This window comes from Arthrobacter sp. MMS24-S77 (genome assembly GCF_054888235.1).
Map to the genome: position 1 here is coordinate 4,235,162 of NZ_JBTZRN010000001.1, position 56,936 is coordinate 4,292,097.

49 protein-coding genes, 1 tRNA gene, 3 rRNA genes and 2 pseudogenes (2 of these 55 running past the window's edge) are annotated in these 56,936 nt (G+C 63.8%); 26 read left to right on the plus strand and 29 right to left on the minus strand.

Annotation, left to right across the window (positions count from 1 at the left end):
- The 6 genes and pseudogenes from ACX5I4_RS19550 to ACX5I4_RS19575 all read left to right on the plus strand — a co-directional run.
- On the plus strand, positions 1 to 1,082 hold the 3' portion of the coding sequence (locus tag ACX5I4_RS19550) for an MFS transporter (protein ID WP_461838126.1). It extends 322 nt beyond the left edge of the window; 1,082 of the gene's 1,404 nt are visible here — the last part of the coding sequence; the start codon falls outside the window, past its left edge; it ends in the stop codon at positions 1,080 to 1,082.
- Between the two features lie 105 nt (positions 1,083 to 1,187).
- Positions 1,188 to 2,354, plus strand: a complete 1,167-nt coding sequence (locus ACX5I4_RS19555) for an ROK family transcriptional regulator (RefSeq protein WP_461838127.1) — start codon at positions 1,188 to 1,190, stop codon at positions 2,352 to 2,354.
- A gap of 63 nt (positions 2,355 to 2,417) precedes the next feature.
- Positions 2,418 to 3,944, plus strand: a complete 1,527-nt coding sequence (locus tag ACX5I4_RS19560; RefSeq protein ID WP_461838128.1) for a glycoside hydrolase family 3 protein — start codon at positions 2,418 to 2,420, stop codon at positions 3,942 to 3,944.
- Between the two features lie 42 nt (positions 3,945 to 3,986).
- Positions 3,987 to 4,772 (plus strand): glucosamine-6-phosphate deaminase, encoded by a 786-nt coding sequence (locus tag ACX5I4_RS19565; RefSeq protein ID WP_461838129.1) that lies wholly within the window; start codon positions 3,987 to 3,989, stop codon positions 4,770 to 4,772.
- Positions 4,773 to 4,850: 78 nt separating this feature from the next.
- Positions 4,851 to 5,332 (plus strand): annotated as a pseudogene (locus ACX5I4_RS19570) (cation:proton antiporter regulatory subunit).
- A gap of 5 nt (positions 5,333 to 5,337) precedes the next feature.
- Positions 5,338 to 6,542, plus strand: a pseudogene (locus ACX5I4_RS19575) (cation:proton antiporter).
- A 19-nt stretch (positions 6,543 to 6,561) separates the two neighbouring features.
- Here ACX5I4_RS19575 and dcd read toward each other — a convergent pair.
- On the minus strand, positions 6,562 to 7,137 hold the full coding sequence (dcd, locus tag ACX5I4_RS19580) for a dCTP deaminase (protein ID WP_461838776.1): 576 nt from the start codon (positions 7,135 to 7,137) through the stop codon (positions 6,562 to 6,564).
- A 146-nt stretch (positions 7,138 to 7,283) separates the two neighbouring features.
- Here dcd and ACX5I4_RS19585 point away from each other — a divergent pair, with 146 nt between their 5' ends.
- Positions 7,284 to 9,014: a CAP domain-containing protein gene (locus ACX5I4_RS19585; protein ID WP_461838130.1), complete on the plus strand. Its 1,731-nt coding sequence runs from the start codon at positions 7,284 to 7,286 to the stop codon at positions 9,012 to 9,014.
- Positions 9,015 to 9,016: 2 nt separating this feature from the next.
- Here ACX5I4_RS19585 and ACX5I4_RS19590 read toward each other — a convergent pair whose 3' ends face one another.
- Positions 9,017 to 9,463, minus strand: a complete 447-nt coding sequence (locus tag ACX5I4_RS19590) for an SRPBCC family protein (RefSeq protein ID WP_461838131.1) — start codon at positions 9,461 to 9,463, stop codon at positions 9,017 to 9,019.
- Positions 9,464 to 9,726: 263 nt separating this feature from the next.
- Between ACX5I4_RS19590 and ACX5I4_RS19595 the strand changes: the two genes are divergently transcribed.
- From ACX5I4_RS19595 to ACX5I4_RS19605, 3 genes are all read left to right on the plus strand, one after another.
- Positions 9,727 to 9,800: transfer RNA gene (locus tag ACX5I4_RS19595), tRNA-Gly, on the plus strand.
- A 127-nt stretch (positions 9,801 to 9,927) separates the two neighbouring features.
- Positions 9,928 to 10,062: a hypothetical protein gene (locus ACX5I4_RS19600; RefSeq protein WP_461838132.1), complete on the plus strand. Its 135-nt coding sequence runs from the start codon at positions 9,928 to 9,930 to the stop codon at positions 10,060 to 10,062.
- A 17-nt stretch (positions 10,063 to 10,079) separates the two neighbouring features.
- Positions 10,080 to 11,213 (plus strand): N(5)-(carboxyethyl)ornithine synthase, encoded by a 1,134-nt coding sequence (locus ACX5I4_RS19605; protein WP_461838133.1) that lies wholly within the window; start codon positions 10,080 to 10,082, stop codon positions 11,211 to 11,213.
- A gap of 69 nt (positions 11,214 to 11,282) precedes the next feature.
- Here ACX5I4_RS19605 and ACX5I4_RS19610 read toward each other — a convergent pair whose 3' ends face one another.
- Entirely contained in the window at positions 11,283 to 12,683 is a 1,401-nt protein-coding gene (locus ACX5I4_RS19610; RefSeq protein WP_461838134.1) for an MFS transporter, read from the minus strand.
- Between the two features lie 150 nt (positions 12,684 to 12,833).
- Here ACX5I4_RS19610 and ACX5I4_RS19615 point away from each other — a divergent pair, with 150 nt between their 5' ends.
- Positions 12,834 to 13,688, plus strand: a complete 855-nt coding sequence (locus ACX5I4_RS19615) for a LysR substrate-binding domain-containing protein (RefSeq protein WP_461838135.1) — start codon at positions 12,834 to 12,836, stop codon at positions 13,686 to 13,688.
- Here ACX5I4_RS19615 and ACX5I4_RS19620 read toward each other — a convergent pair.
- A complete protein-coding gene (locus ACX5I4_RS19620) occupies positions 13,685 to 14,266 on the minus strand; it encodes a TetR/AcrR family transcriptional regulator (protein WP_461838136.1) in 582 nt (193 codons plus the stop codon). The two genes, ACX5I4_RS19615 and ACX5I4_RS19620, sit on opposite strands and share 4 nt — an antisense overlap.
- Positions 14,267 to 14,364: 98 nt before the next feature.
- Here ACX5I4_RS19620 and ACX5I4_RS19625 point away from each other — a divergent pair, with 98 nt between their 5' ends.
- The 3 genes from ACX5I4_RS19625 to ACX5I4_RS19635 all read left to right on the plus strand — a co-directional run bounded on the left by ACX5I4_RS19625 (position 14,365) and on the right by ACX5I4_RS19635 (position 16,219).
- A complete protein-coding gene (locus ACX5I4_RS19625; RefSeq protein WP_461838137.1) occupies positions 14,365 to 14,664 on the plus strand; it encodes a hypothetical protein in 300 nt (99 codons plus the stop codon).
- Between the two features lie 55 nt (positions 14,665 to 14,719).
- Positions 14,720 to 15,148 carry an aspartate 1-decarboxylase gene (gene panD, locus ACX5I4_RS19630; protein ID WP_184739749.1) on the plus strand — a complete coding sequence of 143 codons (429 nt, stop codon included), beginning with the start codon at positions 14,720 to 14,722 and terminating at the stop codon, positions 15,146 to 15,148.
- Positions 15,149 to 15,292: 144 nt separating this feature from the next.
- Entirely contained in the window at positions 15,293 to 16,219 is a 927-nt protein-coding gene (locus ACX5I4_RS19635; protein ID WP_461838138.1) for an AEC family transporter, read from the plus strand.
- A 92-nt stretch (positions 16,220 to 16,311) separates the two neighbouring features.
- Here the strand turns inward: ACX5I4_RS19635 and ACX5I4_RS19640 are convergent, their stop codons facing one another.
- The 3 genes from ACX5I4_RS19640 to ACX5I4_RS19650 all read right to left on the minus strand — a co-directional run bounded on the left by ACX5I4_RS19640 (position 16,312) and on the right by ACX5I4_RS19650 (position 20,603).
- On the minus strand, positions 16,312 to 18,951 hold the full coding sequence (locus tag ACX5I4_RS19640; protein WP_461838139.1) for a trehalase-like domain-containing protein: 2,640 nt from the start codon (positions 18,949 to 18,951) through the stop codon (positions 16,312 to 16,314).
- A gap of 121 nt (positions 18,952 to 19,072) precedes the next feature.
- Entirely contained in the window at positions 19,073 to 20,062 is a 990-nt protein-coding gene (locus tag ACX5I4_RS19645; RefSeq protein ID WP_461838140.1) for an LLM class flavin-dependent oxidoreductase, read from the minus strand.
- 112 nt (positions 20,063 to 20,174) lie between these two features.
- Entirely contained in the window at positions 20,175 to 20,603 is a 429-nt protein-coding gene (locus ACX5I4_RS19650) for a YybH family protein (RefSeq protein WP_461838141.1), read from the minus strand.
- Between the two features lie 192 nt (positions 20,604 to 20,795).
- Here ACX5I4_RS19650 and ACX5I4_RS19655 point away from each other — a divergent pair, with 192 nt between their 5' ends.
- Complete coding sequence (locus ACX5I4_RS19655; RefSeq protein ID WP_461838142.1) at positions 20,796 to 21,776, plus strand: ABC transporter substrate-binding protein; 981 nt, start codon at positions 20,796 to 20,798, stop codon at positions 21,774 to 21,776.
- Positions 21,777 to 21,840: 64 nt separating this feature from the next.
- Entirely contained in the window at positions 21,841 to 22,791 is a 951-nt protein-coding gene (locus tag ACX5I4_RS19660) for a D-2-hydroxyacid dehydrogenase family protein (protein ID WP_461838143.1), read from the plus strand.
- Here the strand turns inward: ACX5I4_RS19660 and ACX5I4_RS19665 are convergent.
- Positions 22,781 to 23,062 carry a hypothetical protein gene (locus ACX5I4_RS19665; protein ID WP_461838144.1) on the minus strand — a complete coding sequence of 94 codons (282 nt, stop codon included), beginning with the start codon at positions 23,060 to 23,062 and terminating at the stop codon, positions 22,781 to 22,783. The two genes, ACX5I4_RS19660 and ACX5I4_RS19665, sit on opposite strands and share 11 nt — an antisense overlap.
- Before the next feature lie 114 nt (positions 23,063 to 23,176).
- On the opposite strand from ACX5I4_RS19665, the gene ACX5I4_RS19670 reads away from it, so the two are divergent.
- Positions 23,177 to 23,371 carry a hypothetical protein gene (locus ACX5I4_RS19670; protein WP_461838145.1) on the plus strand — a complete coding sequence of 65 codons (195 nt, stop codon included), beginning with the start codon at positions 23,177 to 23,179 and terminating at the stop codon, positions 23,369 to 23,371.
- Positions 23,372 to 23,476: 105 nt separating this feature from the next.
- Here the strand turns inward: ACX5I4_RS19670 and ACX5I4_RS19675 are convergent, their stop codons facing one another.
- A complete protein-coding gene (locus ACX5I4_RS19675) occupies positions 23,477 to 23,749 on the minus strand; it encodes a DNA gyrase subunit A (RefSeq protein WP_461838146.1) in 273 nt (90 codons plus the stop codon).
- Positions 23,750 to 23,952: 203 nt separating this feature from the next.
- Between ACX5I4_RS19675 and ACX5I4_RS19680 the strand changes: the two genes are divergently transcribed.
- A complete protein-coding gene (locus ACX5I4_RS19680; protein ID WP_461838147.1) occupies positions 23,953 to 24,459 on the plus strand; it encodes a GNAT family N-acetyltransferase in 507 nt (168 codons plus the stop codon).
- A gap of 462 nt (positions 24,460 to 24,921) precedes the next feature.
- Here the strand turns inward: ACX5I4_RS19680 and ACX5I4_RS19685 are convergent, their stop codons facing one another.
- Together ACX5I4_RS19685 and ACX5I4_RS19690 are read right to left on the minus strand one after the other, a co-directional pair.
- Entirely contained in the window at positions 24,922 to 25,212 is a 291-nt protein-coding gene (locus tag ACX5I4_RS19685; RefSeq protein ID WP_461838148.1) for an antibiotic biosynthesis monooxygenase family protein, read from the minus strand.
- Positions 25,213 to 25,289: 77 nt separating this feature from the next.
- Complete coding sequence (locus ACX5I4_RS19690) at positions 25,290 to 26,225, minus strand: LysR family transcriptional regulator (protein ID WP_461838149.1); 936 nt, start codon at positions 26,223 to 26,225, stop codon at positions 25,290 to 25,292.
- Between the two features lie 127 nt (positions 26,226 to 26,352).
- Here ACX5I4_RS19690 and ACX5I4_RS19695 point away from each other — a divergent pair, with 127 nt between their 5' ends.
- The gene (locus ACX5I4_RS19695) at positions 26,353 to 27,492 is read left to right on the plus strand and encodes a PrpF domain-containing protein (RefSeq protein ID WP_461838150.1); all 1,140 of its coding nucleotides are present in this window, start codon (positions 26,353 to 26,355) and stop codon (positions 27,490 to 27,492) included.
- 58 nt (positions 27,493 to 27,550) lie between these two features.
- Positions 27,551 to 28,861, plus strand: coding sequence for a C4-dicarboxylate transporter DctA (dctA, locus tag ACX5I4_RS19700; RefSeq protein WP_461838151.1), 1,311 nt, complete (start codon positions 27,551 to 27,553; stop codon positions 28,859 to 28,861).
- 185 nt (positions 28,862 to 29,046) lie between these two features.
- Here the strand turns inward: dctA and ACX5I4_RS19705 are convergent, their stop codons facing one another.
- From ACX5I4_RS19705 to ACX5I4_RS19740, 8 genes are read right to left on the minus strand one after another with little or no spacing between them, the layout of a single operon-like run.
- Positions 29,047 to 29,169 (minus strand): hypothetical protein, encoded by a 123-nt coding sequence (locus tag ACX5I4_RS19705; protein WP_461838152.1) that lies wholly within the window; start codon positions 29,167 to 29,169, stop codon positions 29,047 to 29,049.
- Positions 29,166 to 30,575, minus strand: a complete 1,410-nt coding sequence (locus tag ACX5I4_RS19710) for an NtaA/DmoA family FMN-dependent monooxygenase (protein WP_461838153.1) — start codon at positions 30,573 to 30,575, stop codon at positions 29,166 to 29,168. Before ACX5I4_RS19710 ends, ACX5I4_RS19705 begins: the two co-directional genes overlap by 4 nt.
- Before the next feature lie 9 nt (positions 30,576 to 30,584).
- A complete protein-coding gene (locus ACX5I4_RS19715; RefSeq protein ID WP_461838154.1) occupies positions 30,585 to 31,781 on the minus strand; it encodes an LLM class flavin-dependent oxidoreductase in 1,197 nt (398 codons plus the stop codon).
- Positions 31,781 to 32,623, minus strand: coding sequence for a DUF1684 domain-containing protein (locus ACX5I4_RS19720; RefSeq protein WP_461838155.1), 843 nt, complete (start codon positions 32,621 to 32,623; stop codon positions 31,781 to 31,783). Before ACX5I4_RS19720 ends, ACX5I4_RS19715 begins: the two co-directional genes overlap by 1 nt.
- A complete protein-coding gene (locus ACX5I4_RS19725) occupies positions 32,607 to 33,767 on the minus strand; it encodes an LLM class flavin-dependent oxidoreductase (protein WP_461838156.1) in 1,161 nt (386 codons plus the stop codon). The genes ACX5I4_RS19720 and ACX5I4_RS19725 overlap by 17 nt, the downstream gene beginning before the upstream one ends.
- Positions 33,764 to 34,750 (minus strand): ABC transporter substrate-binding protein, encoded by a 987-nt coding sequence (locus ACX5I4_RS19730; protein WP_461838157.1) that lies wholly within the window; start codon positions 34,748 to 34,750, stop codon positions 33,764 to 33,766. The genes ACX5I4_RS19725 and ACX5I4_RS19730 overlap by 4 nt, the downstream gene beginning before the upstream one ends.
- Positions 34,751 to 34,762: 12 nt before the next feature.
- A complete protein-coding gene (locus ACX5I4_RS19735; RefSeq protein WP_461838158.1) occupies positions 34,763 to 35,557 on the minus strand; it encodes an amino acid ABC transporter ATP-binding protein in 795 nt (264 codons plus the stop codon).
- Positions 35,554 to 36,618 (minus strand): amino acid ABC transporter permease, encoded by a 1,065-nt coding sequence (locus ACX5I4_RS19740; protein ID WP_461838159.1) that lies wholly within the window; start codon positions 36,616 to 36,618, stop codon positions 35,554 to 35,556. The genes ACX5I4_RS19735 and ACX5I4_RS19740 overlap by 4 nt, the downstream gene beginning before the upstream one ends.
- Positions 36,619 to 36,884: 266 nt before the next feature.
- Between ACX5I4_RS19740 and ACX5I4_RS19745 the strand changes: the two genes are divergently transcribed.
- Positions 36,885 to 38,837 (plus strand): FAD/NAD(P)-binding protein, encoded by a 1,953-nt coding sequence (locus tag ACX5I4_RS19745; RefSeq protein WP_461838160.1) that lies wholly within the window; start codon positions 36,885 to 36,887, stop codon positions 38,835 to 38,837.
- A gap of 55 nt (positions 38,838 to 38,892) precedes the next feature.
- Positions 38,893 to 39,414: a GNAT family N-acetyltransferase gene (locus ACX5I4_RS19750; protein ID WP_461838161.1), complete on the plus strand. Its 522-nt coding sequence runs from the start codon at positions 38,893 to 38,895 to the stop codon at positions 39,412 to 39,414.
- Between the two features lie 2 nt (positions 39,415 to 39,416).
- Here the strand turns inward: ACX5I4_RS19750 and ACX5I4_RS19755 are convergent, their stop codons facing one another.
- Complete coding sequence (locus ACX5I4_RS19755) at positions 39,417 to 39,995, minus strand: DinB family protein (protein WP_461838162.1); 579 nt, start codon at positions 39,993 to 39,995, stop codon at positions 39,417 to 39,419.
- A gap of 45 nt (positions 39,996 to 40,040) precedes the next feature.
- Here ACX5I4_RS19755 and ACX5I4_RS19760 point away from each other — a divergent pair, with 45 nt between their 5' ends.
- The 3 genes from ACX5I4_RS19760 (at position 40,041) to ACX5I4_RS19770 (ending at position 43,447) form a co-directional block, all read left to right on the plus strand.
- Complete coding sequence (locus ACX5I4_RS19760) at positions 40,041 to 40,598, plus strand: dihydrofolate reductase family protein (protein ID WP_461838163.1); 558 nt, start codon at positions 40,041 to 40,043, stop codon at positions 40,596 to 40,598.
- A 56-nt stretch (positions 40,599 to 40,654) separates the two neighbouring features.
- On the plus strand, positions 40,655 to 42,343 hold the full coding sequence (locus ACX5I4_RS19765; protein ID WP_461838164.1) for a helicase HerA-like domain-containing protein: 1,689 nt from the start codon (positions 40,655 to 40,657) through the stop codon (positions 42,341 to 42,343).
- 111 nt (positions 42,344 to 42,454) lie between these two features.
- The gene (locus ACX5I4_RS19770) at positions 42,455 to 43,447 is read left to right on the plus strand and encodes a hypothetical protein (protein WP_461838777.1); all 993 of its coding nucleotides are present in this window, start codon (positions 42,455 to 42,457) and stop codon (positions 43,445 to 43,447) included.
- Positions 43,448 to 43,513: 66 nt separating this feature from the next.
- Here ACX5I4_RS19770 and ACX5I4_RS19775 read toward each other — a convergent pair whose 3' ends face one another.
- The 9 genes from ACX5I4_RS19775 to rpmB form a co-directional block, all read right to left on the minus strand.
- The gene (locus ACX5I4_RS19775) at positions 43,514 to 45,487 is read right to left on the minus strand and encodes an NHL domain-containing thioredoxin family protein (protein WP_461838165.1); all 1,974 of its coding nucleotides are present in this window, start codon (positions 45,485 to 45,487) and stop codon (positions 43,514 to 43,516) included.
- Positions 45,487 to 47,655 (minus strand): cytochrome c oxidase assembly protein, encoded by a 2,169-nt coding sequence (locus ACX5I4_RS19780; protein ID WP_461838166.1) that lies wholly within the window; start codon positions 47,653 to 47,655, stop codon positions 45,487 to 45,489. Before ACX5I4_RS19780 ends, ACX5I4_RS19775 begins: the two co-directional genes overlap by 1 nt.
- A 104-nt stretch (positions 47,656 to 47,759) precedes the next feature.
- A complete protein-coding gene (locus ACX5I4_RS19785) occupies positions 47,760 to 48,044 on the minus strand; it encodes an HU family DNA-binding protein (RefSeq protein ID WP_184739845.1) in 285 nt (94 codons plus the stop codon).
- Between the two features lie 472 nt (positions 48,045 to 48,516).
- Positions 48,517 to 48,633: ribosomal RNA gene (gene rrf / locus ACX5I4_RS19790) — 5S ribosomal RNA — on the minus strand.
- Positions 48,634 to 48,785: 152 nt separating this feature from the next.
- Positions 48,786 to 51,922: ribosomal RNA gene (locus ACX5I4_RS19795) — 23S ribosomal RNA — on the minus strand.
- Positions 51,923 to 52,460: 538 nt separating this feature from the next.
- Positions 52,461 to 53,983: ribosomal RNA gene (locus ACX5I4_RS19800) — 16S ribosomal RNA — on the minus strand.
- The 16S, 23S and 5S rRNA genes sit together here, the layout of an rRNA operon.
- Positions 53,984 to 54,609: 626 nt before the next feature.
- Positions 54,610 to 54,915 carry a 30S ribosomal protein S14 gene (rpsN, locus tag ACX5I4_RS19805; RefSeq protein ID WP_028267656.1) on the minus strand — a complete coding sequence of 102 codons (306 nt, stop codon included), beginning with the start codon at positions 54,913 to 54,915 and terminating at the stop codon, positions 54,610 to 54,612.
- A 2-nt stretch (positions 54,916 to 54,917) separates the two neighbouring features.
- Entirely contained in the window at positions 54,918 to 55,085 is a 168-nt protein-coding gene (gene rpmG, locus ACX5I4_RS19810) for a 50S ribosomal protein L33 (protein ID WP_003798558.1), read from the minus strand.
- The gene (gene rpmB / locus ACX5I4_RS19815; protein WP_461838167.1) at positions 55,085 to 55,321 is read right to left on the minus strand and encodes a 50S ribosomal protein L28; all 237 of its coding nucleotides are present in this window, start codon (positions 55,319 to 55,321) and stop codon (positions 55,085 to 55,087) included. Before rpmB ends, rpmG begins: the two co-directional genes overlap by 1 nt.
- 432 nt (positions 55,322 to 55,753) lie before the next feature.
- Between rpmB and ACX5I4_RS19820 the strand changes: the two genes are divergently transcribed.
- A protein-coding gene (locus tag ACX5I4_RS19820) for a ferredoxin reductase family protein (RefSeq protein WP_461838168.1) crosses the window boundary here: on the plus strand, positions 55,754 to 56,936 show its 5' portion. It continues 593 nt past the right edge of the window; the window shows 1,183 of its 1,776 coding nt (coding positions 1-1,183); the start codon lies at positions 55,754 to 55,756; its stop codon lies off the right edge, out of view.

A 56,936-nucleotide genomic window follows, 5' to 3' on the forward strand; every position in this document is an offset into this window, starting at 1 on the left:
TCGCCGTCCTCACCGGCCTGTGCTTCTTCGTTTTCCCGAAGCCCGAGTTCCTGCTTCTGGGCGTCTCGTTGATCGCGCTCGGCAATGTGTTTTTCGAGTTCGCGGGCGTCAATTACAACGCCATGCTGGCCCAGATCTCCACCCCTGCCAATATCGGCAAAGTGAGTGGCTTCGGCTGGGGAATGGGGTACCTGGGCGGGATCGTGGCGCTGCTGGTGGTGCTGCAGCTTTTCGTCCAGCCGTCGTTTGACTGGATCGGGGCTTCCACGCAGGACAGCCTGAATATCAGGCTCGTGGCTGTTTTCTCCGCGCTCTGGTTCTTCATCTTCGCGCTACCGGTCCTCTTTGCGGTGCCGGAGCTTGCCGTCAAGAAGCCGGAGTCCCGGCTCGGGTTCCTTGCCTCGTACGGTTTGCTGGCCCGCCGGATCATGGCCATCTATCGAACCAGCCCGCACACTATCTATTTCCTGCTCGCGAGCGCCATCTTCCGAGACGGCCTCGCGGCGGTCTTCACCTTTGGTGGAGTCATTGCTGCCGGGACCTTTGGATTCGAGCTCAAGCAAGTCATCTTCTTCGCGATTTTCGGAAATGTGGTGGCCGCCGTCGGAGCGATGATCGGCGGTTTCCTGGACGACAGAATCGGTCCCAAGGCTGTCATCGTCATTTCCCTGCTAGGACTCCTGGTGGCCGGCACGGCGATCCTGATTCTCGGCAATGGCGACTACATGTTCTTCGGAGCCCACTGGGCAGGCAGCACCACGTTCTGGGTGTTCGGGCTGTTCCTCTGCCTTTTCGTCGGACCGGCCCAGGCTTCCTCCCGCGCCTACCTCGCTCGGTTGGCGCCGGACGGCGAATCCGGCGAACTGTTCGGGCTCTACGCCACGACCGGCCGGGCAGTGAGCTTCCTGGCACCGGCACTCTTTACCTTGTGCATCACCCTGGCGACGCCCCTGGTGGCCCCGGGCGGAGCCCAACGCTGGGGCATTCTGGGCATCATGGTGGTGCTCCTGGCCGGCCTGTTGGTGATCCTGCCCGTCAAATCACCTAGCAAGACGGAAATCGCGACAGTTCCCCTGCGCTGAGGACCAGTTGTGCGGGGGCCAGTGCTGATCCCCCCGCGCGGAACGGCAAAAATATGACGCGGGAAGCCCTTGATCTTTGATTGTTAGTAGAGTTTACTAACTCTCATGGAAGCCCTTCGTGACCGCCCCCGCACCGACCGCCACCGGACCGATCGAACAGGCGCCGCGACCCTGCCCTCCGATGGGCGGGCCCACAACCTCTCCTTGGTGCGCCAGACGCTTCACTCGGCAGGTGCGATGAGCCGCGCGGATCTTTCCAGGACCCTGGGCCTGACCCGCGTCACCGTATCAGACCTCGTCTCGGACCTGCTCGAGCGCGGCCACGTCGTGGAACTGGGGCACTCGGATGAAATCCGCCCCGGCAAGCCGGCCATCCTGGTAGACATCAACCGCCAAGGCCTCCAGGTGATCGGCATGGATTTGGCCGAAAACTCCGTGCTGCGCGCCGCCGTCCTCGACCTTGACGGCAACATCCTCGAACGCGTGGAACGCACCATCTCTTCGGAAACCGGCCGGGACGTCGTCAACCAGGTCCTCGAACTCGCTTCGGAGGCCGCTGGGCGCGCCACCGCCACACTGCTGGGCATCGGCGTCGGAACTCCCGGCATCGTCAACGCGGACGGCGTGGTCACCACGGCGCCCAACTTCGAATGGAAGGACGTCGCCCTGCGCGATCTCCTCCAGGAGCACACTGGCCTGCCGACCCTCGTCTCCAACGACGCCGACGCCGCCGTCCACGCGGACTACACTTTCGGCGGCGGCAGTGACGACATGGTCCTCGTGAAAATCGGCCGCGGTGTCGGTTCAGGACTCATCGTGGGCGGCCGGCGTGCCCGGGGTGCCCACTCCGCGGCCGGCGAAATCGGCCACGTCACCGTGGGCACCGACGGCGGAACCGTGTGCAAGTGCGGGAAGACGGGCTGCCTCGAAACCTGGATGTCCGTCCCCAGCCTCGAACGGGCCCTGGCCGAAGCGGCGGCGAGCACCGCGCCTGAAGTAGCGGCCGACGTCGTACTCCGGGAAGCAGGCGAGCGGCTCGCGATCGCCCTCGCGCCCGTGGTGGGCGCCCTCGATTTGGGCGAAGTGGTCCTCAGCGGACCCCGGGAGCTCTTGGAGGGCCCCCTTCTCGACGCCGTACAGCACACCCTGCTGGAGCGGCTACTGCACCAGGACCCCTCACCGGTGTCCGTCCGTCTCGCGGCAGACGCACAGGACATTGTCCTGCGCGGAGCCGCCGTGATGGTCCTGTGGAACCAGCTCGGTGTGGCCTGAGCGCCCCGCCTAGCCGTTTCCAGCCCTGACTACCCAACAAGCATCACTCCAAAGGAGCCGGACATGGACACGATTCAGTCCCCCGCTACTCAGTCCTTTGCCGCCGGGCCCGCCCGCGCGCACCTCCGCCGATTGGCGGCAGGCACCCTCATGCCCGGATTTACCGGCATCGCCGTCCCCGTCTGGATCCTGGACGCGTACGACGCCGGACTGGCGGCTGTGTGCCTCTACGGCACCAACGTGGCGTCCCCCGTGCAGTTGCGCGAGCTTTGCGCCGGGCTCCGCGCGCATTCCCCGAACACGCTTATCGCCGTCGATGAAGAGGGAGGCGACGTCACGCGTCTGCACTACCTCACGGGATCACCGCAGCCCGGCAACGCGGTGCTTGGGCGTTTGGACGACGTCGAACTGACCGCCGCCAGCGCCAGCGCCATCGGCCACGAACTCGCCGGCCTGGGCATCAACCTCAACCTGGCCCCGGATGCCGACGTGAATTCCGCGCCGGACAATCCCGTGATCGGCGTGCGCAGCTTCGGGGCCGAACCGGATTTGGTGGCCCGGCATACCGCCGCCTGGATCCGCGGACTCGAAGACGCCGGTGTGGCATCCTGCGCCAAGCACTTCCCGGGTCACGGCGATACCACCACCGATTCGCACCTGGCGCTCCCGCGGGTCACGGCGAACGCCGCCACGCTGGATGCCCGCGAACTGGTCCCGTTCCGCGCACTCGTCGCGGCCGGCGGTGCCACGGTCATGACCAGCCACATCCTGGTCGAAGCCTTGGACCCGGACCACCCCGCCACTTTCTCGTCGCGCATCCTCCAAGACCTGCTTCGCCGCGACATGGGATTCGAGGGCGTCATCATCACCGATGCCCTGGACATGGCGGGCGCATCCGCCGAGACAGGCGTTCCGGAGGCAGCCGTCCGCGCGCTGTTGGCCGGCGCGGACCTGCTGTGCCTGGGCTCGGAAACAGGCCCGGCCCTCTTCGAACAGACGCTCACCGCGATCGCCGATGCCGTTGACGAAGGACGCCTGCCCTTGGAGCGGCTGGCGGATGCTGCTGCCCGCACGGCGACGCTGTCCTCGCGGTTCCCCGCTGCGGGCGCCGCGGAGATCCAGGAGGCCGCGATCAGGGGCCAGCTCGGGTTGCAGGGTCAGCCGCAGCCTTCCGGCTCACTCGCTGACCCGAAGGAGCTCGACGGCGAGCGCATCGCCGAGGCCTTCGAGGTGTCCGAGGCAGCCGAAAGGTGGCTTGCGCGCCAGGAGCCCGTGGCCATCGTGCAGGTTGAGACCGGAGCCAATTTCGCCGTCGGCCACGTGCCGTGGGGTCCCGCGTCGGCGACCGAAGCAGTGGTCGGCGAAGGCGAGGTGCCCGACGGCGCCCGGGTCGCCGTCGTCGGACGCGGCCTGGATGCCGAGCACCCGCTCTGGACCGTTTTCGCCCGGTTGAGGGCGGAAGGACATGCGGTGATCGCTGTCGAGTGCGGCTGGCCGCGCGGCGGGGCGGACATTGTCACCTATGGTGCGTCCCTTACGGTCTCCCAGGCCCTGACATCCCTGCTGCTGAACGGCGGCAACAAGGCCTGACCGCCGAAGCTCCCCCTCACCGCCCATCGACAGAAAGTTGCCATGGAAGTCATTGTCACGCCCACTCCGGAATCTGCCGCATCGGCTGCCGCCCACGCCGTCCTCTCGGGGCTTCCCGTGGGCAAACAAGCAGTGCTGGGCCTGGCCACCGGTTCGTCGCCGCTGGGACTGTACGCGGAGCTCGCGGCCGCTGCGAGCGCTGGTCGCGTCGATTTCTCGGCCGCCAGGGGATTCGCCTTGGACGAATACGTGGGCCTCCCGGCTGGACATGTCCAGTCCTACCGCCAGGTGCTGATCCGTGAGGTCTGCGATGTCATCGGGCTTCCCGTAGCGGGGCTGAACGTTCCTGACGGGGCCGGGGCCACGCAGGCGGAGCTCGAGGCCGGCGCTGCCGCCTACGATGCCGCGATCCTTGCCGCGGGCGGCGTCGACGTGCAGATCCTGGGCATCGGCGCCAACGGCCACGTGGGCTTCAATGAGCCCGGATCCTCGTTGTCGTCCCGTACCCGGTTGAAGCGCCTGACGGCCCGCACGCGGAGGGACAACGCCCGGTTCTTCGACAACGACGCCGATGTCCCGACCCACTGCATCACCCAGGGATTGGGGACCGTCCTGGATGCGCGCCGGCTGGTGCTCATCGCCACCGGTGCAGCGAAAACCGCCGCGATCGCTGCCGCCGTCGAGGGCCCGCTGACGGCGTCGTGCCCTGGTTCGATACTGCAGTGGCATGCCGACGCCGTGGTGGTTCTCGACGAGGCGGCCGCCGCCGGGCTCGCCAACCGGGAATACTACGACGACGCCGCGCGCGGACTCGCGCTGGCTCCTTAGTTCGGGGGCGGATCGCTTCGTTCGGCGGCTGTGAGTGGCGTCATTCCACCGCCCGCTCAAGAGGGCTAGGGTGGACTTATGAACGTGGATGAGACAGAACTTCCAGGCCTCGGAGTCCGCAAGGATTTCATCACGGCCTCGGGACGCCGAATCGGTGTTGTCGAGATGCGCGAAGGCGAAACCGAGCTTTTCGTCTCCACCTGGGACGATCCCGATACCTGCCAGGCGTCCATCCCGTTGACCGCCGACGAAGCAGCCGCCCTGGGCAACCTCCTGGGCGGGCAGCACATCGCCATGCGCCTCGCCGAAGCCCACAAGGAAATCCCCGGCATTGTCACGCGGCAGTTCTCCATCACCGCGGACTCCCCTTTAACAACCAGCCCATGGGCAAAGCCCAGATCCGCACCCGCAGTGGTGTCTCGATCGTGGCGATCATGCGCGAAGGCGAAGTGGTTCCCTCTCCGGCACCCGACGTCGTCCTTCACACGGGTGATCTGCTGGTGGCTGTCGGTACGCAGGAAGGTCTTGACTCTGCGGCTGCCATTCTGCGCAACGGCTGACGTTCATGGACCCCCTGGCCCTGACCCTCATTGAGCTGGGCGCAGTCGTCTTCTGTCTCGGCCTCTTGGCTCGATTGGCCGGCAGGATCGGCATGTCCCCCATTCCGCTCTATCTGGTGGGGGACTGGCCTTCGGGGCGGGTGGGCTGGTCAGGCTCGATGGCATGCACGAGTTCGCGCATCTTTCCGGCGAAATCGGTGTCATCCTGCTCCTGTTGATGCTCGGATTGGAATATACGGCTGCCGAGCTCGTCACCGGGCTGCGGCGGTCGTGGCAAGCGGGCGTGCTGGACCTGATACTGAATTTCCTTCCGGGTGCGGGTATCGCCGTGTTGCTCGGCTGGGGACTCGTAGGCGCGATCGTCATGGGCGGTGTCACCTACATTTCGTCGTCGGGCATCGCCGCGAAAGTGATCACGGATCTCGGCCGGATCGGTAACCGTGAGACTCCGGTGGTGCTGGCCATCCTGGTGTTCGAAGACCTCACCATGGCCATCTACCTTCCGATCCTCACGGCGATCCTCGCGGGCGTGGGCTTCCTGGGCGGACTCCAGACCGTGGGCATTGCGTTGGCCGTGGTCACCCTGGTGCTGGTGGTGGCCCTCAAACACGGCCACCGCGTATCCCAGGCCGTGCACAGCGAAAACTCTGAAGTCTTCCTGCTCAATCTCCTCGGGGCCGCCCTCTTGGTGGCCGGCATCGCGTCCGCCCTCCAGGTCTCCGCAGCGGTGGGCGCGTTCATGCTCGGCATTGCCATTTCGGGGGCAACCGCCCACAACGCGACGCGGATTCTCGAGCCTCTGCGGGATCTCTTTGCCGCTATCTTCTTCGTGGCGTTCGGCCTCAACACGGACCCGTCGAGCATCCCGCCGGTGCTCGGCTGGGCGCTGCTCCTGGCCTTGGTGACCGCTGCTACCAAGCTGCTGACCGGATTCTGGGCCGCCAAGCAGGCGGGCATTGCCGTGCCTGGCCGTTTCCGCGCGGGAGCCGCCCTGATAGCCCGCGGCGAGTTCTCCATTGTCATTGCCGGACTGGCCGTGACCTCCGGAGTAGTCCCGCGCGAACTTGCCGCCCTCGCCACCGCGTACGTGCTGCTCATGGCCATCACCGGACCGCTCGCAGCCCGTTTCGTGGAGCCTGTGGTCAAGGTTTTCCGCAAGTCTCCACGCAAGCCGAAGGCATCCGAACCCGTTGCGTCCTTCGAGACGTGAGATCTCACGTCTCTGCGGGCTAGATAGACGTCCTGTGGAAGTTCAGGTGGCTGCGGCTCGCGGTGGGGCCGCGCTGGCCTTGGTAGCGGTTGCCGTATCCACCGGAGCCATAGGGATGCTCAGCGGCCGAGGACAGGCGGAAGAAGCACAGCTGGCCGATCTTCATGCCCGGCCACAGCTTGATGGGCAGCGTGGCAACGTTGGACAACTCCAAAGTCACGTGGCCGGAGAATCCGGGGTCGATGAAGCCGGCTGTGGAGTGCGTCAGCAAACCGAGGCGTCCCAGCGAAGACTTGCCTTCCAGGCGCGCGGCCACGTCGTCCGGCAGGCTCACGGTCTCGTACGTTGAACCGAGCACGAACTCACCCGGGTGCAGAATGAAAGGCTCGTCGCCCTCGACCTCAACCAGGCGGGTCAGTTCAGGCTGCTCCTCGGAGGGGTCGATGTGCGCGTACTTATGGTTGTCGAACAGCCTGAAGAAACGGTCAATCCTCACATCCACGGAGGATGGCTGAACCATCGCGGGTTCGTAGGGCTCCAGGACAATACGTCGGGAGTCGATTTCGGCACGTATGTCGCGGTCAGAGATCAGCACACGATCAAAAATACCGCATGCGCCAAAGACCGTGGTGCGGGAGTGGCGGATGGGACTATAGTGCACCACATAGACTACCGTTACCGCTGTTGTGCTTGGGAACGGTGGCACAACGCGAATCTGGGGAAACATTGAGACGAATTGCAGTGCCCGTTGCCGTAACGGTGGCGTGCCTTCTCACGGTGATGGCCCCTGCCTCCGGCCCACCTATCGCCCCGGTCCCCCTTGCCGCCCCCGCGGCACCCGCCGCGCCTTCGAGCTCAAGCCCCACCCCGCGCACTGAAAGTACGACGACGGCGTCCGCTCCGCCGTCGGGATCTGGCCTCCCGCAGGCCGCACCCGCGTTGAAGTCACCGGCGGCAGCCCCCGCCGCTCCCGCAACCGCCCCCAAGCATGCGGCGACCTCGCCTGCGAACACCAGCACCGCCGTCGGGCCCGGTAGCGCGACGTCGCCCCAGGCCGTGGACGGACCGCCCCCTGTGCCTTCCATCCCGCCGGCTTCCGGCCCTGACCCGCTCCCGGGTGGCTCTGCGGCGGACGTCCCGCCTCCGGTGGCCGCTCGGACTAGGAATTCGCCCGCAGCCGTCCCGATGGTTTCGGCCCAGGCATTGGTCAATGACGACAATTCCGCCCAGGTGCTGGCCGTTTTCAACGCCATCAACAGCTACCGGACCTCGCTCGGCCTGAATCCCGTGAAGTACAACCCCACCGTGGCGTCCCTCTCGCAGGATTGGTCGGACAACATCGCGAGCCGCCAGGTGATTGAACACCGCAGCAACTTCTGGACTGATCCCAGGGCCTTGAACCCCAACAATGGTGCAGGCGAGGTGATTGCGGTCCGCTGGGATCGGAATGCCGCCCAGCTTGTCGAATGGTGGAAAAGCTCGCCCGCCCATGACGCCCTGCTTCGTGATCCCCGTTTCAACGTGATTGGCGTCGGAATCACCTTCACTGACGGCAACTACCAGACCACCCCCAATAGCTACACGATGTGGGGAGTGGTCAATCTCTTCGGCTACACGACCCTCCCCGCCGGCACCGTCAACAGCCCGGGCGCGAGCACTGGCCCTCCCCAGCTGCCGCCCCCGAGCGTCTGCGACCCCATCGCCAAGCACCAGCCGCCCACTCTGGACCTCACCGCGGCGGCCATCCGGAGCACCGGTGACTTGGTCGCCGTCGACCCCTCCGGATTCCTCAAGGACTATCCTGCACTCGGCAACGGCACATTCGGTCCCGCCCGGACCGTCGGATCCGGTTTCGCGGGGTCGAAAGAGGTCATCACAACCGATTGGGACCGCGACGGCGTCATCGATGTCCTGGTCCAAATGCTGGATGGCAGACTGCTGCTCTACCCCGGCGTGGTAAGCGGAGGGTTCAAAGCGCCGGTGTTGTTGGGCTCATCGGGCTGGCAGACGATGACCATGGCCGTAGGTATGTGGTGCGGCAACAACCGGCTCCCGCAAATCCTCGCCACTGATTCCAGCGGCGCGCTTTACCTTTACCGGAACCTGGGGCTCACCGCCCTCGTCGGACGAACCCAGGTGGGCTCCGGCGTCAGTGCCATCCGCCTCAGCATGGTGGACTACGACGCCGACGGCCTTCTGGACCTGCTGGCAGTGGAAGCAAACGGGAACCTGCGACTCTACCGCGGCTCAGGCCTCACCACGCCCAAGTCGGAAGCCCGGCTGGTAGTGGGGACCGGCTGGAGCGACTACTCGGGATTGCGCTCGCTTCGGGGCGTCACAGGCCTCAACACCACGGGCGTCGCAGGCCTGGCGAGCAACGGAGTGGTTGAATACTGGGACCTGACTGGAGGACGCCTCACCACGCCGAGCACTCCGGTAGCCGGTTGGGGCGGCCTCAAGCTGGCGCAATAGCCCTACGCTTCCGGCGACTGCCCCTCGATGACCGCTTTGAGCTGCTCCAGCTGGACTACTTCGTCTTCCATGGTCTTCTGGATCATGCTGTTCATGAGTTTCTGTAAGCCCTTGGGATGTAACTCCAGCGCGAATCTCAGGCGGGTGTTCGGGCCCTCAGTGCTGAGATAGTAGCCACCGGTGGGGCGCGCAGGACCGGCGACGACGGCGAAACGCACTTCAGCGCCGGGCCGGGCCTCGGTGATCTGGAAGTCAGCCGCAATCGGCCGCCCTCCAGGGCCTGCCAAGGTCTGCTGGTAGACGGCGCCCTTTTCGCCTGCGTGTCCGGAACGGAGGGAAATGCTGCGGATTCCGCTGCGCCACAGCGGATTGTTCAAGCCGTCCACAAGGAACTGGTAAACGGTCATGGCGTCGCGACCAATGAGTACTTCATGCTCTGCAAATGCCACGGAATCCTCTTTCGGCGTACGGCTCATAGGCATAGCCGGGTTCCCCATGACACAGCAGCTAACTGCTACAGAATAGTCAGGCGTGACTGAGGGCAACACACCCGCGTCGAGCCTTAACCGAATCTTTACGAGCTCCGCGCCAAACTTGATGCGACCGTGATACCGGCGGAAGAGAATTGGCGATGCCGCCGGTGAGTCTGTGTCTGGATCACCGCGTCATCTGCGCTAAGCTGGGATCTGCTCCGGCTGCATTGCGGGGCATTGCGGGCGTAGCTCAATGGTAGAGCGCTAGCTTCCCAAGCTCGATACGCGGGTTCGATTCCCGTCGCCCGCTCCATTCCCTTGCTGTTGGACGCCCCCCCTTTCCCGGCCCCTCGGCGGCTGCCAGGATACAAGGTGCCCAACCCTGAAGGGTGTATCGTCAGGAGCTAGGAGCCATTTCGGCTCTGCTCTAGGGAGCGATCATGGCTGACAAATCACCTCGCCAAGCTGCATCGAAAAAATCCGGCAAATCCATCAAAGAAAAGCGCGCGGACAAACGGGCCGCAGAGTCTCCCGCGACCGTCGTGGCAAAGCCGAACACCGGCAACAAAAAGTGAGTGGCCATATAGGCGCCGTGACCCTCGGAATCCTTTCCTCGTCGCGGAAGCCGGACGAGCGCCGGCTGCCTGTCCATCCCCTGCACCTGGAGCGCATTGCCCCCGAAAGCAGGCAACGCATCAGGCTCGAGCGCGGCTACGGTGAGCGCTTCGGCTTTTCAGACAGCCAACTGGAACCCCTGGTGGGCGGCATGGCAAGCCGTGAACAACTGATCTCCGACTCGGACGTCATCCTCCTGCCCAAGCCGCAGCCGGAAGACCTTGCCGATCTCCGCGACGGGCAGGTCCTCTGGGGCTGGCCGCACTGCGTCCAGGACAGGGCCATCACCCAGCTCGCCATCGACAAGAAGCTGACCCTGATCGCCTTCGAGGCAATGAACCACTGGGCCAGCGACGGCGGCTTCGGCCTCCACGTGTTCCACAAGAACAACGAACTCGCAGGCTACTGTTCCGTCATCCATGCCCTTGCCCTGACTGGCTCCACCGGTGACTACGGGAGGCGCCTGAGCGCCGTCGTGATTGGTTTCGGAGCCACAGCGCGTGGTGCGGTCACCGCCCTCAACGCCCATGGCATCCACGACGTCCAGGTACTGACAAACCGCGGTGTTGCGGCGGTCGGATCCCCCATCCACTCGGTGCGGATCGTGCAGTTCGACCACGACCAGAACGCCCCGTTCCTGAGCGAGGTCATTACCGATCGTGGCCGCCTGCCGTTGGCCCCGTTCCTCGCCGCCAGCGACATCGTGGTCAATTGCACCCTGCAGGACCCGAACTCACCGCTGACCTACCTGCGGACCGAGGACCTGGACGCGTTCCAGCCGGGAAGCTTGATTGTTGACGTCTCCTGCGACGAAGGCATGGGCTTCAGTTGGGCGCGGACCACGACGTTCGCCGAGCCTATGTTCACGGTGGGTGACCACATCAACTACTACGCGGTGGACCACAGCCCGTCCTACTTGTGGAACTCGTCAAGCTGGGAGATCAGCGAAGCGCTCCTGCCGTTCCTCGAGACCGTCATTTCGGGCCCAGAGGCGTGGGACGCCAACGAGACGATCTCCCGCGCCATCGAGATCCGGGATGGCATCATCCGCAACCCGGACGTGCTGCAATTCCAAGGGCGCGCGGCGGACTACCCGCACCTCGCGGCCTAAGCTGACCCTGGTCTATACACGCTGGAAGCCGGGCGCCTTGTAGGCGCCCGGCACGGCCGGCCACCGGCGCTACGCCGACTGAGCGACGATCCGCACCATCCGGCGTCGATCCCGGACGTCCACTTTGAGCCGCAGCGCGGACTTCCGGGCAAGTACGACGGCGACCGTCGCCGCCGCGAGCGCCGGAACCCCGCCGGACACCAGGACCGCCATGTGCGGATTCAGGTGCTCGGCCAGCCAACCCATCATTGGACCTCCGATGGCTTGGCCGCCGATGAGCACCATGATGTAGAGGCTCATGACGCGGCCGCGGATACTCATGTTGGCGCTGACCTGGACCAACTGGTTCGCGGCGGTGAGGAACATGAGGCACCAGAACCCGGAGAGGACCATGGCCGCTGCGAACCAGACCATGGACGGCGCCAACGCGGCCAGGCACAGCATGAGGCCGTACATCCCTGCGCATAGCACCACTGAGCGCAACCGCAATTGGCGCCGGCGGGCCGAGGTGATTGCTCCAGCAAGTGCTCCCAGGGCAACCATTGCGTTGAGGAACCCGTAGCCGCCGGCGCCTGCGTGGTAGATATGGTCCGCGAAGGCGGCCAAGAGAACGGGCAGGCTCATTGCAAACACTGCGACGAAGCCCGCCATGAGCCACGGCCAGTAGATGGTGGGCTTGCTCAGCGCGTAGCGCAGGCCTTCCTGCAGCATCCCCTTGCGTTTTGGCACAGGCGTGCTGACAAAGAGTTCATTCTTGCGGAGCATGAGGAGCATGGTGACCGTGGAACAGCACGCCACGGCGTTTGCCGCGAAGGCCCAGCCCGCGCCCACCGCCGTCAGCAGGAGACCTGCCAGTGCGGGACCAATCAGGCCGCCCAGCTGGAACGTGGTGGAGTTGACGCTGATGGCGTTCCGCAGGTACTTCGGCCCCACAAGTTCATTGACGAAGACCTGCCGCGCGGGCTGGTCCAGCACGGTCACCAGGCCCAGGACCAACGCGATCACATAGACGTGCCACACCTCAATGTGATGGCTCAGCGCCAACGCGGCAAGGATGGCCGCGAGACCGGCCGCCATGCTCTGGCACAGGATCAGGATGCGCCGCTTGGGAAAACGGTCCGCCATCATGCCGCCCCAGGGGCCCAGAAAAAGAGACGGCATGAACTGAAGCGCCACGGTGATTCCGACGGCGGTGACGGAACCTGAGAGCTGGAGCACCAACCAATCCTGGGCGATCCGCTGCATCCAGAGCGCAATCACGGCCACGAAGTGGCCAATGGCAAAGATCCTGAAGTTGGGTACTTTGAGGGATATGAAAGTGTGCCGCCAAGGGAGGCGTTCGCTCACGACGGCGATCGGCTGGGTGACCGCGTCCAATGAGTCAGCAGCGCCTGAATTTCCGCTGCTTGCGACGAGTGAATCGATGGAGGATTGGCTGACGTGTGCCGCTGAGGGCGGTGGGGGTGCCAAAGGAAGTCCTTGGATAGACGTTTCGCTGGGATGCACTTAACGCTAGGGTGGGCGGCAGCAATTATGGAAGTGAATTGGCTGTATAACTAGCATTGCGAAATGCAATGAACTACCGTGAGCAGCGGTGAACGTACCTAGTCAAGGAGCCCCGTGTTCGAACCAGTGCAGCTGCGGTCCTTCCTGGCCGTCGCCGAGACCCTGAGTTTCACCAAGGCCGCCGAGCGCCTCGGCCTGGCCCAGCCCACAGTGAGCCAGCACGTGAGAAAGCTGGAAACGGCGGCAAAGCGGGCGCTCGTGGCACGCGACACCAGGGATGTGCGGCTCACGGACAATGGCGACGCCATGGCGGGTTTTGCCCGGAACATCCTGGCCGCACACGATTCCGCAGCGAGGTATTTCTCCGGCTCCGCCATGCGCGGGCGGCTGCGCTTCGGAACCGCCGACGATCTTGCCATAACAGGCCTGCCGAGAATCCTTCGCGAATTCCGGCAACTGTATCCGCAGATCAACCTCGAACTCACCGTGAGCCAGAGCGACCAGCTTTACAAGCGCCTCAACGCCGGCCAACTGGACCTCGTGTTCGTGAAGTGGGTGGGCGAGGCCAAGGACGGCACCGTGGTCCGGCACGACAACTTTGCCTGGGTGGGCGTCGAACAAACCGTGCTGGACCCTGCAAGCCCAGTACCGCTGATCTGCTATCCAGCACCTAGCGTCAGCCGCAAACTGGCCATCGACGCACTTGAGGCCATGGGCAGGACATGGCGCGTCACCTGCTCCACCAAACAGATCGCGGGCGTCCTGGCAGCGGTACGTGCCGGAATCGGCGTCGCCGTCATGCCGTCGTCGTTGGTTCCCGAGGATCTCACGGTGATCACCCGGCGTTTCGGCCTCCCGCCTGTGGGCGAAGTCGACTTCACCCTCATCCGCAACCCGCTCGCGAACGCAGAGGTGGTGGATGCGCTCACGCAAGCGATCATTGGCAGGACGCTCAACAAGCAGGCCTAGGCTAGCGCCCGCGCGGCCAGGAGGGTGGTCTGGACGATCGCCTTCCGGCGCCGCTCGGCCCTGCTTGGCTCCTTGCTCCCGGCCATGAGGCCATCCAACTCAGGCAGCACGGGCCAGGCGTCACACAGCGCAATGATGGTGAGCATCAGATCGGCCGCGTCTTCCCTGGAAGTGCCCGGCATGGCTCGGATGACACCGTCAACTTTGTTCCTGCAGTTCGCGGCCCGGTCAGGGCGGTTCACCACGTAGTCACCCCGCTCCAGCCCCTCCCAAAACAGCAGCCTCGGCAGGGTGGCGTCCTGATGGTGGTGGTCGAACAGGCGTCCGGCATAGTCAGCCAACGCTTCGGGACCACTGCCCTCGATGCGGACTTCGTCCACCACCTTGCTGAGCTGGGACGCGATCACCGCGTCGAAGAGAAGGTCTTTCTTGCCGAAGTACTGATAGATGCGCTCTTTGTTGACTCCGGCCGCGGATGCGATGCGGTCTACCCTGGCGCCGGAGAGTCCGAATTGGCAAAACTCGGCAGTGGCCGCCTCAAGGAGGAGGCGCTTGGTCCGCTCGGTATCCCATGCCATATCCCCATCTTAACAGATTCCAACCAAGTAGTTGCAGTTTTCGAAGGCGGCGTCTAGTCTGAACTCACCCGAAAGCAACTAATTGGTTGGAGAATTTCATGAGCACCCAATCCCCAGTCACCACATCCTCGGACATCGCCGCGCCTGCGCCGGTTTCCGTTCATGTGCCTTCTGTTCACGTGCGCGCAGTCATCACGTGGCTGGCCATCTTCCCCCTCGTCGCCATCGGACTGACGATCCTTGGCCCACTCACCGAATCCTGGCACCCCGCGCTGCGCGCCCTCGTCCTGACTCTCCTCGTAGTTCCTACCGCCGTCTACTTCGCTGTTCCCAAACTGCTCGCCGGCTATGGCTCCTTGAAGAGGCGGCAGGCAAGGAAAGCCGCAGCCAGGGCCTGAGCTGTGTCAGGCATCACCCAGCGATCGAGCGGCTACGCGCTAAACTTGTCACGTTATGAACCGCACAATGTTTAAGTCCAAGATCCACCGCGCCACGGTGACCCATGCCGACCTGCACTACGTAGGTTCTGTGACGGTCGACCTGGATCTGCTGGATGCTGCGGACATCCTGCCCGGCGAGCTCGTCTCGATTGTGGACGTCACCAACGGGGCGCGCCTGGAGACGTACACCATTGCCGGCGAGCGCGGCTCTGGCGTCATCGGCATCAACGGTGCCGCAGCGCACTTGGTGCACGTGGGCGACGTTGTCATCCTCATCACCTATGCGGAGATGACCACCGAAGAGGCCAAGGCCTACCAGCCCAAGGTTGTCCATGTGGACAGGTCCAACAAAATCGTCCAGCTGGGCAGCGATCCCGCCGAGGGCCTCACTCCCGGCCTTATGCGCCCGCCTCACGCCCTCAACAACGCCGACCTGAACTAGGCTCCCCTTCGCCGCGGGGCGCCGCGTTGACGCCGTCCACATGGCGGAACATCCCGCCGTCGGGCGTCACGGCCGAATAAAGCTGATTTAGGCTGGGACTGTGAACCCACGCCATCCTGCGCCCATCCCCCTCCGGATGCCGTAGTGCTGGGCGTCCTTTCCGGGTTCTTCGTGGTGTGGGCCATCATCTTGGTGGGCATGTTCGTCGGCAAGCGTGGGATCCTGGGCGACAATGCGCGCTCAGTTCTCAGCGGACTGACTTTCTTCGTCGCAAGCCCCGCGCTCCTCTTTGAAACCTTGGGCAAGGCCCATCTTCACGAAATTTTCGCCGCTCCGCTCCTGGTCACGGCCGTGGGCGCGGTAGCCACGGGCACCCTCTTCTTCGTCATCGTGAAGTTCTGGCTCAAACGCTCCCTGCCCGAATCGCTCATGTCCTCCATGAGCGCGTCCTTGGCCAACTCCGCGAACCTCGGCATCCCCATCGCAGTGTTCGTCCTGGGCGACGCCAGCTATGTGGCACCCCTGTTGATCTTCCAGCTCGCGTTCTTCACGCCCATGTACCTGATGGCGCTCGATGCCAGCACCAGCAGCCACCGCACCACTCTCCTGCGATTCGTCTTGATGATCGTGCGGAACCCGATGATCGTGGGATCGGCCCTCGGCTTGGTGGTGGCCGGCACGGGCTGGCAGGTTCCCGCGCTCATCATGGAGCCGATCCATCTGATCGGCGGCGCCGCAATTCCCGCGATGCTGATGGCGTTCGGCATGAGCCTGAACGGCTCGCGTCCCCTGCAAAAGGACACGGGCCGCCGCCTGGACACCTTGCTGGCCAGCGGCTTCAAGCTATTCGTCCACCCCTTGATGGCGTACGTGTTCGCCCGCTTCGCGTTGGGCCTGGAGGGACACGCTCTGTTCGCGGTGGTGGTCACCTCGGCACTGCCCACGGCGCAGAACGTGTTCGTCGCCGCGAGCCGCTACAACACCGGAATCACCGTTGCCAAGGACACTGTCCTGATCACTACGGTGGTGGCTGTCCCCGCAATGATCGCCGTGGCGCTGCTGCTCACCTAAATAATTCCTCAAGCAAGGACGCCAGTTATCCGGAAGTGTGCGTCTAAGCGAGGGACGAGCGAGCACGCGGAGGATGGCTGGTGTCCTTGCGCCTACTCTTCCTCGACCGAGTCCAGGTACCTGTCCAGAAGCTGCGCGCAGCGGATGAAGCCCAAGTGCGAATACGCCTGCGGGTGGTTCCCCAAGTGGGTCTCCGTGCCGGGGTCGAACTCCTCGGGAAGCAGTCCGGTGGGACCGAAGAGCGCCACGAGCTGGTTGAACAGCTCCAGCGCATCGTCCAAACGGCCCACCGCAAGGTACGCCTCAATCAGCCAGGTGGTGCAGATGTGGAACCCGCCCTCCAAACCCGGCAGGCCGTCGTCGTACCTGTACCGGAACACGGTGGGGCCCACCCGCAGTTCCCGCTCGACCGCGGTGACGGTGTCCAGGAAGCGCTGGTCGCGGACACCCAGGAGGCCGGAAAGCCCGATGTGGAGCACTGCCGCGTCGAGGTCCGGGCTGTCGTAAGCCACGGTGTAAGAACTGGCCGAATCGTCCCATCCTTCGCGGAGGACCTCGGAGCGAATGATGTTCGCCGTCTCCTCCCACTCGGCTCCGATGGGGCGACGGAACCGGACCGCCGTCTGCATGGCCCGGTCCAGCGTCACCCAGCACATCACCTTGGTGTAGACGTGGTGCCGCGGCGCGCGCCGGGCTTCCCAGATGCCGTGATCGGGTTCGTGCCAGCGGGCCAAGACGGCCGAGGCCATCTGCTCCATGAGTTTCCAGTGCTCGTCCGGCAGGGTGCCGCGGCGTTTGCTGAGCCCGTGAATGAGCTCGGCGATCGGCCCGAAAACGTCCAGCTGCACCTGGTGGTCCGCAGCGTTCCCAATCCGCACGGGCCGCGAACCGGCGTAACCGGGCAGGCTTTCAATGATGGCCTCCGTGGACAGCGGGGAGCCGGTCACGGAATACAGGGGGTGCAGCCATTCCGGCCCGGGCGCGTTGTCGAGGATGCGGCCCAGCCAGCGGAGGAAGCCGTCCGCCTCCTCAGTGGAACCGAGGTCCACGAGCGCGTTGACGGTCATGGAACCATCGCGGAGCCAACAGTAACGGTAGTCCCAGTTGCGGGTGCCGCCGATCCCTTCAGGCAGCGACGTGGTTGGCGCCGCGAGGACTGCCCCTGTGGGTTCGTGCACCAAGGCCTTCAGGACCAGCGCCGAGCGCCGCACCAGCGACGGCTTCATGTCGGGCAGTTCCAGCCCCCGGACCCACTGCCGGGATTGCTGCGCGACGGCGGCCCGCCGGGCGAGCTCTCCGGCGGGGTCCGGCGTCGTCGGCTCAGTGTCCCCGCACCTCAGGTTCATGACTACCGGACCGTACGCGAGGCTGACTTCGGCGGTGGCGGTGCCGTGCTTGCCGTCGCTTGTGACGGTGAAGGAGACCCCGGGAGCGAAAAGGATGATGGGGTCCGAGGTGCCCACGACGTGCAGTTCCTCGCCCCGGACTTCCATGTTGAACGGGGCGTTGGCGTAGTCCGGGCGTGGTGCGAAAACAATCCGCGCACTGCCGGTTCCAGACAGCACACGGACCAGGCTGGTGATGCCGTCCGGGGCGGGCTCAAGGTAGTCGGTGACTGTGACGTCGGCCCAACGCGTCTCCACGATCATGGTGTTGTCCACATAGCGCTGGCCGAGCACCTGTGAGGTCTTGACCGGTTCCACGCTGAAGTGGCCGGCGGGGTCGCCACCGAGGATGTGGGCAAACAAGGAGCCGGAATCCGGGAGGGGATGGCTCATCCAGCAGATCTTGGCCTCCGGAGTGAGCAGCGCAGTCGAAGTCCCGTTGCCGATCATCGAATGCCGCTCCAGCCCCACCGCGTCCTCGCCGAACAGCCATGCCCGGCGCAGTTCGAACAGGATGGCGAGCACCTTGGCGAAGGATTCCGGGTCCGGCAGCCGGTGGCGCGCCGAGCTTTCTCCGTCGCCCACGTGAAGGCCGAGATCCGGGCCCCGCAAGGTGGCAATGGCCAGTTCATCACTGTCGGCGTCGCCGGCGAACAAGGCTGCACTGGCACCAAGCTGGGTGCGCAGATGCTCCAGCGCGGCGTCTTTGGAGGGCTCCACGATGGAGAGGTCCAGCACGGATCCGTCCACAATGAAGAACAAGCCCAGTTCGCGGGCGATCTGGTGCGCCTCTCGGGTCACTCTCGCGACCACTGCGGGCGTAGCGGGCCTTGTGTGGATGGCTACGGCCACCGGCTTGCGTTCGATGCTGATGCCCTTTTCGAAGCCGATGGATTCGTTGAGGGCCATGGCTGCCTGTTGAAGAACGGCCTCGGTGGCCATGGACATGCTGTACGCGTAGGTCATGTCGAATTCGGCGCCGTGCGAACCCACCAGATGGACCTCCGCCGGGAGCCTGGAAACAGCGGCCAAGTCCCGGAGCGATCTGCCGGAGATGACGGCCGTGTGCGTGTTCGGCAGTGCGGCCAGTGCCCGGAGCGCGACGGCGGCACTCCCGAGCGGCAGCGTTTCCGTGGACACGCCTTCCGCAGTGCAGAGGGTTCCACCGTAGTTGCAAGCCACCAGGAGTCCCGGGGTGCGGGCGAGCATCCTCAGCTCGGCGAGGAGTTCCGGGGTGATGCCGTCGTGGGCCGCCTCGGACTGGGCAAAAGTCCGCAGGAGGCCGAGCGGAAGCGATTTTGTCAGCAACGCCGAATCGGCCACTGACTGGTTGAGCGGAGTAGCCATGGGGACGATCCTTCCGGGGTGGATTCGTCCAGTTTCCGCCCGGGGAGTTTCGCCCCCATGACCCGCGTATTGCCGGGGTGTAACGAGTTTGCTTGGCTATCTTTGGGCGGTGCAGCGCCCGCTACGCCCGAACCAGCCCCACAGCTTCCGCCACCAGCTCCACGGAGCGCAGGCGCTGCTCCGTGCCGGTGCTTTGGTGGGCAACGATCAGTTCGTCGGCGTCGGCGTGGCGGGCAAACTCGTCAAGGTAATCGCGGACTACTTCCGGCGTACCCACTGCCGAGTACTTCACCATCTGCGCGATGTGCTGGCCCTGGGGCGAGTCGAGGATGAGGTCCGCCTCGGCGTCGGTGAATTCGCGGCCACCGCCCAGGAAACGCGAGACGCGGTCCCGCTTGACCTCGAGGAACAGGCGCTGGGCCTCGGCGGCCGAATCCGCGGCCACCACGTTCACGCCCGCGATCACGTAGGGTTCCTGCAGTTGCTCGGACGGCTTGAACTCGCGGCGGTAAATGGCGACGGCGTCTTCCAGCGCGTTGGGCGCGAAGTGCGAGGCGAAGGCGTAGGGCAAGCCGAGCTGTGCGGCGAGGTGCGCCCCGAACAGGGAGGAACCGAGGATGTAGAGCGGCACGTTGGTGCCCTTGCCCGGCGTCGCTTCGACCCCTTGGATCCGGGTGGGTCCGGTGAGGTAACCCTGCAACTCCAGCACGTCCTGCGGGAACGTGTCCGCGGCCATGGGATCGCGGCGGAGTGCACGCATGGTGTTCTGGTCGCTGCCGGGTGCCCGTCCGAGGCCGAGGTCTATGCGGCCCGGGTGCAGGGTCTCAAGCGTGCCGAACTGCTCCGCGATGGTGAGCGGCGAGTGGTTGGGCAGCATGACACCGCCGGCACCGAGCCGGATGGTGCTCGTGTTGGCCGCGATGTGGGCAATCAGCACGCTCGTGGCCGAGGAAGCGATCAAGCCCATGTTGTGGTGCTCGGCGTACCAAATCCGGCGGTAGCCGAGCCGTTCGGCCAGTTGCGCCATGGCGACGCTCCCGGCGAAACTCTCCGCCGCCGTCTGGCCTTTGCCAATGATTGCCAGGTCGAGGATGGAGAGGGGAACTGTCACGTTGGTGCCGGCCTTTCGAAGGTGGTTTCGTTCAAGGGGCCGGTTTCCCGGCCACTCTTGCGACAACGACGGCGGTGCCCGGGTTATTTCTCTCGCTTGCGTGGGTTCCGTCTCAGCTCGTGAAGATGCCTTTGCCAGTCTCCATATCGATGGGCAGGGAAGAGTGCTCGTGGGCGATCTTCCAGGCGTCATCCTTCTTCTCAAGGCAAATGGTGAAGCGGTTGGTCATCGCCCTGAGCCGTTCGCCTTCCGCAGAGATCCCGGCGAAGGTCACGGCCGCATGCCCGAAGGCGACGTCCTCCCCCGCGACGGACTGCACATCGTTGAATTCGACCAGCACCCGCTCGTCTCCTAGCGAAGCGAACCATTCGCCCGCCATCGACCGCCAAGCCTCGATCCCGGTGTATTGCCATTGCCCCCAGGAATCGTAGATGTGGACGTTGTCGTCGTAGAGCGCCGCGAAAGCATCCACGTCCTTCGCGTGGACGGCAGCTGCGTAGGAATCCAGCGCCTGTGTAACCGGGGTTTGCTCGTTGCTCACGAAAATCTCCTCACGTGTCGGCGGTTGTGTCTCGGAAGCCTACACCGTGGCTGTTATGTGACCCTTCGGGACCTCGAATGAACCCGGGTTAACCCCTGTATCCCCGCGTTTCACTGCGCTTTGACCCGCTCTTGGGCCTGCCGGATAGTTGCAGCAACAAGCACACCATCCATCACTTTCGAAGGGGACTCCATGGCTATTTCACGCCTCAAAACAGGCACCGCACTGGCACTCGCCGTGACCGCGACTCTCGGCCTCGCCGCATGCTCGGACCCGGGCGCCTCGGCTGCGTCGTCGTCGTCCGCTCCCACCGCCAGCGTGGCTGGCAAGACCTTCAACCTATCGCCGGATCAGAACCGCTTCCCCGTCACCAAGGACGACGCCGCGGCGGCGCTCGTCCCGGAGGCCATCAAGGCTGACGGCAAACTCACCGTGGTGACCACAGGCGGCACCGCTCCGCTGAGCCTTTTCGCGACTGACAACAAGACCCTCATCGGCAACGAGGTCGATCTCGCCTACGCAGTCGGAGAAACCCTGGGCCTGAAGGTTGAAGTCCTTCCCGTGGCTTGGGCCGATTGGCCGTTGGGCATTGAATCGGGCAAGTACGAGGCCGTCCTCTCCAACGTCACGGTCACAGAGGCGCGAAAGGAGAAGTTCGACTTCGCGACCTATCGCACGGACCTCCTGGGCTTCTACGCCAAGAGCGACTCCACCATCGGTGAGATCAAGGAAGCCAAGGACGTGGCGGGCAAGCGCATCATCGTGGGCTCGGGCACCAACCAGGAAGCCATCCTGTTGCGCTGGGACGCCGAGAACAAAAAGAACGGGCTGAAGCCCGTTGAGTTCCAGTACTACGACGACGACTCCGCCTCCACGCTCGCCGTGCAATCCGGCCGCGCGGACCTGACGTTCGGCCCGAACGCCGGAGCGGCATACAAGGCCGCGAAGGACGGCAAGACCAAGCAGGTGGGAACAGTCAACGGCGGCTGGCCTCTGAAGGCGGACATTGCGTTCACCACCAAGAAGGGCAACGGTCTTGCCGTTGCAGCCCAGGCAGCCCTCAACAAACTGATCCAAAACGGCACGTACGGGAAGATCTTGGACCGTTGGGGGTTGTCTTCGGAGGGTATTGCGAAGTCGGAACTGAACCCGCCGGGCTTGCCGAAGAGCTAGCGGCTGGCCTAGGGGTGCATGCTAGGTTCCACGTAGCCCACTCCTGCCAGCGAAAGGGACCTTCATGCGCCAGCGCCTTGCCATCCTCGACGACTACCAGGCTGTTGCCTACAAGTACGCGCCGTGGGCCGAGCTTGCCGACGACGGCGTCGATGTCACCGTCTTCACGGAGCCATTGGCGGATGCGGCGGCCGCCCTCCGCGACTTCGACATCATCATGGCCATGCGGGAACGCACAGCCTTCGACGCCGAGCTCCTCCGGCAACTGCCGAAGCTGAAGCTCCTGGTCACCACCGGGATGGCCAACGCAGCCATCGACCTGCTCGCTGCCGAGGAGCAGGGCATCACGGTCTGTGGGACGGGCGGCTCACCAGCCGCGGCGCCCGAGCTGACGTGGGCCCTGCTCCTGGCTTTCGCACGCAAGGTACCGTTCGAGGACCGTCGGCTGCGCGCCGGAAATTGGCAGAGCACCATGGGTTTCGAACTGTCAGGGAAGACCTTAGGGGTCCTGGGACTCGGGAAGATCGGGAGCAAAATCGCCGGCTACGGCAAGGCCTTCGGTATGGACGTGATTGCCTGGAGCCCGAACCTCACAGAGGAAACCGCGGCTGCGGCGGGTGCCCGGAAGGTGGGCAAGGAAGCACTGTTCCGAGAGGCCGACGTCGTAAGCGTCCACGTGCGGTTATCGGAACGGTCCCGGGGGCTCGTCGGTGAGGACGAACTGCGGCTCCTCGGCCCGGAAGGCGTCCTGGTGAATACGGCCCGCGGCCCTATCGTTGACGAGTCGTCCCTCCTCCGCGGGCTCAACGAGGGTTGGCTCGGCGGCGCGGCCCTGGACGTGTACGACGTCGAGCCCCTCCCGGCGGACCACCCCCTCCTCACGGCGCCGCGAACCGTCCTGACTCCGCACCTGGGTTACGTTACGTCGCAAAGCTACGCCCGCTTCTATGGTGAAGCGTTCGAGGACGTCCGCGCGTGGGTGCGGGGGAATCCACTGCGGGTGCTTACTTCTTGACCCATCGGTTGCCCTCCGCTGAGCTTCGGTGGACAAGGAGTTCAGCGGGGACTGCCTCGGCGATCCGAGAAACAACTTCCTCCGCCTCTAGCCGGGACGTGTCGATGAGGAGATCAGCTTCTTTGATCATCCACGTTCGGGCCGCAGCGTACCTTTCAAGGTGATCCAACCTCCACTGCATAGCGGACAACTCGATCTGGTCGTTCTCAATTCGGTTCCGGAGGGTCACTTCGTCGGCGTCCAGCACTACATGGAGGACCTGATCGTCCATGTATTGGAACCGACTTCCTCGGGGTCAAAGAGCCGTAGAGCAGGCTGCGCTTCCACCAACGCCTGGGCGGTAGTCGTCTTTCCCACGCCAAAGGTTCGGTTGATCCATATCGTCATGCCGCCGACGGTACCTCTGGACGGACTAAGCCTGCGCGGGAAAACCGCCGGCGGTGCCGATATTTACACCATCGAATCCGGGACGGGGCAGATCTCGGTAGCGTCGATTCTCGTCAAGACGAATATCGCGACCTATTCGTGCGGCATCATGGGCGGCCCAGCCCTGTTCCTGGACTCAAGCCCCGCCCGCTGAGGGATCCCGCAACGGACACTTCGGGGGCGGGTCTAGCACGCCAGGGCCGCCATGGTCCGTGGCCCAACAGTGAGAGGGACTTGGCGGCGGCGCGCAGTGACCAGTTCAGCGCCCATCGGGCAACCTTGATCTGAGTTCTTCTGCACGGGAAACGATGGCCCGTCGCCGGTCGCGGGTGAATCTTCTGACCTGCAGGTCGAGGACTGCACGGCTGCCCAGCTCTCCCACGCCCAACAGCCGACCCAACCGACGGATTGCTTCGTCCGCGTCCTCTGAATCGTCAATCACCTGGAAGACCTCGTCGCGTCGGTCCATCGCCTGCTCCAGGGCCTCGAGGATCATCAATTCACCCCTCGTCTGCCGCTCGTCCTCATCCATGCCGCGATTCTTGCACGACCGGCAGTCTTGGGGCATTTCCGTCCAGTTTGGGGATCCTTTGCCGGGCGCTCCGCCGAGGGGATGACCTTCGCCGCTGTGAATCCCAGCAACAAATGGCGGGCTTTTCACGGCGCTAAACGTCACCCCCGGCGTTCGTTTGCCGATAGCTCACCGTGCCGCTCGTCGACGGGTAGCGTTGGACTATGTCTCTGCTCATCCGTCCTTCGGTTAACCTGCATGCGGCGTGGCTAGAAGCGCACGAAGAATGGGGCGACGGCCTCCACGAGGATGGTTTCGGTTTGTTGGAAACCGACGATGTCCGATCGACGGAAGGATTCCGCATGTTCGTCGATCGGCTCTTGACCAAGGAAGCGTCGCCTGACGACGGCGGCACCTTTCGGTGGATCGTCGAGGACGGCGAAGTCCTCGGGGGAATCGCTCTGCGCCACGAATCAGCGCAGGACGTGGAAGTGCTGGGACACGTGGGCTATGGGCTCCGGCCGACCGCCAGAGGCCGCGGCCTCGCCGCTGCCGCGCTCCGGGAAATGCTGTGCCTGGCGAAGGCCCGTAGCATAAATCGAGTGCTGCTGGCCTGCTTTATGGACAACATTCCCTCGGTGAAGACTATCGAACGCTGTGGAGGTGTTCTGAACCGAATCATCGCGACAGACCGGGGAGAAATCGGACGCTACACGATCAGGCCGGGTTAGGGAATCAGTGCAAGGTCGTTATGTAGGTGCCGAAATCGGACACCGTCGAGGCCAGCCAAAACCTGACAAACGCCGGATAGCGGCGAAGGTTCGCACCCATTGCCGAAGAGCCGTCGCCAGAGACTCCCATGTTTCCCCAATCATCTCGTAGGCATAGAGCCTAGCGCTCACGATGCCGGGCATCGTGAACAAAGAGAAACAGGGGCGCTCAAGGGCACGGAAAGTGTCTGTAACCCTGGCGGGAAATGGCAGGTTGAGATGGGCGTTGCGCTCCCGTTGTCGACGTTACCGCGCCAGGTGGCGAGTGCGGCGCGGTGGTTATGGCTGAGGCCTGCCTCTTCGATGAAACCGTCTAGATCGAAACCGTCCAACGCAGCGCGGAAGGCTCCCTCCGTGGTCGTGCCATGGCGTTCGCAGAGGTCGTTGAGCAGGGGTTTCGACGTTGTTCCGGTTGATGATGGGTTATAGAACCGTGGTGAAGTGCTCGACGACGGGGAACGGGTCGTAGAAATGGTGCAGCAACTCCTTCCACCGCACATAGTCGGCCGACCCGCGGAAGCCTTCCGTGTGGTCCTCCACCGAATCCCACTCAACGAGGAGAAGGTACAGGTTTGGGGACTCGACCGAGCGTGAAATCGAAAGACTGCAGAAACCCGGCTGCCTGCTGATCAGAGGTTGAGCCGTCCGGAAAGCCTCTTCGAAATCGGACTCGCTGCCGGGACGGACGGTGAGGATCGCGTGCTCCAGAATCATTCGCTCAGCTTCTCACGACCGTCCGGTTGAGGATCCACCAACAGGACGTTCAGAGTGGCCTAGTGACGGCACGGGACTCACGGGCTGGGGTTGCCTGCTCCGAGCACAGGGGTCTGCAACCGTTTCGCCGTTGACCGGAACACGGATGCGGCCTGATCCCCGGCGGGGCTGAGCCTGCGGTTCGCAAGGTGGGCAAGGAGGATTCTGCGGGTCGGGGAGCCTGCGAGCGGAACGGCGATGATGTCGGGACGGAGGGCGCTCAGGGCGAGCTGCGGGGCCAGGGCGATGCCGATGCCCGCGGCGACCATGCCCTGGGTTTCCTGATAATCGTTGGCTGCGAAGGCGACGCGCGGCTCGAAGCCGGCATCGCGGCAGACCCTCCGGAGGACGTCCGCCACTGGGTGTTCATCCCGGACGATCCACTCCTGGTCTCTCAGCGAGTCGATCCGCACCGAGCGGCGCTCGGCGATGGGGTGGTCGCTTGGTACGAGCAGCATGGTGGGATCATTCATGAGCCGGACGAGGTTCAGGTCCTCGTCCTCGATGCGCTCCCACGGGTAGTCCCAGAGCAGGGTGAGCTCGATGTCCCTTCGCCGCAGCCTTTCCAGCAGGCCGGCGCGACGGGCGCTGACCACCGTGACGGCGATCTCCGGATGGCGCGCGCGGAAGGCGAGCACGACGTCGGGCATGAGGGAGGCGCCGACGGTGGGGAAGGTGCCCATTCGCAGTTGGCCTCGCCTCAGCCCTGCGAACTCACCCATCTCGGCAAGGGCGGCCTCGATGGTCCTGTCGATGTCGTCCGCGTACCGCAGGAGCGCCTGACCGGCATCAGTGAGCACGACGCCCCGTGGATGGCGGTCGATCAGAGCGACCCCCACTTCGTGTTCAAGCTTCGCGATCTGCTGGGACACCGCTGACGTCGTGAAGGACAGGGCCGTCGCGGCGGACGTCAGGGAGCCGGAACGGCTTACCTCGCGGAGCAGGTGGAGGCGGTGCAGATCGAGGTCGGCCATGATCTGAGTTTAGCAAAAGTGAACGGCAGTCGAGAATCCTGTGATTGTGCTCAACTCGCGGGCGGTGGATCGTAGAAGGAGCAGGCGCCGGGAGGTGCAACACAACAACACGTGAAGGAAGAAGACCATGCAACTCCGCGGTCACTGGTACCGGGGCGGCACGAGCAAGTGCTGGCTCTTCGACGCCGAAGATGTAGCCCTCCACGCCGGGAGCCGCGAACAGATCCGGAGCCTCCTTGCAGATGCTTTCGGTGCAGCGGATGCCCGCCAACTGGACGGCGTCGGCGGCGGCACGTCAACGACGTCGAAAGCGGCCGTCGTCCGGGCGACCCCCGAGGGGCCGGCGGACCTGGACTACCTCTTCGCCCAGGTCGGGATCGGGGACCCGACGGTGGAACTTGGTTCCAATTGCGGCAACTGCGCGACCGCGATCGCCCTGTACGCCGTCCAGTCAGGCGTCGTTCCTCCACAAATGGAAACGACGCGGGTCAGCATGCGCAATCTCAACACCGGAGCCGTGCTGAGCGGGACTGTCGCGACCCCAGGTGGGCGCATCCCGACATCGGGTCTGGCGAGTGTTCCTGGCAGCCGCGCACTGGGCGTTCCCGTGAGCCTCTCGTTTCACGCTCCGTGGGGGCGGACTACTGGCGCGGTTCTGCCGACGGGGAGCGCAGCCGAGCAAATCTCCGATGGCGGGCCTACTCTTACGGCGACTCTGGTTGATGCCGGAGCGCCCTCGGTGCTGATTCCGGCGGACGAGGCAGGCATCGATCTGTCCGTGATGACCGGCAACCTGTCAGAGCACCTGCCCACGCTCGTGGCAGCCCGCGCCTCGGCCGGTCTGATGATGGGGCTGAGGAAGCCTGAAGATCCTCCGCAGAATGCCGTGCCAAAAGTCGGCGTCGTGGCAGCGCCCGGTGACTACATCGCGTCTGACGGGACGCGGTTCGCGGCGGATACCCACGATCTGCGGGTACGGATGCTCTCGATGCTCGCACCCCACCCCGCCATCGGCCTTACCTCTGCCGTTGCAGTCTCCCTCGCTGCTGCCCTGCCTGGATCGGTGGTCGCCAAAGCGCTGCGACCGGCAGACAGCGCTCACCCAGGGCGTCGGATTCTGCGCATCGGAACGCCTGCCGGTGTCATCACCACCGAGGTCGTCACCGACGACAACGGCCACGTCAGCGAGGTCGCCCTCCACAGGGCGGCCCGCCATCTCGCCGTCGCCGACATCGACGTCGCGGAGCCTGTTGCACTGACGGCCTAGCCCCTACCGTTCCGCCCCTGCCATCATTAAGTGGGGCACTCACCCAGGAAGTTGTTCAATGAAGATCAAATCCATCCTCGGACATTTGTATGTCCAGGTACTCATCGGCGTCGCGCTCGGCGTCCTCGTCGGCGCGCTGTGGCCCGACCTCGGGTCCTCCCTCAAGCCGCTCGGCGACGGCTTCGTTAAGCTCGTGAAGTTCATGATCGCGCCGATCGTTTTCTGCACCATCGTCAGCGGCATCACCTCCTTGACCGACACCAAGAAGGTCGGCCCGACCCTGCTGCGTTCGCTGGGCTTGTTCTACGTGCTCACAGGGGTCGCCCTGGCCATCGGCCTAGGCGCGGTCATGCTCTTCCAGCCGGGTGCCGGCATGCACGTCAACCCGGCCCACCTCGATACTTCCGTTGCGTCGAAGTACACAAGCCAACTGCCCAGCAGCAACCCCGTGGACTTCGTCATGAGCATCATCCCCACAAGCTTCGTCGGCGCCTTCGCTGACGGCGAAGTCCTGCCCGTGCTCGTGATCGCGCTGCTTTGCGGCTTCGCCTTCAGCAAGCTCGGCACACCGGGCCAGCTGGCCCTCAACATGGTCAACAGCTTCAACAAGCTGCTGTTCGTCGTGTTCGGCTTCCTCATGAAGGTCGCCCCCATCGGGGCGTTCGGGGCCATGGCGTTCACGGTCGGCAAGTACGGAGCCCATTCGATCGGCAACCTCGGCATGCTGATTCTCGCCTTCTACGCCGCGTGCATCGTCTTCGTGGTCGTCGTCCTCGGAATCCTGGCGAAGCTCACCGGCTTCAGTCTCTGGCGGATCCTGCGCTATTTCCGCGACGAGTTCCTTATCGTCCTCGCCACATCCTCAAGCGAACCCGTCCTTCCGCGCCTGCTCTCCAAGCTTGAGCGCATCGGCTGCGACCGCGGTGTCGTTGGCCTCGTCGTCCCGACAGGCTATTCCTTCAACCTCACCGGCACGGCCGTCTACCTGACGCTCTCCTCGATGTTCATAGCCCAGGCATGCGACATCCACCTCAGCTGGGACCAGATCCTCCTCATGCTCGGAATGATGCTGCTGACCTCCAAGGGCGCAGCGGGCGTGACAGGCAGCGGCTTCGTCGCCCTCGTTGCTACCCTGACTGTCATGCCCACGCTGCCCGTTGCTGGCGTGGCACTCATCGTCGGCATCGACCGCTTCATGAGCGAAGCCCGCGCCCTCACCAGCACCGTCTGCAACATCGTCTCCTGCGTCGCCATCGCCAAGTGGCAGCACGCACTAGACACCGACAAACTCCACTCCGAGCTCAAAGCCGGTTTCGTGCAGACTGAGGCGGAAAAGCTCCGGCTGAGCGAACACGCCCTGGCCCACTGAGGATACCGTCAGGAGGCGGGATCCAACCCTGATCACGCCCCCAGCCCTTTCGCATGAAGAGTTCCACCAGACCGCACCGGGCACCGGGCCCTGCATTCCATCGCAACAGGTAACCCCGAAAGTCGGGCGCAGGGACCGGGTCCGGTGCCAATCGTGGCGGGGAGAAGGAACGCGGCTCCCCGCCACTAGAGCTGCTGTTCCCACACCGTCAGTTGGAGCCGCACCAGTCCCGCGTCCGGGTCGACGGAACCGCCGTCCTCGGTCTGCAAGCCGACGACGGCGGCCGCGAGCCGCGCGGGGAAGTTCACCGTGAGCTCCCCGCGGGTACCGGTTCCAACCATTCCGAACGCGCCGGCGTCGCGAGCCCCAGGTTTTCGCGGAGGGTCGAGCCGACGTACTCCGCGGGGTACACGCCGCGTTCCTGCAGCTCAGGCACGAGATGGTTCACGATGTCATCCAGGCCCGTGGGGATGAGCCAGGGCGAGATGTTGAAGCCGTCCACGGCACCCACTCGGGCGTATTTGGCCAAGGTATCGGCCACGGCCGTGTAGGAACCCGTGAACGTCGCGTCAACCCTGGAAGTCCTGGAACTCACGAACTGACGGATGGATAGGCCCTTCTCCTTGGCCTCGGCACGCCACTGCTCGGCGAGTTGCCGGGCTTTGGCTCCGTGGAAGCCGCTCCCCCGCGTCTCGGAGGTCTCCTCCACCACTGGATCGATCTCCGGAAGCGGACCATCGGGATCGTAGGCAGACAACTCGCGGCCCCAGAACTGCTCCAGGTAAGCGACCGCCTGCTGCGGCCCGATCTGCAGGCCGCGGACCCATTCCTTCTTTTCGCGGGCTTCCTCATCAGTGGCGGCAAGGATAAACTCGCTGGCCGGCATGATCTGGACGTCGTTGGCGCCTCGTCCGGCTGCCAGGGAGCGCGAGACGATATCGGCACGGAAATCCACGGCGTCGTCGAACTTCGGGTGCGCCGAGAAGATGACATCCGCTTGGCGGGCAGCAAAGTCGCGTCCTTCCGGAGAGTCGCCTGCTTGGAAGAGCACCGGCCTGTACTGGGCGCTACGCGGCAGCCGGGGCGTCACGTCTACGGAATAGTGCTGCCCGGAGTGGTGCACGCGCCGCGCATGGCCGGGAACCGCCCAGGAATCCGCGGAAGCTGACGAGGAAACCGCTCCGCCCTCCCACGAATCCCAGATCCTCTTGGCCGTCTCCACGAAGGCCTCGGCGTGGACATAGCGATCGGCGTGGTCCAGGTAGCCGCCCCGCCGGAAGTTGGCACCCGTCCAGGCGTTATCCGTGGTCACGACATTCCAGGCCGCACGCCCGCCGGAGAGTAGGTCGAGCGAGGCGAGCCGGTGCGCGAGGTCGGCAGGATCGTTGTACGTGGTGTTCTGCGTGGCCACGAGCCCGATATTGGACGTCACCGACGCCAACGCCGCCAGCATGGTCTGCGCGTCCGGACGGCCCGCCACATCCAAGGCGTGCGGGCGACCGAGATGCTCCCTCAAACGCAGGCCCTCCCCAAGGAAGAAGGCCGCGAACAACCCGCGTTCGGCGGTCTGGGCGATCCTTCGGAACGACTCAAAATCGGTCTGCGAACCCGATTCGGGTGCCTTCCAGATGGTGCCCGAATTGACGCCCTGGAAGAAGATTCCGAACTGGATCTTCCCGCTCGGCTGGAATTTAGCACGGTTGTGCTGTGTCATGTTCTCTCCTCAGTTTTCCGAGCCAACGACGGCGGCGGTTGCCGCTGCGCCCGCGCGCGCCTCCGTGCCCAGGCTCGCGTACCGGCTCAGCGGCCGTTCAAGGCCCAGCAACTCCCTGAACGTGCCGCCCTGGGAAACAGGCTTAAGCACCCCGCGACGCCGAAGCTCGGGCAGCACCAACTGCGCCAGCTCCTCGAGTTCTATGTCCAGCACTGCCGGATGCAGCCGTACGCCGTCGGCCACTGCGAGCAAGTCAGCAAGGAAGTCCACCAACTCCGTGGCTGTTCCGACGAAGCGCGCACGGGAACTGGACCACGGGGTAAACGCGTCCAGTTCGGCGAGCCGCGCGGAGGCGCTTTGCCCGCGCGAGTCGAGAACGACGTCGAGCTCTGCCACTACCGCCGGGCCGCCCCCAATAGCAGCCCTGCCCCCAGCAATAGTCCGGCGGCCACGCACCTCCGCAACCTCCGCGGCGAGCAGCGAAGGCGTTGGAGCGGACACCAGCACCACATCGACGTCCGAAGGAAGCAAGTCGGACTGCGCAACCACGGGCAACTGCCCCTGCAGCGGACGCGGAATGATCGAGGGCCCCTTCACCGAATACCCGGCCCCGGCGAAATCGGCTGGTGTCTCGAAGTCGGCGTAGTGGAGTTTGTCGACGTCGAGGTACCGCCCGGTGGGGACGTCGCGGATCACGGCGTCGTCCTCCCAGGAATCCCAGAGCCGCCGGCTCACTTCCACGGACGCCGCCGCTTCTTGCGCCAGCGCGGCCCCTTCAACAAAAGAGCGCCCGACGGCGGCAGCCTCCTCCGCGGAGCCGCTCGCAGCGACGAGCCAACCGGCCCGTCCGCCCGAGACGTAATCCAGGCTCGCCAGCTGCGTGGAGATGTGGAAGGGCTCGGTGTAGACGGTGTCCACTTCCGGTACCAGCACGATGGAACTCGTCACCGGCCCCGCGAACGCGGCCCGCTGCAGGGCGTTCAGACGGCCCGCAACATCGCGCTCAGAAACACGACTCACAGCCCCGTCAGCGAACGTCGCCACATGAAACCCGGCCGACTCCGCAGCCAGCACCGTGCTCCGGATCCGCGGACCGGTCAGCAGCTCATCTGGTGCGTGCCGGGCCTTGCGCCAGGCGGCTGGGTGGGCGCCGTCGCCGTCGAGCTCCAAGGCCAAAAATCCGCCCGAACGGGAGATGTGGTTCATTACTGCTCCTGCCTTTCGTATGGAATCCGTTCGCCGGCTTCGATGGCAACGCTCAGCCGGTTCTCGGCAGGCGGAAGCGGGCAGGTAGCAAGGTCCGTGTAGGCGCACGGCAGGTTGACCGCGCGGTTGAAGTCGAGCACCACGGAGCCGTCCGCAACCGGGGCGACGGTGAGGGAGCGATTGGCCGCGTAGGTGGTCTTGCCCGACGTCGCATCCGTGAACAGCACCGAGAGGGTGCCCGGCGCATGTCCGTTGAAAGCCGTCAGCACCAGGTCCTGGCCCGCGAGCGTGAAATGGAGCTCGCCGGGCGCTTCGTAGACATGCTGGATGCCTTCGACGGCGGCACCCACCGTAGTGGGGCGGGGAACCTCGAACGGCACGAACGTACCGTTCACCGCGAACGAGGCATCCGGCGCATACGCCGGCGTGCCGCGGTATTCATTGAGCAGCGGGTTCCCGGGGTGCCGCGGCCGGACGATGTATTCACCGCCGCGCTTGGCGAGCTCGACGACGGCGTCCCCCGCGTTGAGGTTGATGCCGTCCCGTTCCGCGATGGGGCCGAAGGTGACAGTGGCCCCGGCGGCATCCGGATTGAGTTCGTGGCTGTCCCGAAGCAGGCTTTCGCCCGCCCCCAAAACCACGGTGACGACGTCGTTCTCCACGCTCCAGGCGCCCGGCACGCCATCCAGTGGGGCAGCCGCGGGACCAAGCCAGTGCAGGTGCGTGACGGCCAGGAATCCGTGCGGATCGGCGCGGTGTCGCTCGTGCGCGGCGTGCCATTCCTGCCACGCGGCGGCGAAGACTGCAGTGGTGGATGTGGCAGTTTCAGTGGGCGTGGACAAGATTCCTCCTGTGGTTTGCGTGGTCTGTGGTGACGGTTCCGGCTGCGTCCGGTGACGTTGCTCCGGCGAATTCCGGGCGTCCGCCGAAGGGATCCGCTGGCTCCCACAGCGTGGTGGGCGCGGCGGCGCGGACGGCCGGGATGACCTCGAGCGCGAACCGCTCCAGGATCTCCAGCTGCTGCTCGAAAGGCAGCGTGGTGGGCAAGGAAATGGACTGCAGATCGTGCGCATAAAGCGAGTGGTAGCTCAGGATCTTGTCGATGACCTGTTCCGGGCTGCCCACCAGCGCAGGGCCTTCGGCCACGGCGTGGTCGATGTCCCGGAACGGCGAATTGTTGCCCGGGACATCGCGCCCAGCCGTCAAAGCCTCGTAGACCGGCCCGAACTGGCGTTTGGCTTCCTGGGTGGTATCGGCGATGAACACGCCGCCCGCCCCGGAACCGGAACCGAGGTATTGGTGGCGCGGATCGTGACCATGGCGTTCATATTCCTCGCGGTAGTGGTCGATCAGGATCTTGTAGTTCTCGCGAGGCTGGATGGCGTTCGCGGTAAACAACGGATCGCCCCACTGGGCGGCGAGCGCGGCCGAGGTCAGGGTTGTAGCCGAGCCGTGCCAAATCCGCGGCGAGCCCGCGAACGGTCTCGGCATCGTCGTCGTTGCTTCGGTCAACGCGGGCCGGAAGCGGCCGGACCAGGTCACACCCTCCTCCCGCCACAGACGCCGTAGCAACCCATACTTCTCGGCGAGGAGCTCCCACTGGTCATCCAGGGAGAGCCCGAACAAGGGGTACTGCAGCACTTCGTTGCCCTTGCCGATCACGAGTTCCAGGCGCCCGCGGCTCAGTTGGTCAATCGTGGCGTAGTCTTCGGCCACCCGCACAGGATCCAGGACTGACAACACGGTGACGCCGGTCTGGAGCCTGATGCGGCTCGTGACGGCCGCGATCGCGGCGAGGACCGTCGTCGGGGACGATGAGATGAACTCACCGGCATGCCGCTCCCCTACGGCGAAACTGTCGAAACCCAGTTCCTCGGCCCGGCGGGCGGTCTGAACCACCTGGTTGAGCCGCTCGGCCGTGGAGACGATTTCCCCGGTCACCGGGTTCTTCAGGTGCGGAATGATGTCGAGGACTTGGAATTTCACTTCGTCGCAGCCCCGAAAGTCGCCTCTGTGACGGTCTTGGATTCCGGCAGGGCTTCCCCCGAAAGCCCCCAGCGCTCCAGGACCTTGCCGTAGGTACCGTCCTTGATGGCCGAGTTCAGGGCATCTGTGATGGCAGGAGCCAGGCCGTTGCCCTTGAGGGTAGTGGCCGCGACAAGGGTCTCGGAAGGCCAGCCGGCGTTGACCTTGCCCACCACTTTCAAGTCGTTCCGGGTGTTCTCCCTGTAAGACACGGACGGGTAGGGGGCAATGTTCAAGTCTGTCCGGCCGGAGGAGAGCGCCAGGACGGTGTCGGCGTCGGAGGAGTAGTACTGCAGGGTTGCCGGAGCCTTGCCACGGGATTCGAGGTCCTTGTTCCAGGCCAGGAGGATCTTCTCCTGGTTGGTGCCCGAGCCCACGGAGACCTTCAGTCCGGAGATGTCGTCCGCGCCCTTGATGTTGTACGTGGACGATTTCTTGGCTTCAAAACCCATATATGCGGCACGGTAAGTGGAGAAGTCGAACAGTTTCACCCGGTCCTTGTTGATGCCCACGTTCGAGAACACGGCTTCGAAATCCCCGGACTGGGTCTTGAGCGGCCAGTTCTCCCAGGAAGTGACCTGCACGTCCAGGGCGAGCCCCAACTTGTCCGCCACGAGCTGAGCGATGTCCACCTCGACGCCGATGGGGGTCTTGTCATCCGTGGCGTGGAAGGACAGCGGGATGGATCCGGCCGTGGTGGCGACGGTCAATTTGCCGTCCTTGCCGATCGCGGCGGGAACCGCGGCTGCCACGGCGGAGTCCTTCTGCGCCCGGATGCGGTTCTGCTCGGGCGAGGTGTTGTAGACCACGCCGTTGCGGGCGACACTCGCGGACGGGCTGGCTCCAGCTGCGGATGCGCCGGGGTCGGAGCAAGCGGCGAGCGCCGGGAGAACGACGGCGGGCAGCACCGCGAGCGCGAGAAGTTTGGTTTTGATGCGAAGCATGCGTGGGATTCCTCAGATGTTGAAAGCTGGTTCGATGACTTTGGAGAAAAAGCTGCGCGTCCGGGGTTCACGGGGATTCGCGAAGATCTCCCGGGGACTGCCTTGCTCCACGATCTGGCCTTCGTCCATGAAGACCACGGTGTGCGCCACATCCCGGGCGAAGCCCATCTCGTGCGTGACAATGATCAACGTGGTGCCGGAGGTGGCGAGTTCGCGGATGACGTCGAGGACCTCGTTGACCAGCTCCGGATCCAGCGCCGAGGTGGGTTCGTCGAAGAGCAGGATCTTCGGATCGAGGGCCAATGCCCGGGCGATGGCAACGCGCTGCTGCTGGCCGCCGGACAACTGCCGTGGATAGGCATCGGCCCGGTCCTTGAGGCCCACGCGGTCCAGGAGTTCCAGCCCCCTCTTGCGCGCTTCGGCTTTGTTCCGGTGGAGCGCGACGACGGGAGCTTCAGTCACGTTCTCCAGTGCAGTGAGGTGCGGGAACAGGTTGAAGTTCTGGAACACCATGCCGATGTCCGTGCGCTGCTTGAGGATGTCCTTCTCGCGCAGTTCGTGCAGCTTGTTCCCGCGGACCTGGTAGCCCACCAACTGGCCGTCGATGGTGATGTACCCGCCGTCCACCTTTTCAAGATGGTTGATAGTCCGCAGGAGCGTGGATTTCCCGGAACCGGAGGGCCCCACGATCACCGCAACGCCGCCCGGCGGAACCGTGAGGCTCACGCCCTTGAGGACTTCCGTGCCCCCAAAAGACTTGCGGACGTTGGTGATTTCCACGTGGCCGCGGGTTGCAGCGGTACTCATCGGGCATCCTTCGCTCGGTCAAAATTCACAGCTGCGTGGGTTGCAAAGAACTTCCTGGCTTTCTGCAACGGAGTGAGCGGCAGGTTGCGGACAGCGCCCTTCGAGTAGTGCCGCTCGATGTAGTACTGGAAGACGCTCAGGACCGAGGTAATAGCCACGTACCAGAGCGTCGCCACGAGGAGCAGCGGAAGGACCTGCTGGGTGCGGTTGTAGATGACCTGCACGGTGTAGAACAGCTCGGAATAGGCCAGGACGTAGACGATCGAGGTGCCCTTGACCAGGCCGATGATCTCGTTGAAGGCCGTGGGCAGGATGGCCCTCATGGCCTGAGGCAACACGATCCTGGTGGAGCGTCGCCAGGCCGGAATGCCCAGGGCAGCGGCTGCCTCGAGCTGGCCTTGATCCACCGAGAGGATGCCTCCGCGGATGATCTCCGCCGAATACGCCGCCTGGTTGAGGGTCAGGCCCAGGACAGCCGCTGCGAATTGGCTGATGAGGGTGGTGGTCTGGACCTCGAAGAACCGGATATCCGTGAAGGGGATACCCAGGCTGATTTTTTCGTAGAGGTAGCCCAGGTTGTACCAAAGCAGCATCTGGACCAACAACGGCGTAGAACGGAAGATCCAGGAGAACGTCCAGGACACTGAGAGCAGCAGCGGCGATGCCGAGAGCCTCATGAGGGCCAGGATGAAGCCAAGGACAAAGCCAAGCGCGCCGGAGATGGCCGTCAACTTGAGTGTCTCCACGAGGCCGTTCACCACGGACTGCGCGGTGAACCATTGCGCCACCACGCCCCATTCCCAGCGCGGATTCGTCGCGAGGGACCAGGCCACCGCGACGACGCCGAGCGCCACCAGCACGGTGCCCACCCAGCGCCAGGGATGCCGGGCCGGGACCAGTTTGTAGCCGGAGTAGTCGGCTGCGGGCCGGTCGACGGCACCCTGGGCCGCGGCACTCTGGACGGCAGCCGCCGTCGGGCTTTCCGCTACGGCGCTGGCGGGCGCCGGTTCCGGTGCAGATTGCTGTGCGGACTGCGCCACTGTGGTTGCTGCTGAACTCATGCGCCACCTCGCTTCATATCGGTTGTTGGCTATAGGATGGCTGCCAATCTAGGGGTGCCCTTGAAGCGGCTGCAAGACGGATTTTTGCACTTCTTCACAGGGCTTCATGGTGCTTCGCGCCGCTTCATATGGAGCCATATGAGTCCGTTCTTTGCGCCTCTTAACGCGCCGTGACGCGGGGTGAACGGCCGTTACCAGCGCCTCGACCAGGGCCCCGCCACATCCCTAGGCTCGGGTACCACCAGCCACCGCCAACAGGAGTTGCCATGCCGTCCGTTGCCCCCACCATCGTGTTCATTGGCGGTGGTCCGCGCTCAGCCGGCATCCTCGAACGGCTCGCGGCCAACCGGCCCGGACTCTTTGACGGCCCCCTCGCCATCCACGTCGTCGAGCCGCACGAACCCGGTTCCGGGAGGATCTGGCGCTATGACCAGAGCCCGGGACTTCTGCTCAACTCGACTGCTGCGGACGTCACGATGTTCACCGACGGTTCCGTGGCCTGCGACGGTCCGGCCGTCGACGGCCCGGGCCTGGCCACCTGGGCAGCCGGCGTGCTGGACGGTTCCGTCCGCGACGTCCCGCAGCTGGAAGCCCATCTCCTTGACCAGCTCCGTGCGCTGACGCCCGCCTCGTTTCCCAGCCGCCAGCTCCAGAGCAAGTACCTGGAGTGGTTCTTCCGCCGGGCCGTCGCGGCACTGGGACCGGACGTCGCGGTGACGGTCCACCGGGACACGGCAACCGCCGTCGAGCATCTTGCTTCAGGGCCCGACGGCGGCGGGAAGTACCGCGTGCGGCTCGCCTCGGACGGGGTGCTGGAGGCGGACCTCGTGGTGTATTCGCTGGGCCATACGGACTCCCAAGCCGAGCCTGAATCGGCGCGGCTCGCCGAGTTTGCCGCGCGCCACGGAGGGTTCCACGCGGCGCCGTCGTACACCACCGACGTCGACTACTCAGCGATCGCCCCCGGCCAGGACGTCCTGGTCTCGGGCATGGGGCTGGCCTTCGTGGACCTGTTGGTGCTCTTGTTCGAGGGCCGCGGAGGCCGCTTCGAAGACAGGCCCGACGGCGGCTTGGATTATGTGGCGTCCGGCTCCGAACCGCGGCTCTGGGCAGGCTCCCGGCGTGGAGTCCCCTACCACTCCAAGATCTCGTCCACCCTGCGCGGGGAACCCGTCGGCACCCCTCGGTACTTCACCTCGACCGCCGTGGAATCGTTGCTCGCCGCCCACGACGAGCTGGATTTCCGTTCACAACTCTGGCCGCTCATTGCCAAGGACGCCGGCCACGCCTACTACCGCGAACTCTTCACCGGCTATCCCGAGCGCGTCCGGGGCAGTTGGGACGAATTTGAGGCACGGTTCGATGGCCTGGATTGGTACAGCCGCGAACGCGAGGATCTCGTTGCCGGGGCCATCCCGGATCCCGCGCTCCGCCTGGACCTTGAAGCGCTGGACCGACCTTTCAGCGGCTGCGCCTTCTCGGACCATGCCGCTGTGCAACAATCCGTGGTGAGCTACATCGAACGCGACCTCAACCTCCGCACCAGCCCGGACCATTCGGAAACCTTGGCCTTGTTTACGGCGTTGCTCCGGGTCTACATGGAACTCGGCCGGCTGGTTCCCCAGGAACGGCTCAACTCGCGCTCGCAGCAAGCGATCCACGGCTGGTGGCATGGCTTCTTCAGCTTCGTGGACTCCGGCCCGCCGCCGCACCGCCTCCGCGAAATCCTCGCGCTGCACAGGGCTGGGTTGCTGCAGTTCCTCGGTCCGGGGATGTGGGTACGCCCGGACGAGGCCAGCGGACGGTTCGTTGCTGGCTCCTTCCAATCGCCGGTGGTGGTGGACGCGGCGGCGTACATCGAGGCCCGCTTGCCGTCGCCGTCGGTGGCGCGATCGGCCAACCCCGCGCTGGCGGACCTGCACGACGCCGGCTGGGGCACCGAACAGTCGCTCCTCACCTCGGACGGCCCGCACTCCACCGGTAAGCTGTTGGTCTCAAGTTCCCACGAAGTCTTGGCTCCCGACGGCGGACGACAGGCGGGACTGTTCGCCGTCGGACCCTGGACCTCGGGTTGGGGCGCCGGTGCGTTCGCGCGGCCCGGCACCAACGCAGCACCCTTCCGTGAGAATGACGCCCTGGCCCGCCGCCTCCTGGCCGAACTCTCCGCCCCTCACCGAGGCACGATCCACCCAACTGACTCGCAGTTGTTGTCGTTTTGACGCCTCATAACGACAACAAATGCGAGTCAGTTGGGATCTTCACGAAAGGCATGACATGACAACAACGCCAACCCTGCCGTCGTCGGGCCTTTCCGTCCTGAGCCTGCCTATGCGCGATCCGCGGGTCAAGCCACTCCTGGACGAACTCGCCGTCGAATACAGCACCCGGTACGGGGACCTCTTCGGCAGCGGTGGCGCGGCCGAGGAGCTCAACCGGTACCCGGCCGGCGAGTTTGCCGCACCCCACGGCGCCCTGCTCATCCTGCAGGAGAACGGCGAAACCGTGGCGGGCGGGGCATTCCGCCGCTACGACTCCCGCACGGCAGAGCTCAAGCGGATCTGGACGCATTCCGCGCACCGGCGTCGTGGGCTGGCCCGGGTGGTTCTCGCGGAACTGGAGGCCGAGGCCGCCCGGCGCGGCTACCGCCGGATCTACCTGACTACCGGTCCGCGGCAGCCCGAAGCCAAGAACCTGTACCTGGCCACGGGATACACCCCGCTGTTCGACCTCGACGCGGATCCGGAAGAGATCAAGCACTTGGCGTTCTCGAAGAACCTTGTGCCCGCTCAGGCGTGAACCTAACCCACGGCCTGGCGTGCCGCGGCTTCAATCCGGGCCCGGTGTGCGGCCCATTCCTCAGTGCTTCGCTGTGACAAGTTCAGGTCTCCGGGACCTTTGCCGGCCGCACCGTCGATGAGCTCGCGGAGGATGTCGGCATGCCCCAAGTGCTGGGCCGTCTCGACGCACATGTGGACCAGTATCTGGTGGAGCGTCACATGGCGCCGTTCGTCTGACCACCACGGCACTTCCCCTGGAGCGTCCAGGGGAAGTGCCTCGATGGTCGCATCGCTGTGCTCGGCAGAGAAGTGGTGCAGTTCGATGATGTCCTCCCGTGTCTCTCCCTCTGGGACCCACAGGTCGGCGTCGGCCTCGGCATCGTCGGCAAGCCACGGCAGGTCTTTGCCGCTGGGCCGGCCAAAGACCTCTCCGAAGTACCCGAGCTCCACGCTGGCCACATGCTTCACGAGCCCCAGAAGGTTGGTGCCGGTGGGGGTCATGGGCCGGCGGACGTCGTACTCGTCGAGTCCGTCGAGCTTGGCGAGGAGCTCGCCGCGACGGGCACGCAGGTATTTGAGCAGAACCGCTTTGTCATCCATGCCGGGCACTATACCGTTGCCGTCGCGTGCGTGTACCGTCTGTGCATGGCAAAACTGATCTACTCAGGGATCATGTCCCTGGACGGTTACACCGCCGATGCCAACGGAAATTTCGATTGGAGCATGCCCGACGAAGAAGTGCACAGCTTCGTCAATGACCTGGAGCGGCCGGTCGGCACCTATCTCTTGGGGCGGCGGATGTACGAGGTCATGTCCGTGTGGGAGGACATGTCCCTTTCCGAGGAGCCACCCGTCATGCGGGACTACGCCGAGATTTGGCGCTCCGCGGACAAGATCGTGTACTCCACCAGCTTGGAGAGTCCGTCCACCGCCAGGACACGCATGGAACGGGAGTTCGATGCCGGAGCCGTCCAGTCCCTGAAAGAGTCGTCAGAGCGGGACATGTCCATTGGTGGCACCGTTCTCGCAGCCCAGGCTATTAAGGCCGGGCTGGTGGACGAGTTCCAACTCTTCCTCACGCCGGTGGTCGTCGGAGGCGGCAAACAGTACCTCCCTGACGGCGTGCGCCTGACCCTTGAGCTGTTGGATGAGCGCCGCTTTGGCAACGGCGTCGTCTACCTCCGGTACGCCAAGCGAGCATAAACCGGTACGTCAATATTTTCGGCCATTCTGCGGCCCCGCACCGCTAGGCTATGCGCATGGCCAACAAAACCACAGCTGAAAAACTCGCCACGATCCAGCAGGGATACACCCTCGAGGGCGCCACGATTGAGCTAGGCGCCGCCATCGTCGACGGTGAAGTGCACAAAGAAGCGCAAGTCCGGTTGCCGCTGGCCATGATGAACCGGCATGGCTTGGTTGCTGGCGCAACTGGCACAGGCAAGACCGTCACCCTGCACATGATGGCGGAACAACTGTCCACGGCCGGAGTCCCGGTCTTCCTTGCGGATATCAAGGGAGATTTGTCCGGACTCGCTACCGCGGCAACGGCCAGCGAAAAGCTCACGGCCCGCACCACGAGCCTTGGCCAGGAGTGGGCAGGCAAGGCGTTTCCGGTCGAGTTCCTCTCGCTGGGCGGCGATGGCAACGGCGTTCCCGTCCGCGCAACCATCACCTCATTCGGCCCGATCCTGCTCTCCCGCATCATGGAGCTCAACGACACCCAGGAATCCAGCCTGCAGCTGATCTTCCATTTTGCGGACCAGAAAAAGCTGGAACTGATCGATCTCAAGGACCTGCGCGCGGTCATCCAGTTCCTGACCTCTGATGAAGGCAAAGCCGAACTCCAAGACCTCGGCGGGCTCTCCAAGGCAACGGCAGGCGTCATCCTGCGTGAACTCGTCAACCTCGAGGCGCAGGGCATGGAGAAGTTCTTCGGCGAACCGGAATTCGATACGGCAGAGCTCCTCCGCACGGCCCCGGACGGACGGGGCGTGATCAGTTGCCTCGAACTGCCCACGCTCCAGACCAAGCCCATGCTCTTCTCCACGTTCCTCATGTGGCTGCTTGCGGACCTCTTCGAGGACCTCCCCGAGGCGGGAGACCTGGACAAGCCCAAGCTCGTGTTCTTCCTCGACGAAGCCCACTTGCTCTTCAATGGCGCGTCCAAGGCCTTCCTCGACGCCATCACCACCACAGTGCGGCTCATCCGGTCCAAGGGCGTCGGGATCTTCTTCGTCACCCAGACACCCAAGGATGTTCCCGCGGATGTCCTCGGCCAACTTGCCAATCGGATCCAGCACGCCCTGCGCGCCTTCACTCCGGAGGACGCCAAGGCCCTCAAGGCCACGGTGTCCACGTTCCCGGTGAGCGACTACGACCTGGAGGAAACCCTCACCTCCGCCGGCATCGGTGAAGCGGTCATCACCGTCATGAACGAAAAGGGTGCGCCCACACCGGTTGCCCTGACCAAGCTGCGCGCACCGGAATCCGTGATGGGCCCCAGTGCCGACGATCTGGTCCGCAGCACCATCGCAGCTTCGTCCTTGCTTCCCAAGTACGGCACCGCTGTGGACAACATTTCGGCCTACGAGAAACTGACCGGCAAGGGCACCGCACCAGCCACCGGAGAGGCAGCGCCGGGACAGCCGCCTGTGCCTGCATCCTTTGATCCGAACGCCGTGGATGCCGATGCCCGCAGAATCGAGGAAGAGATCCGTGGCCGCCCCAGCAGCCGTCCACTGCCAGGGTCCGGGCCCGTGGAGTTGCCGCCGGCACCGGCGCCGGTTCCCCAGCAGGACGGCGGTGGAATGATGGGCGATCTTGCCGGCGTTCTAGGCGGTGCGCTCGGCGGCGGAATCAAGAGCATGGCACGGTCCCTCGGCACGCAGCTTGGCAGGGAATTGCTCCGCGGAGTGTTCGGAACCTCATCGCGCCGGCGCCGCTAGGACGCGGCCGCCGCCCGCCGTCGGGCTCTTCCTCCAGCAGGTCGATGCGTCACGTGAGGGGAAGGATGCCGAGGTATTGCGGAACCGGCAGGTAACGTAAAGGGCGTGCAGTTGAGTCAAGCGTTGGTCAAGACCGCGGCCGGGTGGCTGCTCGGTCTGATGCTTGCTGTGGCCGCTGCGATCGTCTCCATCAACCTCGTGAGCAACTCCATAGCCAGTCCGCAGCAGCAAGTTCGCGAATACCTGGGAGCCCTCCAGAAGGGGCATGGCGGGGAAGCCCTCGGGATTCTGCACGCCGCCGCGCCCAACGCCAACGCCGCGATGCTGGACGGTACCGCCCTGCAGACGGCGGCGTCGAAGATTACCGACGTCAAGATCGGCAACGCCGAATCCCGCGGTGGCAACCGGGTGTCGGTCCCCATGGACTACCAGATGGACGGCAGGGCAATGCACTCGGATTTCCTGCTTGAGCGTACGGGCACCGAGTGGCTGTTTTTCGGCAAATGGTCCTTCGTACCGTCATCCTTGCCGACTATCGAGGTGACCGTGGTCAACGCCAATGAGGCGACCCTGAACGGCGTCCCGGTGAACTTGCCCAATGGGCGCAACAGCTTTGCCGTGTTCTACCCTGGCCAGTACGAGGCAAGCCTCGCGGGCAAATACTTCGCGGCACCGTCAACCAGCACTTCAGTGACCACCGGCACTTCGCCCCAGGCACCCCTCAACCTCCTGACGAAACCCACGGACGCCATGATCGAGGTGGTCAGCGACAAGGTCAAGGAATTCCTGGACAACTGCGCCGCCGAGGCCACCAAGCAGCAAAAGCTCCAGCCCGACTGCCCCTTCTACCACGTCACCAACAGCCGCGTGGTGGACGGCACCATCAAGTGGCAAATCACGGAGTACCCCAAGGTCAGCATCGATCCCTTTGACGGCCAATGGGTGGTGGCACCCCTCAACGGCAAGGCCCGGGTTACCGCCCGCGAAATCGACCTCTTCAGCGGATTGGTCGGCGACCTCAACGCGGTCCACGATTTCAGCTTCACCACGCGGCTGGACATCGGCGCCGACACCATCACGGTCACCCCGCTGGTGAGCTTCTAGATTCGGTACCGGGCGCCGGCAAAATGATGCGTTACGTGACGCGGCCCGGCGAACCGGCCAGCCCGCCTAGTCCATCCCGCGCAGGTCGAGCACCAACTCGGAATCGCCATCTGCCTGTAAAACCACGGGGATCCCCCAGTCCTGCTGGTACAAGTGGCACGCGGCGTGATCCGGGATTTCGCCGTCCTCAGTCTCGGGTCCATCGCACGCGGCCGCGCGGGCTGCGATGTGGAGGATCCCTTCAGGCACGTCCGCGGACAGCTCCAGGGTCCGCAACAGCCCCACGGATGTGCCGCCGCCCGAAAGCAGCAGCTCGGGCGGCGTGGAGGAGATCTTCAACTGCGTGGGGTCGCCCCAGCGGTCGTCGAGCTTCTGTCCGGTCGGGGCCGTGAAACGCACCGTGAGTTCCAGGTTTCCCGGTGCCACCGGGCTCTTCGGCCGCTGCGTCTGGGAGGCACCCTCGTCAACCTGCTGGGCTTCCTTGGGGATCGGAACCAAAACCAATTGGTGCTTGTTGGATTCGACCACCACCAGCAGCGGTTCCCCGGTTTCCGGGTAGACCACGACGACGTCGCTCGGCTCAGCGAGTCCCCTCGCCAAAGTGGACACCGTCTTAGTCGTGGGGTCGTAGCGCCGCACGGCACCGTTGTAGGTGTCGGCGATAGCCACGGAACCGTCGGGGAGGACTGTGACGCCCAAGGGGTGCTGCAGGCGAGCCGCGGTGGCCCCGCCGTCCCGGAATCCGAAATCGAACAGCCCCTTGCCCACGGCAGATTCCACGGTCACACCGGTTTCACCAAGAACCAGTCGACGCAATGCCGAAGTCTCGGAGTCAGCCACCCAAATGTTGTGGTCCGCATCCACAGCCAGGCCGGACGGCTGCGCAAACCAGGCTTCCTCCGCAACTCCGTCAAGCAAGCCTTCGAGCCCCGATCCAGCCAAGATGGCCACCTCGCCGCTCAAAGGCTCGAAAGCGAAGATCTGGTGGGTGCCGGCCATGGCGATGACAACGCGTTGCAGCTTCTCGCTCCACACCACATCCCACGGCGAGGATAGGGACACTCCGGTCCCAAGACCCAGCACCCCGACGTCGATCGCGTCGGCCGCGAAGTCAGCCGGGCCGCCGTCGTGGTGTTCAGCCCAAACTCCGGCACCGCTTTCCGTCACGCGGGCAGGACCGGCGTCGAGCAGCCGCTGTACGCCATTGCCGGCAACAGTCTGCACGTAACCCGAGCTGAGCGTGACGCCGCGGAGGCGGTGGTTCACGGTGTCGGCGACCACGGCTTCGTAACCGAGCTTCCAGGCGAGTTCGGCCGGAAGCACCGCCACGCCCTGGGGCTCGTTGAACTGGGCGATTTCCGCGGCCCCGTCCAGGTAGCCCTTGGTGCCGGAGCCAATGACGCGCTCCACGGTCTCAAGGTCCGGTCGCAGTTCCACAAGGCGGTGGTGGCCGGAGTCGACCACCAGGTAGTTGCCGTTAGCCAGCTGGGTCGCCTTGCCGGGGAAACGCAAGGTGCCCGACGTCGGGACGGGAGCCACGTACGGACCGTCACCGCGGTGGAGGGTCCCCTTGGCTTCGTGCTCGGCCACAAGCTCCTCAAGGAGCACCGCGAGGCCGTCTGCGTGGCCCTCACCGGAGAGGTGCGCCACGATGTAGCCCTCGGGATCCACTACCACCAGCGTGGGCCAGGCGCGGGCCGTGTAGGCCTTCCACGTGGCGAGCTCGGGGTCGTCCAGGACGGGGTGGTGGATTTCGTAGCGCTCCACGGCAGAGGCGAGGGCCACGGGATCGGCTTCGTGCTCGAACTTGGGAGAGTGCACACCAACCGTCACCAGGACGTCGGAGTATTTCTCCTCAAGCGGACGGAGCTCGTCCAGGACATGGAGGCAGTTGATGCAGCAGAACGTCCAGAAATCAAGCAGCACGATCTTGCCGCGCAGCGCTTCCAGGTCCAGGGTCTTCCCGCCGGTATTGAGCCAGTCACGGCCCACCAGTTCAGAGGCGCGGACACGCAGTTGGGTGCGTACGGTTTCGCTCATCAGCGTCCTTCCAGGTTGGTTTTGCTTTCGGGGCGCTTGGAGCCCCGATCAGCCAGTTTGGCGTCGCGGTCTGCAAGCCGCGCAAACATATCGTTGTAAGCATTAAGGTCGGCGTCGTTATTCCTGTCGGCAGCACGGTCGGTGCGTTTGGTCTCACGCTCGTCCGAGCGCGACCACATGACCGCGACGCCGATCGCCACCAGCAACGTGGGGACTTCACCAATTCCCCAGGCAACGGCGCCGCCCATCTGCTGGTCCGCCAGGGCCGAAAGTCCCCAGGTACGGCCGAGGTTGCCGAAGTAGTCGGCAGCGAGAAGCCCGGTGCCGCCCATGATTGAGACACCGAAGAAGGCGTGGAAGCCCATAGTGGCCAGCAGGAGAAGCAGCCGCATGGGGTAGGGCGCCCGCCGCGGCAGGGGGTCCGTGCCGATCATCGTGAGGACAAAGATGTAGCCGGTCAGCAGGAAGTGCAGGTTCATGAGCTCATGGCCCACGTGCTCGCGCATCGCCCAGCCGAACGCGTCCGAGAAGTAGAAGAGGACGATCGAGCCGGCAAAGTTCGCGGCGGCAAACAGGGGATGGGTGACAACTTGGGAGAACTTCGAGTGCACAAACACCAGCAGCCACTCACGAAGTCCGCGGGAGCCATCCCCGCGCGATCCTTCGCCGCGGGACGGCAGAGCGCGCAATGCCAAGGTCACCGGCGAACCGAGGACCAGGAAGAGCGGGGCCACCATCGTCAACGCCATGTGGTCCACCATGTGGGCGGAGAACAACACACGCCCATAGACCGACGGCGGTCCGGACGTGATGAACGTCAGCACAGCCAGGCCGATGATCCAGTTGACGGTCCGGAACCAGGACCAGGAGTCACCGCGCCGCCGGACCTTCACCACGCCCAGGATGTAGCTCACCGCACCGAAGAGGGCCACGGCCACCCAAAGCCAGTCGAGCCGCCATTCTGTCAGCCATCGGGCGGGGGTCAGCTCGGGCGGCAACTCGTAACCGGACAAGATGAACGACGGCGACGCGTCGGGTGCGTACGTGGTGGGCTGCGGCGGTGCCGAACTGGCCAGCGCGACGGCGAGGCCCGACGTCGCGCCCATCACCAGCAGTTCCACCAAGACAAGCTGCCAAAGCACTCGGAGCGTAGTCATGGATTTCCGGCCCAGCTGCGGTATCACCCACTGGCGGTGCATGAAACCGATGCCACCGAGGACAATCGTGGCTAGCGCCTTCGCCAGGATGATCTGCCCATAGGGGGTGCCGACCAAGGCCGAAAAGCTGGTGACACGGATGCTCGCGTTGACGACCCCCGAGGCGAAGACCAGCACGAAGGCAAAGCCTGCCAGGGCGGAGAAACGGCGGAGGGTCTGCTCCGTGATGTCCTTGGTACCCGATGCCTTGGAGCCCCGCAGGATGCCCGACAGGACCGCGAGCATGATGATGCCGCCTACCCAAGTGGACACACCCACCAGATGGAGTCCAAGGGAATTGATGGCGCCCTCATGGTCGCTGGAACTCGCGGAGTGGCCGATCAGTGCGCTCGGCACCAAGCCGCCCAGGGCCAAGACCAGCGTCAACGCAAGTCCCGCCAGCGAGCGGACGCCGAACAGCGCCGTCGTGACAATCGCGGCGATGATGGTCACAGCGAGCCACGCCTGGCCCGTCTGGATGTCGGTCATGAAGTACACCAGGGAGGCGGTGAACTCGGGAGTGCCCGAGAGACTCTGGCCGGCGACGTCGGCGTAGGTGAGGACAAGGACCGCGACGGCGGAAAGGGTCCAGGCAGCGCCCGCTGCCGCTGCGACGGCCAAGGCACGGGCGAACGCGGGATGTTCGGCGGGTTCGTCGGCGGTCTTGGATGAGGAAGCGTGCCTGGGAAGGATGCCGACGGCGAAGATCAGGCCGCCAATCACGGTCGCCAAGGACACGTTGTGGATGGACTTGGCCACCGGCAGTCCCCAGCGGACCAGCGCGCCGGGATCAGAGACCTGCCGGGCGGCCGCGGCACCGGAGAATATCAATGCGGCCGCGAGGGCCAGGAAGAGCGCAGCGAAGCCCGCCAACTGCCACGGCAAGGAAATCCCTTCCGCGGCAGCGCCTGCCTTGGTACCCGGCTTGGACGCGGGCGAAGGGGCGGTGGCGGGAGTCTTGGCTGATGGCACCTATCCATTGTCCGCTAACGTAGGCGACGCGGCGAATCGACCGGGTTAAGCAGAAAGGCGGCAACCCGCAGGTTGCCGCCTTTCTGGGCGTTCGCCGAAGTGTCTTACTTCTTGGCGACAGCTGCCTTCAGCTTGGAGCCAGCGGTCAGCTTGACGCTGTGGCCAGCGGCAATCTGGATGGTCTCGCCCGTCTGCGGGTTACGGCCGGTACGGGCTGCGCGGTCGGTGCGCTCGATGGCGAGCCAGCCCGGAATGGTGATCTTTTCGCCAGCGGCGACGGAAGTCTCGAAAACTTCGAACAGTGCATCGAGCACGGAGTTGACTGCGGCCTGGCTGGTGCCAGCCTTGCCAGCTACCTCGGAAACCAGTTCGCTACGGTTCTTAGCCATTTGTGTCCTCCTGGACTTTACGATTTTGGAGCTCACACACGGCATGCGTGCGAGCCACTGTTCGAAAACTTACCAGCTTGGAGGGACGCGGCCAGCAAATTCCGCGTGTTTCCGCGCTTTTTTGCCTAAATTCACCCGATTTCGGGCGCTTTTGGGGGTCAATTCCGCCGCGGGCGAACTCCCGGACCCCCGACGCTCGCTCACGTATCGTGCCTTCCGGGCGGACGCTCGCTCACTTATCGCGCCTTCCGGGCGGACGCTCGCTCACTTATCGTGCCTTCCGGGCGGACGCCCGCTCACGTATGGCGGGTTCCGGGCGGGGCGCCCGCTCACGTATGGCGGGTCCCGGGCGGGACGCCCGCTCACGTATCGTGCCTTCCGGCGGGGCGCCCGCTCACTGCCTTGCAGGCGGGAGGGGGTGTTAATGGGCGAGGCCCCGACATTCGCTGTCGGGGCCTCGCCGTTGAAAGATGTCCGGCGGTGTCCTACTCTCCCACACCCTCCCGGGTGCAGTACCATCGGCGCTGTGGGTCTTAGCTTCCGGGTTCGGAATGGGACCGGGCGTTTCCCCCACGCTATGACCGCCGTAACCTTGTTACCCGTCCCGCCGGCACGCTGGGTGCGGGGGTGGGAAGACTGGTTACAACATTGTGGTGTTGTTATTCAGTTGTGGTTTGTTCCTGTGACAACAACGGGTTGTTGTTCGGGAACCACATAGTGGACGCAAGCAGTTTTGTTTGTGTGGTGTAAGTTGTCGGCCTATTAGTACCGGTCAGCTTCAACAGTCGTTGGTCCTGTCTTCCACATCCGGCCTATCAACCCAGTGGTCTGGCTGGGGGCCTCTCACACACGAGGTGTTTGGAAATCTCATCTTGAAGCGAGCTTCCCGCTTAGATGCTTTCAGCGGTTATCCCATCCGAACGTAGCTAATCAGCGGTGCACTTGGCAGTACAACTGACACACCAGAGGTTCGTCCGTCCCGGTCCTCTCGTACTAAGGACAGCCCTTCTCAAATTTCCTGCGCGCGCAGCGGATAGGGACCGAACTGTCTCACGACGTTCTAAACCCAGCTCGCGTACCGCTTTAATGGGCGAACAGCCCAACCCTTGGGACCTACTCCAGCCCCAGGATGCGACGAGCCGACATCGAGGTGCCAAACCATGCCGTCGATATGGACTCTTGGGCAAGATCAGCCTGTTATCCCCGAGGTACCTTTTATCCGTTGAGCGACGGCCATTCCACAATGTACCGCCGGATCACTAGTCCCGACTTTCGTCCCTGCTTGAGATGTCTCTCTCACAGTCAAGCTCCCTTGTGCACTTACACTCGACACCTGATTGCCAACCAGGCTGAGGGAACCTTTGGGCGCCTCCGTTACTTTTTAGGAGGCAACCGCCCCAGTTAAACTACCCATCAGGCACTGTCCCTGACCCGGATCACGGGCCGAAGTTAGATGTCCAAAGTGACCAGAGTGGTATTTCAACGATGACTCCACCCCCACTGGCGTGAGGGCTTCAACGTCTCCCACCTATCCTACACAAGCCACTCCGAACACCAATACCAAACTATAGTAAAGGTCTCGGGGTCTTTCCGTCCTGCTGCGCGTAACGAGCATCTTTACTCGTACTGCAATTTCGCCGAGTTTATGGTTGAGACAGCGGGGAAGTCGTTACTCCATTCGTGCAGGTCGGAACTTACCCGACAAGGAATTTCGCTACCTTAGGATGGTTATAGTTACCACCGCCGTTTACTGGGGCTTAAATTCTCAGCTTCGCCTTGCGGCTAACCGGTCCTCTTAACCTTCCAGCACCGGGCAGGAGTCAGTCCGTATACATCGTCTTGCGACTTCGCACGGACCTGTGTTTTTAGTAAACAGTCGCTTCCCCCTGGTCTCTGCGGCCCCGATCCCCTCCCACCGGCAAGCGGTGTTCAAGGTTGGGGCCCCCCTTCTCCCGAAGTTACGGGGGCATTTTGCCGAGTTCCTTAACCATAATTCTCTCGATCGCCTTGGTATTCTCTACCTGATCACCTGTGTCGGTTTGGGGTACGGGCGGCTAAGACCTCGCGCCGATGCTTTTCTAGGCAGCATAGGATCACCGGATCCCCCCATGACGGGGGTCCCATCAGATCTCAGGAACGTCATCCAAGACACAGCGACGGATTTGCCTATCGCTGACCCTACATCCTTAGACCGGGGCAACCATCGCCCGGCCCGGCTACCTTCCTGCGTCACACCTGTTAATACGCTTACCTCCCGGGATCAGGTCCCGCGCTCGGCCAAAACCCGCACACCACAAGGGTGCTTGGGCAGGCTCCGGGCGGTTAGTATCCCCCGCTTGGCATGGGCGGTCCTTCGCCGGTACGGGAATATCAACCCGTTGTCCATCGACTACGCCTGTCGGCCTCGCCTTAGGTCCCGACTTACCCAGGGCAGATTAGCTTGACCCTGGAACCCTTGATCATTCGGCGGACGGGTTTCTCACCCGTCTTTCGCTACTCATGCCTGCATTCTCACTCGTGTAGGCTCCACCGCTGGTTTACACCGCGACTTCACCGCCCACACGACGCTCCCCTACCACTCCAGACGACTGAACCACGAAGGCTTGTCCCTGTCTGAAATCCACAACTTCGGCGGTGTACTTGAGCCCCGCTACATTGTCGGCGCGGAATCACTTGACCAGTGAGCTATTACGCACTCTTTCAAGGATGGCTGCTTCTAAGCCAACCTCCTGGTTGTCTTCGCAACTCCACATCCTTTCCCACTTAGCACACGCTTAGGGGCCTTAGTTGGTGGTCTGGGCTGTTTCCCTCTCGACTATGAAGCTTATCCCCCACAGTCTCACTGCTGCGCTCTCACTTACCGGCATTCGGAGTTTGGCTGACGTCAGTAACCTTGTAGGGCCCATCGGCCATCCAGTAGCTCTACCTCCGGCAAGAAACACGCAACGCTGCACCTAAATGCATTTCGGGGAGAACCAGCTATCACGGAGTTTGATTGGCCTTTCACCCCTACCCACAGCTCATCCCCTCCATTTTCAACTGAAGTGGGTTCGGTCCTCCACGACGTCTTACCGTCGCTTCAACCTGGCCATGGGTAGATCACTCCGCTTCGGGTCTAGATCACGCCACTACACTCGCCCTGTTCAGACTCGCTTTCGCTACGGCTACCCCACACGGGTTAACCTCGCGACGTAACACTAACTCGCAGGCTCATTCTTCAAAAGGCACGCCGTCACAGCTACAAGGCTGCTCCGACGGATTGTAAGCACACGGTTTCAGGTACTGTTTCACTCCCCTCCCGGGGTACTTTTCACCTTTCCCTCACGGTACTGGTCCGCTATCGGTCATTAGGAAGTATTTAGGCTTATCAGGTGGTCCTGACAGATTCGCACGGGATTTCTCGGGCCCCGTGCTACTTGGGATCCTCTCCAGGCGGCACACAACATTACGGTTACGGGGCTCACACCCTCTACGGCCGGCCTTTCAAGACCGTTCACCTATGCTCATGCTCTCACCCCACCGGTCCGGCAGAACCAGTACGGAAAGTCCCACAACCCCGCCCATGCAACGCCCGCCGGCTATCACACATGGAACGGTTTAGCCTCATCCGCGTTCGCTCGCCACTACTAACGGAATCACTCTTGTTTTCTCTTCCTGCGGGTACTGAGATGTTTCACTTCCCCGCGTTCCCCCCACGCACCCTATGTGTTCAGATGCGGGTCACCAGATCACGCAAACGCGCCTGGCGGGGTTTCCCCATTCGGACATCCTGGGATCAAAGTTCGGTTATCAACTCCCCCAGGCTTATCGCAGATTCCTACGTCCTTCTTCGGCTCCTAATGCCAAGGCATCCACCGTGTGCCCTTAAAAACTTGACCACACAAAAATCAAAGACTTCTCGAGAGAACCAGACCCCCCAAAAGAAGGGCCGGGTTCATAAAAAGAAATTGCTGTAGACACAAGACAAACCCCCAAGGGCCTGCCCGTGTCAGATGCTCGCGTCCACTATGTAGTTCTCAAACAACAACCCCGTACCACACCCCCCGCACCAGCCACCCCACCAAAAAGGGGCAGCCACCACGCACGAGGACATGCAGCCAGGACAACCGGAAACACCAAACCCACACCCCGCACCGCCCCCCCAAAAGAAGAAGGACACCCGCAGGCCATGGCCCTGTTGCCTCAGGACCCAACAGTGTGCCAAACACGAAAACCGGACACCCCCCACCCGCACCGTTCCAGGACACTCAAAGAGCATCCGTACTAAGGACAGGAAAGAAACAACCGGCCGCTATCTGGTGATATTCCACCCATGAGCACCCACCGCAGAACAGACGCCTGCGCAATGGGCTTTGCTTCCACACACCCCCACGGCCACCATGCGGCAACCACGGAAATGATAATGGCGCTCCTTAGAAAGGAGGTGATCCAGCCGCACCTTCCGGTACGGCTACCTTGTTACGACTTAGTCCCAATCGCCGGTCCCACCTTCGACGGCTCCCCCCACAAGGGTTAGGCCACCGGCTTCGGGTGTTACCAACTTTCGTGACTTGACGGGCGGTGTGTACAAGGCCCGGGAACGTATTCACCGCAGCGTTGCTGATCTGCGATTACTAGCGACTCCGACTTCATGGGGTCGAGTTGCAGACCCCAATCCGAACTGAGACCGGCTTTTTGGGATTAGCTCCACCTCACAGTATCGCAACCCTTTGTACCGGCCATTGTAGCATGCGTGAAGCCCAAGACATAAGGGGCATGATGATTTGACGTCGTCCCCACCTTCCTCCGAGTTGACCCCGGCAGTCTCCCATGAGTCCCCACCACTACGTGCTGGCAACATGGAACGAGGGTTGCGCTCGTTGCGGGACTTAACCCAACATCTCACGACACGAGCTGACGACAACCATGCACCACCTGTAAACCGACCGCAAGCGGGGCACCTGTTTCCAGGCGTTACCGGTTCATGTCAAGCCTTGGTAAGGTTCTTCGCGTTGCATCGAATTAATCCGCATGCTCCGCCGCTTGTGCGGGCCCCCGTCAATTCCTTTGAGTTTTAGCCTTGCGGCCGTACTCCCCAGGCGGGGCACTTAATGCGTTAGCTACGGCGCGGAAAACGTGGAATGTCCCCCACACCTAGTGCCCAACGTTTACGGCATGGACTACCAGGGTATCTAATCCTGTTCGCTCCCCATGCTTTCGCTCCTCAGCGTCAGTTAATGCCCAGAGACCTGCCTTCGCCATCGGTGTTCCTCCTGATATCTGCGCATTTCACCGCTACACCAGGAATTCCAGTCTCCCCTACATCACTCTAGTCTGCCCGTACCCACTGCAGAACCGGAGTTGAGCCCCGGTCTTTCACAGCAGACGCGACAAACCGCCTACGAGCTCTTTACGCCCAATAATTCCGGATAACGCTTGCGCCCTACGTATTACCGCGGCTGCTGGCACGTAGTTAGCCGGCGCTTCTTCTGCAGGTACCGTCACTTTCGCTTCTTCCCTACTGAAAGAGGTTTACAACCCGAAGGCCGTCATCCCTCACGCGGCGTCGCTGCATCAGGCTTTCGCCCATTGTGCAATATTCCCCACTGCTGCCTCCCGTAGGAGTCTGGGCCGTGTCTCAGTCCCAGTGTGGCCGGTCACCCTCTCAGGCCGGCTACCCGTCGTCGCCTTGGTAGGCCATTACCCCACCAACAAGCTGATAGGCCGCGAGTCCATCCAAAACCGCAAAAGCTTTCCACCACCATGACATGCGTCAGACGGTCATATCCGGTATTAGACCCAGTTTCCCAGGCTTATCCCAGAGTCAAGGGCAGGTTACTCACGTGTTACTCACCCGTTCGCCACTAATCCCCCCAGCAAGCTGGAGATCATCGTTCGACTTGCATGTGTTAAGCACGCCGCCAGCGTTCATCCTGAGCCAGGATCAAACTCTCCGTTGAAGTAAAACAAAAACAGACACAACCACAACCACCGGAAACAACGGTCGAAGCAGCTGCACAAAATTTGAAACCAGCTAAAAATACCAGACCCCACCCACAGGGGCGGACAAGGCCCGGCAAAATTCAACCAATTCATATAAAATAAACCGGTATCAACAAACTTGGCACACTATTGAGTTCTCAAACAACAGACACACCCGACACCACCCACACCCACCAAAGGGCCCGGGATCGCTCCGGAGCAACTTCACAAACTTACCCGAACTGCCCGGAACAAGCAAACCGGCGTTTCCGCGATTCACTGTCCTGCAGGAGGTCCCCACCCGTCCGCGGCGCACCAATCAGCGCACCATTTCCAGGCTGTTCATCAAAGGGGGTCGGTCGCTATCTCTCCGCATCAGCGGCGGCGACTCGAATTACTTTACACACCCCGAAGACCACAGGCAAATTCACGCCCGGAGGAACGAAAACCGCGGCAATCCGCGGCGAAACGGGCGGTTTCGCGCACCAAGCGGCCGTCGGCGTCGTGATTCGGCACTGTGTGCTGCACCACTTAAGCGGAATCAACGTTAAGCGCAAGAAGGGCCGGCAACCAAACGGTTGCCGACCCTTCTAATGCTTCTGGATTACCAGGAAGACTTGGTGATGCCCGGAAGCTCACCACGGTGAGCCATGTCGCGGAAGCGAACACGGGAGATACCGAACTTCTGGAAGGTACCGCGCGGGCGGCCGTCGATGATGTCGCGGTTACGCAAACGGATCGGGGAGGCGTTGCGGGGCAGCTTCTGCAGGCCGAGGCGAGCCTCTTCGCGTGCTTCGTCAGTCGCGTTGGCGTCAACCAGGGTCTTCTTCAGTTCGAGACGCTTGGCAGCGTAACGCTCAACGATGACCTTGCGCTGCTCGTTGCGAGCAATCTTGGACTTCTTAGCCATGTTTAGCGCTCCTCTCGGAATTCGACGTGCTGGCGGATCTTGGGGTCGTACTTCTTCAGAACCAGACGGTCCGGGTCGTTACGACGGTTCTTGCGGGTCACGTAGGTGTAACCGGTTCCCGCGGTGGACTTCAGCTTGATGATCGGACGTACGTCCTTGTCCTTTGCCACTAGAGCTTCACCCCACGAGCCAGGATTTCGGTGACGACTGCGTCGATGCCGCGAACGTCGATGGTCTTGATGCCACGGGCCGACAGGGTCAGCGTGACGTTACGGCGCAGGGACGGAACCCAGTAGCGCTTCTTCTGGATGTTGGGGTCGAACCGACGCTTGTTGCGACGGTGCGAGTGCGAAATGCTGTGTCCAAAGCCCGGCTCGGCTCCGGTCACCTGGCAGTGTGCTGCCATGACGACTCTCCTAAAAAATAATATGAAACGGCCAACAGAGTTCCTGCTTTCCGTGCGACAGGCGACGTCCGCAACCAGTCCACACCGTTTTCGGTAGTTTCCGCAGGGCTGGTCCGGTTGACTGAAAATCAGCCAAAGATCACCGTTGCGGCGAAGGTAGTGGGCCCCGGACAACAGGCCGGGATACTGGGCGAATACTGGAATGCACGCAACTTGAGCCCCTAACTACCGGCCCGCGGATGTCCCGTTGTTGCCAACGGTCACCGCCAACCGGAGCAATTGCACACGCTCCGCGCCACCTAGCGCCTAACAAGTCTAGGGTCTAGGGCAAATTAAGACCAATCGGGTGTATAGGAACCCAGTCGCTCAAATCATAAGTGGCGGCCAGTCGCTTCACAGGAGAACGAAAGGTTGAGAGTTCAATCTTGAGTCATGAAGTCACAGCTCCTCGCCTCTCCAGGCCAACGTGTGGGCACGCCCCCGGGTCAGCCGCCAGCACCCACGCGGCGCATTCCCACCACGGGAAGGTTTGCCGCGCAGCATCGCAGACGCATGTTCCGAACGGACATGCTCACGGTAGCGCTGTGGGCTTCCCTCGCGGCAGCGCTGGCTTTGTGGCTCGCCGACGGCGGGGCGTCTTCGATCGGGAATGTCACCCAAGCGGTGACCGCCGTCGGGATCCTGGCCGGGCTTGCCGGCATGGATCTGGTCTTCCTGATGCTTCTGTTGGCGGCACGATTGCCTTTTGTGGACGGCGCGGTCGGGCATGACCGGGCGCTGGAATTCCATCGGAAGTTGGGTAAACCCGCCCTCTATCTCCTTCTGGCACACGGACTTCTTCTGGCGATCGGCTATGGGATGGCCGAGGGCCTGGACCCCGTCAGCGAGGCCATTGCGCTCTGGATCCTGGTACCCGATATGTGGCTGGCGTTCGTATCCATGGCATTGTTCGTTGCCGTGGTGGTCACCTCGCTTGTGGCTGTACGGCGCCGCTTTCCCTACGAATTCTGGTACTTCGTTCACCTGCTCACCTATCTGGCGGTAGCAACGGCATTGCCGCACCAGTTCAGTGTGGGGGGCCTGTTCGCTGAAGGCACTTGGCAACGCTGGTACTGGCTGCTCCTGTGCATCGCCACGGGTTCGGCATTGGCTTGGTTCCGCGTGGCCCAGCCCGTGATGGCCACCTTCCGGCATCAGCTGACGGTTCGCCGCGTGGTGCGTCTTGCGCCGGGTGTCTTCAGTGTCGAAATGAGCGGCCTGCGATTGAACGAATTGTCAGGGAGCGGCGGCCGGTTCTTCGTGTGGCGCTTCTTGGCGCCCGGCATGTGGTGGCAAGCGCACCCGTTCAGTTTGTCGGCGGAACCGCAGCTCGCGCCGCCGTCGAGCCCGCCGCCGTCGACTGGGCCGTCGTCGGGTTTCCTGCCTCGGCAAGGAAACTTGCGCATCACCGTCCGGAATCTGGGCGCGGGCTCGGCCCGCTTGGCCTCGCTCAAGCCGGGAACGAAAGTGGCCATCGAAGGACCATACGGGGTCTTCAGCACGGCAGCCAGAAGCCGGGAACGCGTGGTGATGATCGGGGCGGGAATCGGGATCACCCCTCTCCGGGCGCTTCTGG

What these genes read in the sequence shown, in the direction of transcription:
- ACX5I4_RS19555 (WP_461838127.1), top strand. Translation starts at nt 1,188, where the DNA reads ATGGAAGCCCTTCGTGACCGCCCCCGCACCGACCGCCACCGGACCGAT.
- ACX5I4_RS19560 (WP_461838128.1), top strand. Translation starts at nt 2,418, where the DNA reads ATGGACACGATTCAGTCCCCCGCTACTCAGTCCTTTGCCGCCGGGCCC.
- ACX5I4_RS19565 (WP_461838129.1), top strand. Translation starts at nt 3,987, where the DNA reads ATGGAAGTCATTGTCACGCCCACTCCGGAATCTGCCGCATCGGCTGCC.
- ACX5I4_RS19600 (WP_461838132.1), top strand. Translation starts at nt 9,928, where the DNA reads ATGGCTGACAAATCACCTCGCCAAGCTGCATCGAAAAAATCCGGCAAA.
- ACX5I4_RS19620 (WP_461838136.1), bottom strand. Translation starts at nt 14,266, where the DNA reads ATGGCATGGGATACCGAGCGGACCAAGCGCCTCCTCCTTGAGGCGGCC.
- ACX5I4_RS19625 (WP_461838137.1), top strand. Translation starts at nt 14,365, where the DNA reads ATGAGCACCCAATCCCCAGTCACCACATCCTCGGACATCGCCGCGCCT.
- panD (WP_184739749.1), top strand. Translation starts at nt 14,720, where the DNA reads ATGAACCGCACAATGTTTAAGTCCAAGATCCACCGCGCCACGGTGACC.
- ACX5I4_RS19640 (WP_461838139.1), bottom strand. Translation starts at nt 18,951, where the DNA reads ATGGCTACTCCGCTCAACCAGTCAGTGGCCGATTCGGCGTTGCTGACA.
- ACX5I4_RS19655 (WP_461838142.1), top strand. Translation starts at nt 20,796, where the DNA reads ATGGCTATTTCACGCCTCAAAACAGGCACCGCACTGGCACTCGCCGTG.
- ACX5I4_RS19660 (WP_461838143.1), top strand. Translation starts at nt 21,841, where the DNA reads ATGCGCCAGCGCCTTGCCATCCTCGACGACTACCAGGCTGTTGCCTAC.
- ACX5I4_RS19665 (WP_461838144.1), bottom strand. Translation starts at nt 23,062, where the DNA reads ATGGACGATCAGGTCCTCCATGTAGTGCTGGACGCCGACGAAGTGACC.
- ACX5I4_RS19670 (WP_461838145.1), top strand. Translation starts at nt 23,177, where the DNA reads ATGCCGCCGACGGTACCTCTGGACGGACTAAGCCTGCGCGGGAAAACC.
- ACX5I4_RS19675 (WP_461838146.1), bottom strand. Translation starts at nt 23,749, where the DNA reads ATGGATGAGGACGAGCGGCAGACGAGGGGTGAATTGATGATCCTCGAG.
- ACX5I4_RS19680 (WP_461838147.1), top strand. Translation starts at nt 23,953, where the DNA reads ATGTCTCTGCTCATCCGTCCTTCGGTTAACCTGCATGCGGCGTGGCTA.
- ACX5I4_RS19685 (WP_461838148.1), bottom strand. Translation starts at nt 25,212, where the DNA reads ATGATTCTGGAGCACGCGATCCTCACCGTCCGTCCCGGCAGCGAGTCC.
- ACX5I4_RS19690 (WP_461838149.1), bottom strand. Translation starts at nt 26,225, where the DNA reads ATGGCCGACCTCGATCTGCACCGCCTCCACCTGCTCCGCGAGGTAAGC.
- ACX5I4_RS19695 (WP_461838150.1), top strand. Translation starts at nt 26,353, where the DNA reads ATGCAACTCCGCGGTCACTGGTACCGGGGCGGCACGAGCAAGTGCTGG.
- dctA (WP_461838151.1), top strand. Translation starts at nt 27,551, where the DNA reads ATGAAGATCAAATCCATCCTCGGACATTTGTATGTCCAGGTACTCATC.
- ACX5I4_RS19710 (WP_461838153.1), bottom strand. Translation starts at nt 30,575, where the DNA reads ATGACACAGCACAACCGTGCTAAATTCCAGCCGAGCGGGAAGATCCAG.
- ACX5I4_RS19715 (WP_461838154.1), bottom strand. Translation starts at nt 31,781, where the DNA reads ATGAACCACATCTCCCGTTCGGGCGGATTTTTGGCCTTGGAGCTCGAC.
- ACX5I4_RS19730 (WP_461838157.1), bottom strand. Translation starts at nt 34,750, where the DNA reads ATGCTTCGCATCAAAACCAAACTTCTCGCGCTCGCGGTGCTGCCCGCC.
- ACX5I4_RS19735 (WP_461838158.1), bottom strand. Translation starts at nt 35,557, where the DNA reads ATGAGTACCGCTGCAACCCGCGGCCACGTGGAAATCACCAACGTCCGC.
- ACX5I4_RS19740 (WP_461838159.1), bottom strand. Translation starts at nt 36,618, where the DNA reads ATGAGTTCAGCAGCAACCACAGTGGCGCAGTCCGCACAGCAATCTGCA.
- ACX5I4_RS19745 (WP_461838160.1), top strand. Translation starts at nt 36,885, where the DNA reads ATGCCGTCCGTTGCCCCCACCATCGTGTTCATTGGCGGTGGTCCGCGC.
- ACX5I4_RS19750 (WP_461838161.1), top strand. Translation starts at nt 38,893, where the DNA reads ATGACAACAACGCCAACCCTGCCGTCGTCGGGCCTTTCCGTCCTGAGC.
- ACX5I4_RS19755 (WP_461838162.1), bottom strand. Translation starts at nt 39,995, where the DNA reads ATGGATGACAAAGCGGTTCTGCTCAAATACCTGCGTGCCCGTCGCGGC.
- ACX5I4_RS19760 (WP_461838163.1), top strand. Translation starts at nt 40,041, where the DNA reads ATGGCAAAACTGATCTACTCAGGGATCATGTCCCTGGACGGTTACACC.
- ACX5I4_RS19765 (WP_461838164.1), top strand. Translation starts at nt 40,655, where the DNA reads ATGGCCAACAAAACCACAGCTGAAAAACTCGCCACGATCCAGCAGGGA.
- ACX5I4_RS19775 (WP_461838165.1), bottom strand. Translation starts at nt 45,487, where the DNA reads ATGAGCGAAACCGTACGCACCCAACTGCGTGTCCGCGCCTCTGAACTG.
- ACX5I4_RS19785 (WP_184739845.1), bottom strand. Translation starts at nt 48,044, where the DNA reads ATGGCTAAGAACCGTAGCGAACTGGTTTCCGAGGTAGCTGGCAAGGCT.
- rpsN (WP_028267656.1), bottom strand. Translation starts at nt 54,915, where the DNA reads ATGGCTAAGAAGTCCAAGATTGCTCGCAACGAGCAGCGCAAGGTCATC.
- rpmB (WP_461838167.1), bottom strand. Translation starts at nt 55,321, where the DNA reads ATGGCAGCACACTGCCAGGTGACCGGAGCCGAGCCGGGCTTTGGACAC.